Below are 55,757 nucleotides of genomic sequence, written 5' to 3'. Positions count from 1 at the left end.
ACAATTATGCAGCAGCGACCGGCATCGCAGCGGTGATGCTGATCATCTCGTTCAGCATGCTGCTTGTCATCAATCTCATCCAGAGCTGGAGCCGGCGGAGGTATGGTCATGGCATTTGACACAATCGCTCGCTCGGCCAAGGTGCGCTCGGTTATCACCGAAACCAGGCTCGCCCGCTGGATGCTCATCGCCCTGTCCCTGGTCTTCCTGCTGCTCATGCTGTTGCTGCCGCTGGCTGCTGTCTTCGTCGAGGCCTTCCGTAAGGGCGGGAGTGCGTTCTTCGAGGCGCTGCAAGATGCCGAAACACTCTCCGCCATCTGGCTGACACTCATCGTCGCCGGGATCAGCGTGCCGTTGAACCTCATCTTCGGGGTGACTGCAGCCTGGGCGATTGCCAAGTTCGAGTTCAAGGGCAAAGCCTTCTTGACGACGTTGATTGACCTGCCCTTTTCCGTTTCACCGGTTATTTCGGGCCTCGTCTTCGTGCTGCTTTTCGGCGCCAACGCCTATCTCGGAAAGTGGCTCGATGCCAACGGAATCAAGATCCTTTTCGCTGTGCCGGGGCTGGTCCTTGCCACCATGTTCGTCACATTCCCGTTCGTCGCACGAGAGCTGATCCCGCTGATGCAGGAACAGGGTACGGCGGATGAGGAGGCGGCCCTTTCGCTGGGTGCCAGCGGCTGGCAGACCTTCTGGCATGTCACGCTGCCGAATATCAAATGGGGGCTGCTCTACGGCGTTCTGCTCTGCAACGCCCGCGCCATGGGCGAATTCGGTGCCGTTTCCGTTGTATCCGGGCATATCCGCGGCCAGACGAATACCATGCCGCTGCAAGTGGAAATTCTCTACAACGAGTATAATTTCACCGGCGCCTTTGCCGTTGCGGCTTTGCTTACCTTGCTTGCCCTTGTGACCCTTGTTTTGAAGACGCTGCTCGAACTGCGATACAGCGCGGAAATCTCCGCCAGCCGGCGGCACTGAAGGAAATAGAATGGAAGTTCGCGTCCAAAACTTGCGCAAGGAATTCGACCGCTTTCCGGCGTTGCATGATGTTTCATTGAATATCCGCTCCGGCGAACTGATCGCACTGCTCGGGCCATCCGGTTCCGGCAAGACGACATTGCTGCGCCTGATCGCCGGCCTCGAAAGCCCGACCGAAGGTCTGATCTACTTCGGCGACGAAGATGCTTCGAAGAAGACCGTGCAGCAGCGCAATATCGGCTTCGTGTTCCAGCACTACGCCCTCTTCCGCTACATGACGGTTCTCGACAACATTGGTTTCGGACTTAAGGTGCGCGATGCCGCACGCCGCCCATCGAAGGCCGAGATCCGCAGCCGCGCGCTGGAACTGCTCGACCTCGTGCAGCTTTCCGGCCTCGAGAAACGCTACCCGGCCCAGCTCTCAGGCGGCCAGCGCCAGCGCGTCGCGCTCGCTCGCGCCCTGGCGGTCGAGCCCAACGTGCTGCTTCTCGACGAACCCTTCGGGGCGCTGGATGCCCAAGTCCGCAAGGATCTCCGTAAGTGGCTTCGCGAAATCCATGACCGCACCGGCCATACAACGGTCTTCGTCACGCACGACCAGGACGAGGCGATGGAGCTTGCCGACCGTGTCGTCGTCATGAGCCAGGGCGCGATCGAACAGGTCGGCACGCCGGACCAGGTCTACGACAATCCGAATTCGCCCTTCGTCTTCGGTTTCGTCGGTCAGTCGAACTGTCTGAAAGTGCGCGTCGCCGGGGGCGATATCTGGTTTGAAGATCGCCCGCTTGGCCTGAAGACTGGAAACGAGCCGGAGGGCGATGCGCAACTCTATTTCCGCCCGCACGATATCGAACTGCGCGACGGCTGCGGCGGCTGCATTGCCGGCCTGCTGGTCTCCAGCCGCCGCGTGGCCGGAACCCGGCATATCGAGGTCGACATCGGCAAGGGACATCCTTCGATCGAGCTGGAACTGCCGCCCGCGCAGGTCGACAGTCTCGACCGCAACCGGATCGCGTTCCGTCCGACCCGCTGGAAGCTGTTCAGGAGCGCGTGACGCACGCCTGAAGGGTAACTGGCTGGAAGTGCAAGCATCATTGAGGAAGCGTTCGGGAGCGGAGCTTGCGCCATTGATTTCGCGTTGCCTAAATTAGTAAAATGTAGAATAAACGTACAAGGCAACGTTTTGGCAACCAGATGCCAGGTGGGAGGGGGCTATGTCTCTCGCAATCAACGATACCGCACCCGATTTTGAGGCAGCAACGACGGAAGGCAGGATCCGGTTTCACGACTGGATCGGCAATTCCTGGGCAGTCCTGTTTTCGCACCCCAAGGATTTCACGCCGGTGTGCACCACAGAGCTGGGCTACATGGCGAAGATCAAGCCCGAATTCGACAGGCGTGGGGTAAAGATCATCGGCCTGTCGGTTGATCCTCTCGACCGTCATTCCGGCTGGGCTGACGACATCAAGGAGACACAGGGCATCGCCCCGAACTTCCCGATGATCGCCGACACAGATTATAATGTGTCGAAGCTCTATGGCATGCTGCCTGCAGCGGTCTCTGGCGATCCAACCCAGCGCACCCCGGCCGACAATCAGACCGTGCGCAACGTCTTAGTCGTTGGCCCGGACAAGAAGATCAAGTTGATCCTCGTCTATCCGATGACGACCGGCCGTAATTTCGATGAAGTCCTGCGTGTGATCGACTCGCTGCAGCTGACCGCCAAGCACCGGGTCGCGACTCCGGTGAACTGGAAGCAGGGCGAGGACGTGATCATCGCCGGTTCGGTGAGCGACGACGAAGCCAGAACGATATATCCTAACGGATGGAACGCGCCGAAGCCCTATATCCGGATCGTTCCGCAGCCGGAAAGCTGATAAGGACATCCGGGAACCCGCGAAACAATTTGTGAAAGGGAGGTGCCGATGATCTTCCGCCAGCTCTTCGACAGCGTGTCCGGCACCTACACCTACCTCATCGCCAGCCGGCAGGGCGGTGAGGCGCTCATCATCGATCCCGTACTCGAGAAGGTCGACCGTTACCTCAAGCTCGTCGAGGAGCTTGATCTCAAACTGGTCAAAGCCGTGGACACCCATTTGCACGCCGACCATATTACCGGGTTGGGTGCGCTGCGTGACCGCACCCACTGCATCACCGTGATGGGCGAGCAGACGGCTGCCGATGTCGTTTCCATGCGCGTGGCCGAGGGCGACAGAGTCGCGATCGAGGGACTGAGCCTCGATGTGCTCTATACGCCAGGCCATACGGACGATTCCTATTCTTTTCTCATGAATGGCCGCGTGTTCACAGGCGACACGCTGCTCATTCGCGGAACGGGCCGCACGGATTTCCAGAATGGCAACCCGCGCCAGCAATATGACTCCATCTTCAACAAGCTCCTCAAATTGCCGGACGAAACGCTCGTCTATCCGGCGCACGACTACAAGGGCGACACCGTTTCCACCATCGGCGAGGAGAAGCTCTTCAATCCGCGCCTGCGGGTCAGCTCCGTGGACGAGTATGTCAACCTCATGAACAACCTGCACCTTCCCAACCCGAAGATGATGGATGTGGCTGTGCCGGCCAACGTTCATATCGGCCTTCATCAGGACGAGATCGCGCGAAGAGGCTGGGCGGTTTCCGCAACCGAGGCGCTGGCACTACACGGCCGCTCCGACATTGCAATCATCGACCTCCGCGAGAGGGCAGAACGGGAAAAACACGGAACTATCCCCGGCTCGATTCACGCCCCCTATCCGGATTTACAGGAAAACATCAGCCTCGGCGGCATGCTGCACGAACTGGCAGCCGCGACCGGCAAGCGGATCGTCTTTTACTGCGCCTTCGGCGAGCGCTCGGCGATGGCCGTGCAGGCCGCCCAGGACGCCGGCTTGACGGGCGCCTGTCACATCGAAGGCGGCATCGACGCCTGGAAAAAGGCGGACGGACCGCTGATCCGGTAAGCGGCGGTCTTGACCCTGGCCCTACGCAAGCAAGTCCGCGTTAGCAACCTTCTCGAACGTGCTGAACTGAAACTTCTGCACCGCCCCCCATGGGGTTATGTGTTCGTGCTGCTGCGTCCTGATGAGCTTGAACTGTCTGCCGAGGACCGCCTGAAGGCTTTCGGCATCGTGACGGGCAACCGGCAAGCCGCTGCACTTCTCCGGGCCGTCGAGCGCAAAGGTGCCAATCACGGCCTTGCCGCCTTCTTTGAGGGCCTGAGACAGCACACGAACATAGGCGCGCTGATCCGGCTGCGACGTCAGGAAGTGAAAGGCGGCGCGGTCATGCCAGAAATCATACTGGCGGTCGGGCGTCCAGGCGGTCACATCCGAGACGATCCACTGCACCCGTTCGGCGTCCGCCAGCCGCGACTTTGCCGTTTCGAGGGCTGCGGCGGAGAGGTCGAGGACGCTCACGTGAGCCTGCCCGACGGCCTCCAGAGCATCAACCAGCCGCGACGCGCCGCCGCCGATGTCGATGACCGACATTTCCGGCGTCAGCCCGGCCTCGCGCATCAGGGCGAGCGACAGCTCGGGGGTGGCCTCATACCAACTCACCTCGGTCGCTGCCTTGGTGGTGTAAACATTTTCCCAATGCGCCTGGCGGTCGGTCGCGGTCATGAAATCACCTCGGCTCAGCAAGCAAGTTTAGCACGGGCGAACTGCGGATCACCGACGCTTCCTGATGAAATCACCCGGCCCTGTTCCCTTCGCCATCGAACACATGCAGGTTCTGGGCCGGGAAGGAAACACTGACTTGCGGCCCGGCGGTCAGTGCCTCGCGGTTCAGCGTGAAGACCTTGAACGGCAGACCATGCAACGAAAGATGCAGGATGATGCCGAAGCCTGTTGGTTCGACGAGTTCGACATCGGCGCTCATGCCAGTGCCATTCGAAGACATGACCACATGTTCCGGCCGGATGCCGAGCGTCACCTTTGATCCATTGGCGACAGACAAGGGCGCGGTAAGCGGGACCACCGTGCCGTCCTTCAGCTTCACGCCGCCGTTCTCATAGGTCGCGTCGAGGAAGTTCATGCCCGGGGAACCGATAAAGCCGGCGACGAACAGATTGGCGGGGCGATCATAAAGCTCCAGAGGGCTGCCGACCTGCTGGACCACGCCGCCATGCATCGCGACAATCCGGTCTGCCAGCGTCATCGCTTCGATCTGGTCGTGGGTGACGTAAATCGAAGTCGCTTTCAGGTCGCCGTGCAGTTTTTTGATTTCCGCGCGCATCTGTTCGCGCAGGCGGGCATCGAGGTTCGAGAGCGGTTCGTCGAAAAGGAACGCCTTCGGCTGGCGCACAATCGCTCGGCCCATCGCGACACGCTGGCGCTGGCCGCCCGATAGCGCTTTCGGCCGGCGTTCGAGCAATGGATCGAGACCGAGCTTCGAGGCCGCATTCGCGACGGCGCTTGCGATCTTTTCCTTCGCCGTCTTCCGAAGCTTCAGGCTGTAGCTCATGTTGCCGGCGACATTCATATGCGGATAGAGCGCGTAGGACTGGAACACCATGGCGATGTCGCGATCCTTCGGGTGCAACTCGTTGACCCGGTTGCCGGCAATGCGGATTTCACCACCGGTGACGTCCTCCAGTCCCGCAATCATGCGCAGCAACGTCGATTTCCCGCAGCCCGATGGGCCGACGAGAACCACGAACTCGCCGTCCTTGATGCGCAGGTCGACATCATGCAGCACCTGCACATGGCCGTAAGCTTTCTTGATGTTCCTGATATCGATCGATGCCATGTGATTACCCTTTGACCGCGCCGGCCGTCAGGCCCTGGACGAGATACCGTTGGATGAGCAGGAAGAAGAGGCCGGCGGGAATGAGCGCCAAGCAGCCAGCTGCCATCATCTGCCCGAAATCCACGGAGAATTTCGAAACGAAGGTGAGCAGCCCCACCGGGAAGGTTGCTGCGTCATTTCCGTTGATCAGCATGAGCGCGAAGAGCAGTTCGCTCCATGCCGCCGTGAAAACGAAACCGAGTGTCGCCGCAATCCCGGGCAGCGTCAGCGGCAGGATGATCTGCCGGAAGGCAGTGAATTGTGTCGCTCCGTCGATCATCGCCGCCTCTTCCAGATCCTTCGGAATGCCGTCGAAGAAGGACTGCATCAGAAAGGTCGCGAAGGGCACGTTGAAGGCCGTATAAACGACGACGAGGCCGGTCAGGCTGTTCGTCAGGTGCAGGGGCGAGAGGATCTTGAAGATCGGGGCAACGAGCATGACCAGCGGAAACATCTGCGTCAGCAGCATCAGTGCCACGATCCAGTATTTCGCCCGGAAATTGAAGCGCGACAGCGCGTAACCGGAAAGCGAGGCGCAGAACGTCACCGCGATCGCGGTCGAGGCCGACACGATCAGGCTGTTCTTGAAGAAGGTCGGGAATGCGCTGTGCTGAAGCACGAAAGCATAATGGTCCCATGTCGTACGCGAGGGCCACATCCGCACACCTTCGGTGTAGAGCAGATCGTTCGGCGTCACCGAGACTTTCAGCAGCCAGAAGAGTGGAAAGAGCGCGAAGGCGATGTAGCAGAGGAGCGCCAGCCGATGCGCAATGGTCGGAATGATGGATCGTCTCATGGCCTCAATCCTTCAGCAGGGTCTGCCGCAGCAGGATGATCAGCATTGAATAGGCGAGCAGCAGCGCGAGCAGCACCAGAGCGATAGCCGAGGCGTAACCGAAATCGAGCGCTCTGAACGCCTGGGTGAAGATGTAGCTGGCGACGATCTGCGTCCTGTCCGCCGGTCCGCCGCCTGTCATGACGACGATCAGGTCGGCGAAATTTGAAACCCAGACGGTGCGCAGCAACACGGTGATGGCAATCGTTGGCGCCAGAAACGGGAGCGTGATCGAGCTGAAGCGCTGGAACCAGCCGGCTCCATCGATCGAGGCGGCCTCGTAGAGATCGCGCGGGATCGCCTGAAGGGCGGCGAGCAGCGTGATCGCGAAGAACGGGATGCCCCACCAGACATTGGCGATGATCGGGCCCCACATTGCATACTGCGGATCGGAGAGGATATTGCCCGGCTCGCTCATCAGGCCAAGGCCGAAGAGCCAGTGCGGGATCGGCCCGATCACCGGATTAAAGAGCCACGCCCAGTTGAGGCCGGCAAGGAAGGAGGGGACCGCCCAGGGCAGGAAAACCAGCGCCTGCACGATGCCCCTGCCCCAGAACGGCTTGTCAAGCAGCAGCGCCAGGATGAGTCCGAAGACGAACTGCAGGATGACCGAGGCCCCGGTCCACCAGAGCGTATTCCTGAGAGCGCCGTAAAAGGCCGCGTCCTTCGAAAGCACGCGGAAATGCTCAAGCCCGATGAACCCGCCGGAAAACGGGTTCAGGAGCTGGATATCGCGAAACGCATAGGAAATCCCCACCACCAACGGCACAAGCATCACCGCGATGATCAGGATCAGCGAGGGGGCGCTGTAGAGATAGGGTTCCGAGGCATCGGCAAGGCGCTTCAGCCACGGCCTGCGGTCGTGACGCCCATCCAGCGTTTCGGCGGTCATAGTCATCGGTGAGCGGCTTTCGTGTTTAGTTCTAGATTGCTCGGCGCAGTGCAACCCCCTCATCCGACCCTTCGGGCCACCTTCTCCCCGCTGGGGAGAAGAGGGAAATTGCCGTAGTCACCGCGAGTCCCTTCTCCCCAGCGGGGAGAAGGTGTAGGCAGGTCAGGTGCAACAAGTTGCACCGGGGATGAGGGGGCTGCAGTCTCTGAAGCCCCCGTTTCCGCCTACTTCTTGGCCAGGAACTTCTGCTGCGCCTTCGTCAGGTAATCGGCCCACTGGTCGGCAAGATCCTTCGGCGAGATGTCGCCGAGCAGCGCCTGCTGCGAGGTCTTGATCGCCAGCGAATCCTTGAAGAAGGCGAATTCTTCGAGGTAGGTCGGCATCACCGTCGGAACTGTGTTCTTGTCGGCGAGTTCCTGGAACCAGCCCTTAAACTGATCCCCTGCATAGAAGGGATCCTTCTCCGCAGCCGTATAGGCGGGCAGAGCGCCAATTTTCTTGTTCCACTCGAGGTTGCCTTCCGGGCCTTCGAGCGTGGCGATCAGCTTCCAGGAAAGGTCCTTGTTCTGGCTCGTCGTGAACATCGACCAGCCGCCGTAACCGATGGTCGGGAAGGACTTGCCGTCCGGTCCCTTCGGCAGCGGTGCTACGCCGAAGTCTTCCTTCTTCATGCGGTCGGCAATGGCGATCAGCGCATCCGGATCCTGATCAAGGAAGGCGCAGGTGCCGGAATAGAAGCCGGCAACCACTTCGTTGAAGCCCCAGTTGACGCTGTCCTTCGGCGCATAACCCTTCTTGTAGAGGTCGACCATCCACTCGATGCCCTTCGCCCAGCCTTCGCTGTTCATGGTCGAGGTGCCGTCATCCTTGAAGTACTTGTTGTCGCCAGCCATCGACGCGGCGAAAATCATCCAGCCGTTCAGACCGCCCGGGCCGCCGCGCAGGCAGTAGCCGTATTTGCCAGGGATCTTGGAGACAGCCTCGGAAGCCTTGGTGAATTCTTCCAGCGTCTTCGGCGGTTCGGCAACGCCAGCCTCCTGCAGAAGCTTCTTGTTGTAGAACATGGCGCGCAGATAGAAGCCGTACGGCAGCATGTAGGCGGTGTTCTTCACGTCACGGCCGAGTTCAAGCGCCCGCGGCGTCAGTTCCTTCGTGTGCTCCCACTTTTCCAGATAAGGCTCGAGACTCTCGAGCATGCCGTTGTTGCCGTAGAGCGACAACCAGGTGTCGGGCATTTCCATCACGTCCGGCACGTCGCCGGCCGAAACCATCGTCGCGAATTTCTGAAAAGCTTCGTTCCACGGCAGTGAAATGATCTCGACCTTCGTACCGGGATTTGCCGCCTCGAACTTGCCGACGATCGACTTCAGCGTCTCGGTTCGCTCCGGGCTGGTGATCACCTCGACGAGCTTGAGTGTCGTATCGGCAAAGGCGGTGCCCGCCATCATCGTGGCGAAGAGGGTTGCGGTTATCAGTCTTTTCATGCTCGGTTCCCCTTTTTGGTGTTCCTCTCGGTTGAAGATTATGAAGCGGCGGCAATCGCCTCTTCGATGTCCCTCCACAGCGCCTCGGTTCCTTCGAGGCCCACATGGAGGCGTACGGACCGCGGATTGATGCCGAAGGCATGCGCGGAATTCGGCTGCGCTTTCTGCTGAAGCACAACCTCGCCCGGTACGATCAGGCTTTCATGTCCACCCCAGCTCACGCCCAGTTTGAAGAGCTTGAGGTGATCGGCGAAGGTGCGTACGTCAACGCCTTCGCGGAATATGAAGGAGAAAAGGCCCGACGTGCCGTTGAGACCTGCGGGCAGACGGTTGGTTAGGCCCGGATGGCAGACCTGCTCCACCACATCCAGCGCCTGCAGGCGCTGAGCAATCGTCATCGCCGCTGCCTCATGCGCCTTCATGCGGATCGGAAGGGTACGCAGCCCGCGGATCAGAAGCCATGCATCGAAAGGCGAAAGCTTGCCGCCGAGATAAGGATAGGCCTCCGCCTTGACCCGGGCGATCATCTCTTTCGAGCCCGCAACCACTCCGGCGACGACGTCGCTGTGACCGCCGAGATATTTCGATGCCGAATGAATGACGAGATCGACGCCCAGCGTGACGGGGCGCTGGAAGAAGGGGCTCGCCCAACTGTTGTCGATCATGGTAACGACACCATGCCGCTTCGCAAGCGCCGCAAGCGCGCCGACATCATGGGCTTCCATCACCCAGCTCGTCGGGCTCTCCATATAGAAGACCTTGGCACCCGGCAGCGCTCTGGCCACCGCCTCCTCGTCACGGCCGTCGACATAGGTCACCTCGACCTTCATCCGCTTCAGGATCGTGCCGAACAGGCGGAAGGCATCGGGATAGACGTGCTTGACCGCGACGATCCGGTCGCCCGGCTCGACGAAGCTCAAGACGGCGGACGAGATCGCGGCCATGCCGCTTGCAAAGCCGAGCGCGTCTTCCGCACCTTCGAGCTTTGCCAGCATCTCCTCGAACATGCGCACCGTCGGATTGAGCCCGCGCGTATAGATCGGCCGTACCTTTTCGCCGCGATAGGAGGCGATCATGTCGTCGTAATCGGAGAAGGTGAAAAGCGATGTCTGAAAAATTGGCGGAACCACCGCTTCGGCGAAGTTGCCTTCGTCATGCGCGGTGATCAGCGAAGCGAGTTCGAACGGTTCGAGGCCGTCAGTCATCTGGACATTTCCTTGATGTCTTCCTCGACAACGTCGAGGATCTTTAATGTTTCGCGCCGCGCCGCTTCAGTGTCCTGGGCAGCGATGGCGTTGAAAAGCGTGCGGTGAAACGGGAAGGACCGGCGGGCAAAATCCTGCCGGTCGAACGGGTGGCTCCAGAAGCGCATGAAGGTTTCACGCATCTGTTCCAGTAGCTGTCCGAACAGCGGGTTATGCGTGGCGTCATATACGGCCATGTGGAAAGCAAGATCTTCCGGACCAGAGGCGCCTTTCGCGTGATGAACGCGCTCCATCTCCCCGAGTTTTTCCTCGATAACGATGAGGTCTCTCGCCGTCCGCTTGCGGGCCGCGACCATGGCGGCCTCGCATTCGATCCCGCGCCGAACCTCCAGCGTCTGCAGCAAGGCATCGCGCAGATTGGCACCCTCGAAGGAAAGCGGCACGTGGATGGTTGCCGCCGAAACGGGCTTCAGCAAATAGGTGCCGCTTCCTTTGCGGGTCTCGATGACGCCAAGCGCCTGAAAGTGGCGGATTGCTTCGCGAATGGTCGAGCGCCCGACAGCAAGGGCGGCCATCAGCTCGCGCTCCGCCGGCAGCTTGTCGCCGGCCTGCAATTTCGCGTCCTCGACATAGTGGGCGAGCGCGTCGGTGACCTGGCGCGCGCGATCTATCGCCGGAAGCGGCCTGATCAACGGCCTGTCGCTGACATTTGCCTTCATACTCCCCCATTCTCCTCCGGCAGACCCAGAATTGGTCTGACATCTTAGCATTTCGGAAAGATTGGAAACCGTCAAGGCCAGTTGCCAGTCAGTAGCGGCGCACTTTAAAATCTTCCTGACTGCCCCCTGATCGAACCAATGCGGTTCTTCATCGACGGCGGCATGAGCAACCTCTAAGATCGATGCATCGATCGCGACAAGAAGGGATCATCCAAATGAACCCCACCGGGGATAGCAAGAACATCGAGAGATCTTCTGATGCGGTGATGACCGCATATACCGTGCACGAGTTCGGGCCGCCGAAGATCATCCGCGCGGAGGTGCTCGAGAAACCCTTACCGGGTCAAAACGAGATTCTCATCAAGGTCTTCGCGGCCGGTGTCGGCCCTTGGGACGGCTGGATCCGATCGGGCAAGAGCGCATTGCCGCAGCCCCTGCCCCTCACCTTAGGATCGGATCTTTCCGGCGTGGTCGAAGCCATCGGGCCTAACGTCACCAGCGTAAAACCGGGCGACGATGTCTACGGCGTCACCAATCCGCGTTTCATTGGTGCCTACGCCGAATATGCCATTGCGGCGGCAGGAATGGTTGCGCGGAAACCGACGACAATCGACCATGTCGAGGCTGCATCCGTTCCAGTGATTGCCGTCACGGCACGCCAGGCTTTGTTCCAGCATGGTAAGCTCAAGGCAGGCGATAGCGTGTTGATCCACGGCGCAGCAGGCAGCGTCGGTGCCTACGCCGTGCAGTTCGCCCGGAAGGCCAATCTGAATGTCATAGCGACAGCGGCCAGCGACGATGTGGACCGTGTGAAGGAGCTAGGCGCCGATAAGGTCGTCGATTACAAGCGGGAACGCTTCGAGGACAGCGTCAACAATGTGGACGCCGTCATCGATCTGGTTGGGGGCGACACTCAAACCAGATCCTTTGGTGTGCTGAAGCGCGGCGGCAAGCTGGTTTCGGCCGTTTCTCAACCTGATCAGGAACTTGCAAAGTCTGCCGGCGTCGAGGCGTTCTTCTTCCTTGTCGCCGTCAACACTGCGGACCTCGTCGACATCGCGGCTGCGATCGATAACGGAGAACTCCGTCAGAACGTCGGCTTGGTCCTTCGCCTCTCGGAGGCCGTTGCAGCGCATGAGATGCTCGAGGGCCAACGCCCGCGCCCAAAGGGAAAGATCATTCTCAAGGTTCGCGACTGAATTAAACGCCGGGCGGCTAAATACCCGCATGGATCCTTCGGACGAGTACGATAGCGGCGACGGCGATCGATGGAAGTTGTCTCCCTCTCGAAATGGGCTTCGACCGGGGTCAGGACGACATCCGACCGTTGCCGCCGGCGGCCAGCGAAGCAGTATCTGCGGCATCAGCCTGCGGAACAACATAACAATGGCCGCTGGAGGGGCCCTTTGAATTGCGTGATATTCCCGCGGCCGAAGTGTCCGATCTAGCTACAAATCGCAATCACCTTATTTTCCGGGAACGACGCGCGCACCCTGTCACCGCGGTTCAGGCTGATCGAGGGATGCGTGCGGGCGATCATATTGAGACCGCCGCTGATATCGATCGAATATTCAGCGACCTCCCCGAGGAAGACCTTGTTGCGCACGAAACCGTCGATGCAGTTGGGCACGGCATCTGCGGGCGCTCCTTCGGCTGTATGGAGCTGAACGTTTTCCGGACGGATGACGAAGGAGATCTGGTTGCCAGCCGGCATGCCTGAAGAAAACATGCACCTTATCGAACCGATCGACGTATCGACGGGCGCGATATCGCCTGCCCTCACCCGGCTCGCGAGCCGGCCTCTGAGGAGGTTGGTCCTGCCAATGAAATTTGCGACAAATTCCGATCGTGGCCTGTCATAGATGTCGAACGGCGTACCCATCTGTGCGATCATGCCGTTGTTGAGCACCGCGACGCGGTCGGACAGCGCCATCGCCTCGCTCTGGTCGTGGGTCACGTAGATTGTCGTCACGCCCCATTCACTCTGTAGCCGCTTGATTTCCGCGCGCATCTGTTCGCGAAGCAGCGCATCGAGATTGCTGAGCGGTTCGTCGAGCAGGAGGAGCTTCGGCTCGCGGACCAGTGCGCGGGCAAGTGCCAGACGCTGCTGCTGGCCACCGGACAGCTTCGTCGCCGATCGGTTGCGATATTCCGCCAGGCCGACCATTTCGAGCGACCGCATGACCCGAGTTTCGATGTCCTCGCGCGAAACATGGCCATTGCGACGCGTCCGCAGAGGATAGGCCGCATTTTCGAAGACGTTCATATGCGGCCAGATCGCATAGGACTGGAAGACCATGCCGATATCGCGTTCATACATCGGCAGCTGTATGTCCGAACGGCTGTCGAAGAGGTCGCGGCCGTCGAGCTGGATCTGCCCGCTTTCCGGATGTTCGAGGCCGGCGATCGAGCGAAGCGTCGTCGTCTTGCCGCAGCCGGACGGGCCAAGAAGGGTGAATAGCTCGCCTTCCTTGACGTCGAAGCTGACATTCGACACGCCGCCTTTTCGTTCCCCAGTTTCGTTGATGTATTGCTTTACGAGATTGGCAACTCTGAGCATGATTCCACCTCCCTGGAATTGGCTTAAGCGGCGACGATGCGATAGCGGCGCGCCACCAGATAGAAACATCCGCTGACGCAGGTCATCAGAGCGACCCAGACGGTGCCCATGGCGGCGAGCTCCGTCACTTGGCCGTTCTGCCAGAGATCGAACAGGCTGACGGAGACGAGCGAGCTTCCCGGCCCGACCAGCAGCAACGGCAGGGACATCGCCCGTACGGCCAGCAGGAAAACGAACAGCCAGCAGCTGATCATCGAGGCGGACAGCAGCGGGAAGACGATCTTGATGAAGGTCCGCATCTGCGGCGCGCCGGAGGCCGTCGAGGCTTCCTCAAGGTCCGAATGGATCTGCAATACGCCTGCATAGGCATAACGCATTCCATAAGGCAGGTAAGCGACGGTGGATGCCAGGATGACCGAGGTTAGCGTGCCGTAGAACGGAAAGGGAAGGTTGACGAACACTTGCAGGAAGGCGACGCCCATGACGATCGAGGGAAAGGTCAGCGGCGCGGTGGCAAGCTGGTCGAGAACCCAGGCGGCTGGCTTGCGCCGGGCCGCCAGCCAGGCGCAGAGAGCTGTAAAGGGAACGACGATGCTTGCGGTGACGACTCCAAGGCTCAGCGTATTGATAAGGGTCGAGCGCACAAGTCCCGGGCCGACGACGGTCGTGTAGTTTTTCAGCGTCCAATGCGAAAAGCTCGCCAGCGTGAAGGCGCCAAAGAAGGGCTTGAACGAGGCGAAGACGATGATGGCAAGCGGCAGGCCGATGACGAGGAGCAGGATGGCGACGAGCAAAAGTGTGCTGATATACCGGCTGCGACCGAGATGAATGACGCGCGGCCGATAGCCCTTGCCCGTAATCGTCTGGTAGCGGTGCGCATGCCGGGACAGCCGTCCATAGAAATAGAGAAGGCAGGCGAGGAAGGCGAAGAGACAGACTGAATAAGCGCCTGCCTGTCCGAAATTCGGCGGCGTCGTTGCCCGCGAGCTCTGGTAGATGCTCGTGGTCAAAACTTCGATGTTGCCTGCCAGGCCGACGATCGCCGGCACTTCGAAGGATTCGAAGGCGCGGATGAAGCTCAGCAGCAATAGGGCCAGTACGCCTGGCATGCCCATTCTGAGCGTGATCTTCCAGAAAGTCGCGACCGGCCCGGCGCCGCTCATCATCGATGCTTCCTCGAAGGCGGCATCCGTGGAGCGCAGGATCGCCGACATCATCAGGAATGTCAGCGGCACGAAGCCGACGCCTTCGATGAGGATCATGCCCGGCAGGGAATAGACGTCGAAGACCGGTGCGGAGGCGCCAAAAATTGCCTTCAGGATCTGGTTGAAGGGACCCGACTTGCCGAGGATCAGCAGCCAGGCGACCGTATAGAGCACATGCGGAATGGCAAGCGAGATGACGGCGCCGAGAAAGGCATATTTGCGGCCGGGCGTATCGGTCCGCTCCACGATGATCGCAAGAACGGTACCAAGCACGATACCGACGACCGCCGAGCCGAGTGAATAGATCGCCGTATGCAGCAGGCTACGCAGGAAATACGGGTTCTGGACGAGGTCGGCAAAGAACTGGAACGTGAACTGATCAAATGAAGCGTCGAAATTCGTCGTATAGAAACTGGAGGCGACCAGATAGGCGGCCGGCGGAACGATGACGATGAGCAGAATGGCAGCGAGGATCAATACAATGGGCGAGAAGGTGATCTTCTTCATTGTCGGCATCGTTGCTGCAGTGAGTTGGAGCGTTTTCATATCGCCTTGAACTTTCTCGATTATTGCCGGTCACGGAGGCCGCCACACAGGTGGCGGCCTCCTCGGATTATCGGAAATATTTCTGATAGAGTTCGTCGGATCGAATGCCGTCGTTGACGAGCGTTTCCGGGCGGACGAGGTTTTCGTCAAAGCCGGCCGCATGGGGCACGATCGCCTGCAGCATCTTGGACGGCAGCACCTTCGGATGGGCCGGGAAATAATCCGCACCGAGTAGGATCTTCTGGCCGTCTTCCGATAGCAGGAAATCGGTGAAGAGCGCCGCGCCATAGGGGTGGCGGATATTCTTCGGTATCAAAAGAGTTGCCGTCGTCGAGGCAACCGGGCTCATCAACTGCGATGCCACCGGTGCGCCGTCGGCGGCACTGATCAGCGGATGGTGACAGAAGATGTTGAGCGCCATCGCATATTCGCCGGCAATCACGCGATCGACCAGCGTGCGGGCACTGCCGGCGCCGAAGTTGACGATCTTCTCGCCGGAAAGCTTCTTCAGATAATCTTCCGCCTTATCCTCGCCCCAGGCGGACCGAAGATTGGTGATGAAGAGCGGCGTGCCGCTTTCACTACCGATGCGCCAGGCGATCTGGCCTTTCCATTTCGGATTGAGGAGATCGTCATAGCTCTTCGGCACATCTTCGGCCTTCACCATGTCGGTGTTGTAGGCCATGCAGTAGTAGCTGACACGCGTTGCGGCCCAGAGGTGATCGGGATCGCGGTAGGATTCCGGATATTGCTCCAGCATGGGCGAGCTGAAGGTCTGAACGACATTCGCCTTGATGAGATTTTCACTGACGCTCGTGCCTTCGACCACGTCGACCACCACGTTCTTGGCCCGCTCTTCGGCAAGGACGCGTTGCGCGATGTCTTCCGAGTCACCGCGCCAATAAGTGAGCGTCACAGACGGATATTTCTTCATGAAGGCATCGGCAAGCGGCTGCAGCGCCTGATCGACGATCATCGCCGAATAGACGACGAGCTCGCCTTCCTTTGCGGCACCGTCGGCCAGGATTTTTTCGCGGTCAGCTCCGGTATAGTGCAGAATTTCCTCCTGCGTTTGCGCCCATACCGGCGTTGCCAATCCCGCCGCGAGCGGGAGAATTGCAAGGACACTAACTAAATGCGTAATGCGACTCCGTCTGTTCATTATATTCCTCCCACGGACCTCTAGTGATGATGAGGGCGTCCGCTATCTTCACGCCCTTCCCCCGGCTGCGAACGAAAACGGGATTGAGATCGATCGCCTCGAACTGGCCGTCGGTTGCGGCCACGAAGTTCGAGAATGCGACGAGACAATCGATCAGGGCATCTCTGTCGAGCGGGGGAGCACCGCGGAAACCGTCAAGCTGGACGGCAACCTTGAGCCTGGCAACCATTTCCGTTGCCTGGTGGCGTGTAAGCGGAGCTAGACCGACGCTCGCATCCTTGAACACCTCGACCATCACACCGCCGCCTCCTACGACGACAAGAGGGCCGAACTGCTCGTCATACGTCATCCCGATAATGAACTCCGCGCCTTCATCAACCATTTCCTGCACGAGGATACCGTCGATGGCAGCTTCCGGACAGGCGGTTCTGGCACTCTTCAAGATCTTGGCTGACATAATTTCTGCATCCTCGGCGGTGGCGCCGAGATGGACGCCGCCGACATCCGATTTATGCGGGATGTCGCGCGACTGAACCTTGAGGGCGACCGGACCGCCAATCTTCTCGGCCAGCGTCTTTGCTTCCGCGATCGTGGCTGCGAGATATTCGCGCGTGACCGGAAGGCCGGCTTTGCCAAGGATCTCCTTGCTGTCGGCTTCGCTCAAAACGCCACGTGTGCTTGTCTTGCCGACTACGCTGGCGATTTTCGGCGGGCTCTCGGTAATGGGCATGCTGCCGCGGAAGGTAGCGTAGTCCGTGAGGTGGCGGATGGCACGCAGGCCGAGTTCGACGTCTTCCACCAGCGGCAGACCTTGTGCGCTCGCATAGCCGCGCCAATGCCCGGTCAGGCTGTTCGAGATGAAGGAGAGCACGAGCAGCGGCTTGCCGGCCGTCCTGGCCATATCGGCCATCCGGCCAACGAGCTTGTCATGATTTTCGGCGCCTTCCATTCGCATGCCGAGCACAAGGCCGATGACGTCGATCTCCGTATTGTCGAGCAGCGCGCCGACAACGCCTTCGATCGCGCCGTCGCGGCGCAGCCGCGGCATGCCGACCGTATCGAGAGGATTTCCGAAATGGCGCGATACGCCGAGTGCCTCGCCGACGCGCCGGTTCGTCTCATCGTCGATCCGGCCGAAATTCACGCCTGCGCGCTCCGCAAGATCGCTGATCAGCGAGGTGGCGCCACCGGAGACGGTGAGCAAGCAGACACGATCTCCCTTCGGCAAAGGTGCCGTTGCTAGAAGCGCAGCTGTCTCCACCAGCTCATCGAGGCTCATCACCGACGCGACGCCGTTTGCGCAAAACAGGGCTTCATAGGCTTCATGCTTGCCAGCAAGCGTGCCGGTATGCGCGAAGGTTGCCGCCTGCCCGGCAGCACTCTTTCCGAGCTTCAGGATGACCAGGGGCTTGATCCTGGAGGCCCGTTCGACAGCTGCACGGAAGCGCCGTCCATCCTTGGCGCCTTCCATGATGCAGGCGATCACGCTGGTCTTCGGATCATCGGCCAGGAAGTCGATATAATCCGCAAGATCGAGCACGGCCTGGTTGCCAATCGAAATCAGATAGTTCATTCCGACGCCGCGATTGGCGCTGAGCTCGGCGACGGCGTTGAGCAGGCCGCCGCTCTGGGAGACGAGCGATATGCCGCCGGCCCCCAGCTTTTCGGGGATATCAGCCATCGTCGTCGCAAAGCCATGGCCGAGGCTTGCAATTCCCATGCAGTTCGGCCCGGCAATCGCCATGCCCGAGGCCTTGGCGATCGCGACGAGGCGTTCCTGCCGCGCCTTGCCTTCAGCAGTGCCGTCATCGGCAAAGCCTTCGGAAACGATGAGAGCCGCGCGGATGCCGATCGATGCGGCTTCCTCCACGACCGCGAGCACGCTCTCCGCCGGGATGGAAATGACGATGCAGTCGGGGATACCGGGCAGCGCGTCGAGATTCGGCACGCACGGAACACCCGCAATTTCGGCGGCATTGGCGTTGACCGGCCAGATCTTGCCCCCGAACCCGGAGCGAAGCAGCGAATTCAGCATCTTGGTGCCGGCGCCGCCTTTCGCGGACACGCCGACAAAAGCGACGGAGCGAGGCGCAAGCAGGCTGCTGGTCGGAAGGGAATGGCTCTGGCCGATCATCGTCGCTCTTTCCTATTCACTCACGATACGGAATTTCGGGAGCGTAAAGCCCTGCGCCGGATGATCTTCATAGACGACCTCCACCGTCTGGCCGACATTGTGGATGTCGGTCGGCAGATTGTCGCCCAGGAGCTGGGAGCTGATCAGCGGCCCTTCGTCGAGTTCGATCAGAGCATAGGTATAGGGAATTTCCTCTTTGAAGCCCGGGTGGAACGCCCAGTGATGGATGTTGAAGGCAAAGATCTTGCCGCGCCCGGACGCCTCAGTCCATTCACAGTTTGCGGCGAAGGGCTCGTTATCGTGGTTTTGGCAGTAAGCCTTCGGCCAGTAAACCGCGCTGCACTGCTTGCACTTCCAGACGAGCAGTTTGTGCTCTTTCAGGCCATCCCAGAAGGGTTCATTGTCGTGGTCGATGCTCGGATAGGGCTTCTTCCATTCCAGATCGACGGTAAAGGATTCCAGCTTGACGTTCATGCGTGCCTCCCGAGCAGCGTGCAGGTGTGGATTGAGCACATGCCGGGCGAAACAAGCTCGCCGCCATGTCCGGTGGTCATGACGATGTCGCAGTCGTCGATCTGGCGCTCGCCGGCTTCGCCGCGAAGCTGCCGGACGGCCTCGGCAAGGCCTGTCAGATCGCCGAGATGGTAGCAGGAGAGCAGGCCGCCGCTCGTATTGACAGGGATCGAGCCGCCCGGCGCCATATGGCCGTCAGCGACGAACGCTCCGCCCTCGCCCTTCTTGCACCAGCCGTAATCTTCCAGCTGGAAGAGCACCTCTGCCGTGAAGCAGTCATAGAGCTGGGCGCAATCGATATCCGCGAGCGTGATGTCGGCCTGGCTAAAGGCCTGCTTCTTTGCCGGTTCGACAGCCATATGGGTGAAGTTCTTCTTCTCCCACCACAGGTCGGCGGAGACTTCGCCGAAGCCCTGGCCAAGCACATAGACAGGAGCCTTGGCGCAATCCTTGGCGCGGTCGGCGGTCGTCAGAATGAAGGAGATGCCGCCGTCCGAAACCTGGCTCAAGTCGAGCAGGTGATAGGGTTCCGCGACCAGCGGGGAGTTCTGGTGATCCTCGATCGTGATCGGACGGCCATGCATCTTGGCTTCCGGATTCATGCAGGCCCATTGGCGTTCGGCGACGGAAATAGCACCGAGCTGGGCGCTTGTCGTTCCGTAGACGGCCATGTGGCGGGCGGCCATCCAGCTATGATGGCTGACGGCGCGGGAATCGCCGAGCGGCTTGCCCCAGTAGCCACGCTTTTCGGTATGTGCCATGCCGCGGAACCCCTTCTTGCGGGTCTCTTGCGATTGCGACCAGTCGGTCACCGCGCCTGTCAGCACGACATAATCGGCAATGCCGCGGTCGAGATAGGACATGGCCGCCGCCATGCCGAGACCGGCCAGCGCACCGCCGCGTCCGCAGGTGAAATAGAAGTTGTTCTTGATACCGAGCACGCGGGTGAAGGCATCGGAGTAGCTAGCCCGGTCGCCGCCGCCGCCCGTGCGCCTCAGATCGATCGCGCCGCCGATATCGGTCCTCGTCAGCCCTGCGTCGGCGATCGCCAGCCTCGTCGCTTCGGCCGCGATCATGCGCTCGGAATGATCCGGCTGCTGGCCGGCAACGACGCCGAGACCGACGATCGCGTATTTCCCGGAAGATGCGTGTTTTCCCACCTCAGTCATCCTTTCGTCATCATCAATGCTTCGGAATTTTCTCTCGCCGCGTCTTCGGCGCGACCAGTATTGATCTTGCGGACGCCGCTTCCCGGACCGGGCGGGAGCCGCAATACGCCTTTCTCGACGGAGAGGCCGGTGAAGGGATCGCCAAGCAACCTCTCGAACTCGCCGAGCTCGCAGGCATAGTCTGCGCCGGGCATGGCGCAGGCGAGATGAATGGCGAAGGAGGAAAGCAGCCTGCTGCCCACCGCCGCTCCCATGCGGTAGCGGATACCGGCCTGCTCGCAGAGTGCGGCTGCCGCCAGCGTATTGCGGATGCCGCCGAGCTTCGGGATCTTCAGACTGACGGCATCAACGCGCCGGTTGCTGACCAGCTCGTAGATTTCGGCGAGAGAGCCTGCCGCTTCGTCGGCCTCGACGGCAATGGGAACCATCTTGGTCACGAGCGACAGGCCCTCGACATCCCCGGCAGGAACTGGCTGTTCGACGAGTTCGATCCCGTGATCGACCATCTGGAGGATGGCGCGTACCGCATCCTTCGGGGAATAGGATTGATTGGCATCGATGGTCAGATGCACGGTAGGCCCAACCTCGGCCCGGATCGCGGCGACACGCGCGACATCTTCCTCGACCTCTCCGTGCACCTTGATCTTCAGGTAGTGATAGCCTTCGTCGACCAGGCGCCGCGCCTGGACGGCCATCTGCTCCGGCGTCTTGATGGCGAGGATGCGCAAAATCGGCACCTCGTTTCTGATCTTGCCGCCAAGCAGGGTGATGAGCGGGATGCCGAGACTGCGTGCAAGAAGGTCATGCAAGGCGCAATCGACAGCCGCCTTGGCCTGTGGCGCACCGCGCAGCCGCCTGTCGAGGTGCTGCATGATCGCGCCGATCTCGTCGGCGCGGTTGCCGATCACCAAAGATCGAAAATGGTCGAGTTCGGCGACCAGCGTCGACTGAATCGATCCCATATGGGCCGTCGCCGAGGCATAACCGAAACCCTCTGCATCAGCCGTGGCGATGCGCAGGACGACCCCTTCCGTATTCGGATTGGCGCCGAGTGCGAATTTCCACTCCGGATCCTCCTTCTTCAGGATCACCGGCTCGATATCGAATGCTGTGATTTCCATGGAGAATGCTCTCGCTGCAGGTGGTTTCGGCAGAGCGGAATGTCAGACTGCCCCGGCCTGGCGGTTGATGGGAGCCACGCGTCGCCCGAGATAACTTGCCTCTGCCCCGTAGAGCAGGTCGCGCACGTCCGTTGCGGAAAGCAGCTTGATCAGTTGGTCCGTCTGACCGCTGAGCGGCAACACCAGCCCGCCGGCCTGAGCAAGGTCGAGGACAACGTCCATGTCCTTCTCCTGCCAGGTGAAGCGGGTTCCGTCCCAGCGCTCCAGGGTATTGTTATAACCAGGGCTCTTCAGCAGGACTTCGCGCATACGCTGGGCATCGACGCCATAGCGCTTGGCAAGCAGCAGGGCTTCGTAATTTCCGATGCAATGGATCCAGTGCAGCAGGTTGTTGCAGGCCTTAGCGAGCTGGCCGGAGCCAAGCTCGCCGACATGCAGCACATCGCGGCTGTAGCTCATCAGCACCGGGCGGGCCATCTCGACGTCCTCATCGCGGCCGCCGCAAAGCGACAGAAGCGTACCCTCGCGGGCGCCGTCGAGACCGTAGACAACAGGAGCGTCAATGAGGCGGACGCCATATCCGTCGCAATACTTGCCGAGTTCATGCATGGTGCCCGGATTGTTGGTCGCCGCAATCGCAATCACCGATCCCTTCTTGACGAGCGGGGCAAGCTCCTTCGTGACGCTGCTTGACTGGTTGTCGGTCGCAACGACTGCAACGAAGACATCGGCCATCGTCGCAAGATCGCCAAGATTCCTGGCCGACGTTATGCCCGCGGACGAAGCCGCGTCGAGACATTCCGCATTGAGATCGTAGGCCGCAACGGCAAAACCTGTCTTCAATACATGCGAGGCCATGGAGAGCCCCATCGCACCGACGCCTACGAATCCAACCCTGACCGACATCGCAATCCTCCCATCGCCCGCAACAGGCCAGCCGATATCGTCGGAGGCAGCGCAAGCGCCTCCTATGGCCGACCATGATCCGGCAAATAAAAAATGAAACCGGATCCTCTCCGGGAAAGCTCCTCCTTGACCGAGGCTGAGATCCCTTAACGCCGTCTCCTCACGGCATTGAAGAATGCTCGTCCCAAAAGGGCCTTTGCTTCGGCCTTCCCTTGCGGAACCTACTCCTTGACCGCCGGGAATGATGAAAGACTGCGATCCCGAAGTTCTAAAATCAAGAAGAATGATTTGATAGCGTTCAAGCTAAAAGTTATAACTCGGCGGCTGTCAAATCCAGTTTCTCAGGGAGGTGAAATATGGATCTGCGTTCGGTCAGCCGTTTTCTCGCAGTCGCGGAACTGGGCAGCCTCAACAAGGCTGCACAACGCCTGAACCTGTCCCAGCCGGCACTGTCGAAAAGCATCCAGATGCTGGAATATGCGCTTGGTGTGCCTCTGCTCGACCGCGGCCCCCGCGGGATCACCCTCACCTCATTCGGAGAGACGGTCTTCGACCATGCGCGGCGCATTGCAGCGGAAACCCGCAAGATGGAGAGCGATATCGAGGCGATCCGAACGCTCGGATCCGGAGAGATCAATGTCGGAGCGCCGCTTGGCCCCGATAGCCGCACGCTTGCCTTCGCCATTCTGCGCCTTGTGACCGAAGCGCGGTGCATCACCGTCAACATTGCCAACGGTACCCGCAGCGACTTGATTCGCCCCCTTTTGCTCGGCGATCTCGATTTCCTGATCGCGACGCTCTTCGATGCGGAAGACCTGCCGCGCGACATCGAGCAGCGCGAGCTTTATCTCGATTCGATGATCCTCGCGGTCCGCGCCGGCCATCCCCTGCTCGACGGCCATTCGGTCGAAGTCAGCGAATTGGCCAAGTATCCCTGGGTGGTCCTTACCGGCAATCGCGACCTCGAAGGCGCCTTGCGTAACCTCGTCGGTACCGACTTCAACCGGTCGCTGCTTAGGAGCGGTTCGCCGATGTTCGTCAAGAATGTGCTGCAGAGAAGCGAGTTTATCGGCTTGGTGCGCCAGGACGCAATTCGCCTGGAATTGAAGACCGGCTCGCTTGTCGAAGTGGATCTGTCGAACCATCTCGACATTCACAAGCTCGTTCCACCGCAAAAGGTGGGCCTGATCTTCAGATCGGACGTATCCATCCCCGTGGCAAGCCAGGCTCTGATCAAGGAGATCATTGCGGCCACACGCAGCGGCACTGATGATTTTGCGCCGACGTCGTCGGTTTGGTCAGTGGCCGAAAGCTGATCTCTCAAGCGTCCGGCTGTACTAATCCCGATGCCGGGCTGGAGTTGATACTTGCGGCAGTCAACGAATTCTCTGAGGACGCACCACAGCCAGTGCTTACGGCCGCCGATGGAAATCACCACTTCGCCGAGATGCCAGATGTCCGTCGCGAGGGCTTCTTGCGGCGCAGTTGCTTTGCGTAGCCCGGGCCGAATTTGCAGCCCCATCGGCGGATCGTTCATACGAGACGACAACCCACGCTCCAACAGTATTTCCTCGACAAGTCGCAGGCTGAGCGGAAATCGAAAATTGGTGTTCTTTGCCGCCTGATCATCCAGCGTCTCTCGGCTGTACCCCGTCAGCCGACAGATTATTTCATTACCTCCACCTTCGTGCGCCCGTTCTTCTCCGCTTTAGCGATATAGTGGGGATAGACGATCGCGACGCCGACTGAATATATGCGATGCATTGTCATGCAATCTCCTAGACGTTGAAGATATCCCCCGACCTAGGACAGCTCAGATCAAGGTCCAACGTATGCCGCTCTTTAAGGGATGCGAACCGACGGCTGCAAGACTGACCAAAGTAGCTCCGCGCTGTGCTCGGAGAAACGCAACTGAGTCACTCCTTCCTGGACGCGATGCGACCTGATCCATGAGCGGCTTTCTCAGAGAGATCGGCGCGGTTCGCTCTCCGGTTTGGATGAAGGCCTCGACCGGTATTCCCGGTACCGGCATCACGTTGATCTCGCCGGACGGCAGCACCGGGACCTGGCGCAACGGATTGACCATCTCGACCCGCTTGCGCGCCGCTTCGTCCTCCCACGTGACCGCCTCGATCACCTCGTGGGGAATTGCGAGAAGCGTCAGCATGGCCTCGATCGGAATTGAGCCCGATCCGACCGCGCCGAATATCTTGAGCATGGGCGCCTCCCAGCTAATCCTTCCCTCAAGCTCGCATCCGTCTGTGGCTGCGCGCTTTACGGGTCCAAGCCCTAGTCAGCTATCGTGCTAAGACTTGGCCTTGAGAATAACGTCTGACAATCTGATCTCGGAGTCTAGTCTGGATGGGAGATACCCAGTGCGGAGGCTATCATCGCTGCGGTTACCAGCATCAACAAATATTCATCAGCGGCCCGAATTGAGTGCTCGCTTCCACCCGCAACTCCCACTTCGTTCCAACGTCCCTGCGCGCTATCGGGATGAACGACTATCGCTACCAGACGATCGTCCCGCCCCCTTCGGACTGAAGTCAAAGCGTGGAACCGTTTCCTCTTCTCCTTCGTTGATCCTCCAACTAAAACGTGCGGAAAGAACAATGAAAAGCTTCTGATTGTCCACTGTGGTAGCCGCGCTGATGCCGGAGGCAACCCGTCTAAAACAAATCGGATCTTTGGAGATGAACATGAGAAAGCTCGTAATCGCAGCCGTCATTACTGCATTGACCGGTACCGCAGCTCCAACGCTCGCTGAGACCGTTTTTCGGGTTGGACCAAGCGGGGGTCTATGTCGGTCCCGGCTATCACGGCTACTCGCGGTACCACCCTCGTTATTATAGCGACCGTGACCGGGCGCAGAAGGCATCCTGCCGCACCAAGAGAGAGCAATATTATAGCGAACGCCAGGATAGATGGGTCACCAGGTCGACCCGCGTTTGCGACCGGTAGAACTGCTCGCCCGTTGCAGCGCGGTTGAAGGATCCGCCGCTGCGACGAATAGAATTGCGCTGTCGCCCTGTGACGACCGGGACGATGCGCTTTCCGGCATAAATGATGCCGAGGGCCCTACCTCCAATGCCGATCACCGTGCGCGCCGATGCCTTCCTCTTCCAACGCGTCACGTCTTCGGTCACCGGATGCCCCCTTAAGAGGGACGCCGTAAAGAGATGAACCGGCGCCCATCAGTTTTCCGACATTTCTGCAACGCTCGCTCTTGAAGGGACACGAACCGCAAGCCTATGAATTCGATTCCGGTGCATAACGAACAATTATGAACGAACGAGCCATTTGTTTTTGTTGCCGTTTCGGCGCTCAACCCTTTGGGTAACGCCCTCGTAACCCCGGACGACCGCAAATCGATGTTATGTTTATCGATTAATTTTGGCGCGCGAGGTCGCTTTAAAATAGCATCTTCGATGGTCGTGCACGGTCTAAAGAGCCGGAATCCAGTAAACTTGTCGGCGACGCCCATGCCTTACACGGTCCATATGATCGTCCCTCCCACGGACAATCGGTTATGACCTTTCCGCAAAAAAGGTATAACTACGCTAAACACGTCCCCAGAGGTGTTCCTTTACGTGCCGGGCCGCTAGTAGTTTAGTTGCGCATGCCCACACCCAGCAGAGATCGTAGCCTTGAACGATCGGCGGCCTTCCCAGCGGCCGGCCTATCGAGACAGATCGGTCTTGGTGTGATCAGTGCTTGCTGCAGGCGGCGATTATCCGATGCCCCTCCTTGTCGAAAAAATGTAAATCTTCAAGATCTGCCGCTATCGAAAGGCGTTCATCAATCGAGATCAGCGAACGGCCGGGGACGCGGAAGACGATGTCCTGTGTATTTGGCAGCGTGCCGTGCACGTAGCTTTCGGCGCCAACGAGTTCAACCGCACTCACACGGACTTCGGCGGTGAAATCGGCTTGCCGCTCAGTTTTGGCGAGCCGAAAGTTTTCCGGCCGGATCCCGATCGTTGCAGTTGTTGGTGGGGCCGAAATCGCTGCAGGCATGGTGGAGTTGCCGGCGATTTCCAGAAGATTCATAGATGGCGAACCGATGAAGGTCGCGACGAATGTCGTCGCGGGTCTTTCATAGAGTTCGATCGGCGTGCCGACCTGCTCGATCTGCCCATTATTCAGAACGACGAGCCTGTCGGCGAGCGTCATGGCTTCCATCTGGTCATGGGTTACATACACGCTTGTCGTCCCCAACGAACGTTGGAGCCGCCTGATCTCGACCCGCATCTGCACGCGCAGTTTCGCATCGAGATTGGAGAGCGGTTCGTCGAAGAGAAAGGCGGCCGGTTCGCGCACGATTGCGCGTCCCATGGCAACGCGCTGGCGCTGGCCGCCGGAGAGCTGCCGTGGCTTGCGCTCAAGGAAGGGCTCGATCTCGAGTGACCTTGCAGCCTTCAGGATGCGGCGATCGATGTCATCCTTCGGGACGTTGCGATTCTTCAGGCCGTAAGAGAGGTTCTGGCGCACGGTCATGTGCGGATAGAGCGCGTAGTTCTGGAACACCATGGCGATGTCGCGTTCGGAGGGCTCCAACTGGTTGACCGTGCGCTCGCCGATCATGATGTCCCCCGAGGTGATGCCTTCCAACCCCGCGATCATGCGAAGCAACGTGGACTTGCCACAGCCTGACGGGCCGACAAGAACGACAAGTTCGCCATCGCCTATGTCGAGCGAGATGCCCTTGATGATTTCCGTGCCGCCGCCATAAGTCTTGCGGACGTCCTTGAGCTTGATACCGGCCATTACTTCTCCGTCTCCACAAGACCTTTGACAAACCAGCGCTGCATGAGCACGACGATGACGATCGGCGGGATGATTGCGACGATCGCCGTCACCATCACGAAATTCCACGGCGTCGCCGCGTCGGCAAAATCCACCATCTTGCGAAGTCCAATGATGATCGTCGTCATCCGCGCGTCATTCGTGACGAGGAGCGGCCAGAGATATTGCGTCCACCCGTAAATAAAGAGAATGACGAAAAGGGCTGCGATGTTCGTGCGCGACAGCGGCAGCAGGATATCGCGCATGAAGCGGAATGGACCGGCATTGTCGATGCGCGCGGCTTCCACCAGTTCTCCGGGGATCGTCAGGAAGAACTGGCGAAAGAGGAAGGTTGCCGTCGCCGAGGCCATGAGCGGCAACGTCAGCCCGGCATAGGTATCGATCATACCGAGATCGACGATCACCTTGTAGGTCGGCAGGATGCGCACCTCGACCGGCAGCATCAGGGTGATGAAGATCATCCAGAAGAAACCCATCCGAAAGGGAAAGCGGAAGAAGACGATCGCGAAGGCCGAGAGGAACGAGATCGCGATCTTGCCGACCGCAATTGCCAGCGACACCACGAACGTGTTCCACAACATCCGTTCGAGGCTGACGCCGACGACGCGCTCGACGCCACCGGACAATGCCTCGCCATAGTTCTCCGCGAAATGCCCGCCTGGCAGCAGCGTGATCGGCGGGCGCAGGATTTCCGCCGAGGTCATCGTGGAGGCAACGAAGGTGTAATAGATCGGGAAGGCGACGATTATGATCCCGAGGATCAGCATCAAGTGGGCGAAAAGGGTGGCGAGGGGGCGCTTTTCAATCATCGACCGACCTTACGCGTAGTGGACCCGGCGTTCCACGAAGCGGAACTGGAAGGCTGTGAGCGCGATGACGATCACCATCAGGATAACCGACTGTGCCGCCGAGGAGCCGAGGTTGAGGTTCACGAAGCCGTCGTTGTAAACCTTGTAGACCAATGTCTCGGTGGCCCTGGCGGGGCCGCCGCCGGTTACCGAATGGATGATGCCGAAGGTATCGAAGAAGGCATAAACGGTATTGACGACAAGCAGGAAGAAGGTCGTCGGCGCCAGCAGCGGAAAGACGATGGTCCAGAAGCGCCGGTTGCCGCGCGCGCCGTCGATGGCCGCCGCTTCGATCAGGGATTTCGGGATTGCCTGCAGCCCGGCGACGAAGAAGAGAAAATTGTAGCTTATCTGCTTCCAGGCAGCCGCGACTATCACCAGCGCCATGGCCTGGTTGCCGTTGAGCAGCGGGTCCCAAAGGAATCCGTTGCGCCGCAGGAGATAGGCGAAGGTGCCCATGGCCGGATTGAACATGAAGAGCCACAGCATGCCGGCCACGGCGGGTGCGACAGCATAGGGCCAGATCAGCAGGGTACGGTAGAAACCCTGTCCACGCACGACCTTGTCGGCCGCGGTCGCAAGCGCGAGCGCCACGACCATCGCCAGCAAGGCGGTCGCTACGCTGAAGACAATCGTTACCTGCAAGGAATGAAGATAGTTTTCGTCGCCAAGCACCGACCTGAAATTGAAGAGTCCCGCGAAGCTGCTCTTTAGCCCGAAGGGGTCCTCGCGCTGTGTCGATTGATAGAGCGCCTGGCTCGCAGGCCAGAAGAAAAAGATGACCGTGAGCGCGATCTGCGGCGCCACCAGGAAATAGGGAAGGATCTTGTTGGGAAAGACGACACGCTGCAATGCGGCCTCCTGTAAAGCGGACGGAACGCCCGCGACCAAGAGGCCGCGGGCGACAGGAGATTTTAGTTGCCGAGCGCCTGCTGGATCGCCGCGTTGCCGCGTTCGACTGCCTTATCGAGCGCCGTCTTGGCGTCCTGCTTGCCGGCAAGCATGGCTTCGAACTCTTCGTTCATGATGTCACGCACCTGTGGCAGGTTGATCAGGCGAACGCCCTTGGAATTTTCCGTCGGAGCCTTGCCCATCATCTGCAGGATCGGCGTTTCGCGGCCGGGGTTCTTGTCGTAGAAGCCCGATTTTTTCGTCTCCTCGTAGGCTGCCATCGTTACCGGCATGTAGCCGGAAACCTGATGCAGGCGAGCCTGGATCTTGGTCTGCGAGAGGAAGTGGAAGAATTCGGCGATGCCCTTATATTCGGCATCCGACTTTCCAGCGAACACCCAAAGGCTTGCTCCGCCCGGAATCGTGTTCTGCGGCCGGCCTTCGCCCTCGTAATAGGGAAGCTGGCCGATACCGTAGTTCATCTTCGACTTGATGATGTCGCCAAGCCCGCCGGAAGATTCGGTCATGATCCCGCATTCGCCCGAGGTGAAGAGTTGCTTGGCTTCCGAGGTCCTGCCACCATAGCGGAAAGTGCCGTCCTTTGCGAGATCGGCGATTGCCTGGAAGTGCTGGACGAAAAGCGGCGAGTTGAACTCAAGCTTTACGTCAGTACCGCCAAGGCCGTTCTCGTTGGTCCCGTAGGCGACATTGTTCCAGGCGGCGAAGTTCTCGGTCTGAATCCAGGTCAGCCAGGTCGAGGTAAACCCGCAAGGGGCCGCACCGCTCGACTTGATCTTCTTCGCCGCCTCGAAGACTTCGGGCCAGGTCTTCGGCGGGGCCTCGGCATCGAGCCCTGCCTTCGTGAAGATATCCTTGTTGTAGAAGAGGATTGGAGAAGAAGAGTTGTAGGGGAAGGACAGCATCGTGCCGTCCGGCTTCGAATAATAAGCGACGATGCCCGGCAAATATTGCGACTTATCGAATGTGTAGCCGCCTTTCTTCAGGATCTCGGCCGCCGGCATGACGGCGCCCTCGGCGGCCATCATCAGGCCGCTGCCAGCGTCAAAGACCTGCAGGATCGCCGGCGGCTGCTTGGATCGGAATGCCGCGATGCCGGCATTGAGCGCTTCCGGATAGGTGCCCTTGAAAACGGGCACGATCTTGTATTCGCTCTGGCTCTCGTTGAATTCCTTGGAAAGCTGCTCGACGACCTCGTTGTTGGCGCCGGCCATGGCGTGCCACCACTGTAGTTCGGTAGCCGCGAAGGCATGCGGTGTGCCGGCCGAAAGCGTGATGGCTGCGACGGAAGCGAAAAGTAAACGTTTGGACATCGTTCCTCCCTGTGTTTGTCCGTTGCCAAAGATTGACAAGCCTCCCGCGCGACCCTCCTCGATCGTCTCGGAAATCCTGTCTGCCCTTTTCTGCCGAAAGCGAAAAGCTCCCGATGCAAAGCTGTGCATCCGAAAGAACTAGGACGCTTTCACGATCCGTCTAGCGGCCTGCCAAGGGCGGCGGTTTCTAGAGCGCCTCGTGAGCGCTGGCTCTCACGGTGAGTTGCGATATGAATATCGGTGATCTTCCAGTATTTCGATAAGAGCACAAGTATTATTTCAAGTTGGAAAACTCACATCCAGATGATCCGCCTTCGTCGTTGGCATCCGCGGCTGCGGCGCGGCGGTCGAAAAGGTCGTTATCTCTGGTGTTCTTCGCATCTTCAACCTGACGAGCTGTTGCTTGCATGCGAATTCCCGGTCGAGGGCTTCGTCCGTTCTCGTGCCAAGCCGAGTACGCGCTGACCGTTAAAGCGCAAATAACGGACACACCTGCGAAGATCCTTGAAGCGCTGACGGACGGTGATGAAAAGGCGTTTCGCGTTTCAGATAAGATGATGCGGCAGGCGCATCATCATGGGTTGATGAGTGCCGCCAATTCGTCGTCGATTTCTACTCCGGTCGTGAGCGCATCCCGCCGTCGGCCCTGGCTGCGTCGGCCCGGCAGGCGCACATTCGGGTCGGCCGTCATCGTCGACGCAAGCAGTGCAAAGCGCGAGGCCGTCCCGGCGCCGCCCGTTGCCTCGGGATCGATCGCGATGATCATCTGCCCGAGCTTAGGCGGGTTGCCGCGGTCATCGAAGAGGGAGGAGGCTTCAAAGGAATAATTGGTGCCGGTGAGGCTCGCCGCGAATATCTCGACCATGAGCGCCAATGCTGCGCCCTTCGCGTCGCCGAGAGGCATCATCGTCCCTTTCAGGGCTTCGCTCGGATTCGTGGTTGGTTTCCCCTCTATGTCGAGCGCCCAGTCATCCGGAATGTCGGTGCCCTTCTGGTGCGCCGCCATGATCCTGCCGCGCGCGACCTTGGACATTGCAAGATCGATGACGATCGGCTCATCATGCGGAAGTGGCGCCGCAAAGGCGATCGGATTGGTGCCGTAGACGGCGGTCTTTCCACCCCAGGGCGCCATGGCCGCCGGCGTATTGGCAAACATCAGCGCCACGAGTCCGCGCTCAGCGAAGCGCTCGACCGTCAACCCCATGACGCCGGCATGATGCGAGCGATGAATGGCGGCGACCGCAATGCCGGATTTCGAGGCGAGAGCCGGAAGCTTTTGAACGGCGAGATCGAGCGCCGGATAGGCAAAGCCGCAGCCAGCATCGATCCTGAGCACTGCAGGCGCACTCGACCAAGCAACCGGCGTGGCGAAACCATCGACCTTTCCCGCCTTGGCCTGGGCGGCATATGCCGCAAGACGCCGCAGGCCATGACCGCTTTGCCCGGCGGTCTCGGCCGCGACGAGAGCGACCGCGACCGATTTCGCATTTTCGGGGCTGACGCTGTGTCTCTCCAGCATCTGTGCGACAAGGCGCTCGGCTTCCGTGATGGACAGCAGCATTGCAATTAACTCCAGGCAAGGGCTTTCGGAATGGCCGGCAGTGCCAGTGAGGCGCCGGAGGCACAAAGCAACACGAAGACGATCCGTCTCAACGTCTTCGGCGACAGAGGCAACGGCATGCGCCGCGCCATGTGCGTACCGAGGGAGACGGTGATGATGGCGAAAAAGGCCGGCCAGTAAACTGGCTTCGGAAAGGTACCGTCCGCAATGACGACGAAAAGGCGTATCAGCGCGTTGATGCTGAAGATTGCCACCAGCGTCTCGCGGATTGCGGCGATCGGCAGAGGCTGACGGTAGAAATGATAGACGAGCGGCGGGCCGCTTGTCGAAAAAAGGCCGCTCATGATGCCCGAAAAGGCGCCGAAGAAAACGAAGGAGGACTTTGTTGCCTGCTTTTCCTCTTTCCTGGGCGGCATGACCAGTTGCAAGGCCGAGACGATGATCACGAGGCCGAGGATGATGCGCAGGTAGATGAGCCCGGTCGAGGCGAGATGATCGAGCAGGAAATAGCCGGCGACGAGCGTCGGCAGGCTCGCGCAGAGCACAAGCACCAGTTCGGTGCGCAACACGTCGCGCCAGCCCCTTATCATCATGATGGCAGCATTGACGAGCGTCAGCACGCCGGTAACGACCGCAGCATCGCGCAGCGGCATGACGGCTGTCAGGCCGACCGCGCCCATCAGCAGCAGCCCGAAGGCGAAGCCGGTCAAAGTCTGCACATAGGCCGCAACGCCGGCCATCAGCACGAAACCGATGATCTCAGAAGGTGTCATAATGCGGCGAACCTGGAAAGCGGTGGCGAGCCGTTGCTAGACATCAGAGATCGCCATTCAGGGTTAGCATTAGATTGGCAAGAAGCGCGGTGCGCACTGCAAGGCTGCTGACGAATATATATTCCTCGAATGTATGGGCGCCGGCTCCGTCGGCGCCGAGACCATCAAGGGTCGGCACTCCAAGTGCTGCGGTGAAGTTTCCGTCGGAGCCGCCACCGGTGCTGACGCCCTCAAGAGTGATGCCGAGGTCGGCGGCAAGCCTGGCAGTATGATCGAAAAGCCGCTCGCCCGCCTCCGACTGGGCAAAGGGCGGGCGGTTGACGCCTCCCTTGATCTCGATGGTGATATCGGGATCGACCGGCGTCAGGCTTTCGACCTTTTTCAGGATTTCGGCAGCCGTCTCATCGTCGGGAAGACGCAGATCGACTTGCATGTGGCATTCAGCCGGCACGATGTTGCGCCCGGTTCCACCATGGATTGTGCCGACGGTGAGGGTGATGCCGCGTTGCGCGTCGTTCAGGCTTTCGAGTTCGAGTACCAGTCGGGCGGCGGCGCGGATCGCGCTGCGCCCATCCTGCGGCCTGGTGCCAGCGTGAGAGGCGCGCCCGCGCACGAGGATGTCATACATGGCGACGCCTTTACGGGCGACCACGATCTTGCCACCGTCACGTGCCGGCTCGACTACAAGGGCGTAAGACGCATTGCGGGCATGATTCTCGATCAAGCCACGCGAGCTTGTGCTTCCCATTTCCTCATCCGGGATGAAAAGCAGATAGACAGGTAAATGCGTCCCGGCGCGCGCAGCAATTTTCATCGCTTCCAGCGCCATCAATGCTCCTGATTTCATGTCGTAGATACCGGGACCATAAAGCCTGTCGCCCTCTTGCCGCAGGGGCAGATTTTCCTTGATGGTGCCCATCGGATGCACCGTGTCGAGATGCGCTAGGATCAGCACGCCCCTTTCATTGCTACCGGCCGGGCGGGGCGACCGCACGGCGAGAATATCGCCGAAACCCAGCGCTCCCGGCGTACGCTCCGTCACGAGTCCGGCCTCCTTCGCGATCGCTTCCACACGGTTGGCAAGCCGGTTGACGGCCGCGGAATCGCGTGTCGGCGTTTCGATCTCCACCCAATGTTTCAACTCGGAGAGAAGCACTGCTTCATCGATATCTGCGGCGGAAATGGTGCAGGGCATGGGAGATCTTTCGAAAAGGGTTTTCAGGCGGGCAGAAGAAGAATGCAATGTTCGGTTTCGGCGGCAATCTTCTCGTCGCTGTAGAGCAGTGGCACATATCGCCCCTTTGCCCAGCCCTCGGCCAAATCCGCATAATGCAGCGAACGCGGATCGCCGGACTGGCCGGGCGTGTTGATGCAGACGCTGTTGTCCCAGTCACCGACATCCATGACGAGCCGCACCGACGCGCCGGCGCTGACGCCGAAATCGCTCATCCGGTAGCCGGCATGCATGGGCGTGGAGCGGCTGCCACCGGTTGGCAAGGGACCGACATTCCAGGTGATTGCACCTTCCGCCTTAATGCCGCTGGTGGCATGCTCGAAGCGCGCTTTATGCAGACCGCCCCATTGCCAGGCGGCCGGATCGGTGCGGAAGCGCTTTTCGCAATCGGCAAAACCGGCAGACAGCGTCGATAACAGCATGGTGTCGCGCTCGGCCTCTCTCCAATGAGAACCGGGTTCCGAGAGCAGGGTCAGCATGCGGTCGACATCGCCCGGCAGTAGCAATTGCCGGACGGTCGGATTCGGCGCGAATTTCGCGAGCAGCGCAGGCCGCAGATGCTTCATCCACCAGACTTCGAAGAGGGCGGCCGGGGCGCTTGTGGCGTCCAGCCGGTGATCCCAGCCGTTGAAGAGAGCAAGCGCCTGTTTCTGGGTTTCATCGAGCGGATATTGGGCGGTAACCCTGTCCAGCACGCCACAGATCGTTGCGGCCGGGCGGGAATAGGTATCCGTCTGCAGCGCGGTCGAGCCCTTCAGCGTGTGCTTCGCGTCGCCGGCGAGCACGGACTTGATGCGCTGGGCGCGGCTGACTTCCGCCCATTCATGACCGATCGACGGCGCGTTCGAATCGCGGTCGGCAGGCAGGTTCATCTCGTTGGCGGAGGCCACGAAACCTTCAGCCGGATTGTATTTGCGCGGCAATTGGTCAGCGGGCAGGAAGCCGTCCCATTCATGGGAGCCGTGACCCGGTACCGGCAGGAGGCCCTCCCAGTTATGCCGGATCGGCGTGAAGCCGGCAGTGAACCAGCCGATATTGCCCTCCACGTCGGCGCTGACGTGGTTGACCGAGGGCGTGCCCCAGTGCGAAAGCGTTTCGGAAAATGCCTTCACCGAGCTGCTGCGCATATAGGACAGGCTGCCGAGATAGGCTGCCGAGCCCGGCGACAGCCAGACGGAGCGCATGGCGATCGCCTGCCGCTTCTTCGGATTCTCCTGCAGAATCGGGCCGTGACGGGTGAAGGAGAGCGTCAGGATCTGGTCGGGAAAGCCCTTGACCACGAACTGCTCCTCCAGGCGGGTAATCGCCTCCCAGCCGTCGCCATAACGATACTGCTCCGGGTCGCCGTCCTTCGTCTCGTAGACATAGATGTCTTCCTGGTCGGCGCCGAAAATGGTCAGCCCAAAAGCGGTCTTTTCGTTGTGGCCGAGCGAGATGCCCGGGGCGGTCGGTTCGCCGGTGCCGATGGCGTTGAGGCCCGGCGCCTCGAGATGCACGAGATAACGCAGCGAGGGCACCGCATGCGCCCGGTGCGGGTCGCTCGCGAGGATCGGCCGGCCGGTCTCAGTGCGCGAACCGTTAACGGCCCAGTTGTTGGAGCCCTCTTCCATGGTTGCCTGGATGACGTCGCCGAGATCGGTCACCTCGGTCCATTTCCAGACATCATCGAGCGTGGCGGCAAGCCGGGCTTTGTCGAAGGTGACCGGCGCGGTGGCGAGCTTGAACAGGCGGGTCGCTTCAAGCGGGATGTCGGCGAGCACGATACCTTCGGCCAGCTTCGGTTCAACCGGCGGATCGATCTCGTAACGCAACAGGTCGGTCTCGGCATCGGCCAGCGCCATGATGTTGGCGCGCAGGATTTCCGAGAGCCCGTTGCGGGTCAGTGCGTGGCTGCGGATACGCACGACGTCCGAAGGCTGCCAACGTGCCGGCTTTGTGCCGAAGACGGCAAATTCCGGCGGCAGGCGGGAAGGCTCAGCCCCGCAGAGCGCGATATAGGCATTGATGCCGGCGGCGAAGGCGGTGCAGATCGCCTCCGTATCCGCCGCGTAAGCTGTCCATTCCGCCGCCATGTCGCCGCGATAGAGGAAGTGTCGGGCGGCATGATCCTGCGCCAGGTAGCCCGGACCAAAATCGGCGGCCAGGAGACCGAGGCCGCGCTTGCGCCACAGGTCGAGCTGCCACAACCGGTCGCGTGCCGCGTTGAAGCCCTGCGCGAAGAACAGGTCCTTCTCGCTCGCCGCCTTGATATGCGGAATGCCCCAGCGGTCGATACGGATCTCCGCCTCGGCCTCGAGGCCGATCAGTCGGAGGGTTTCGTTCGTCGGGGTATCGGTCATGGCAGTACTCTTATGCGTGATGGCAGGCGACGCGAGCGCCATCGGCGCGCGGGGTCAGTTCCGGTCGTTCCCTGGAACAAATCTCGGTCGCAAGCGGACATCGCGTGTTGAAGGCGCAGCCGGAGGGGATGTTGGCCGGGCTCGGCAGCTCGCCGCCGAGAATGAGCCGTTCTTTCGAGCGCTGTACAACGGGGTCGGCTTCCGGCACCGCCGACATCAGCGCCTTGGTATAGGGATGTTTCGGGTTGGCGAAAAAGGTGTCGCGGTCGGCCATTTCGACGAAACGGCCGAGATACATGACCACAACGCGGTCGCAAATGTGACGAACCACGCCGAGGTCATGCGAGACGAAGAGATAGGAAACGCCGGTGCGCTTCTGTAGCGCCACCAGCAGGTTGAGTATCTGCGCCCGTACCGACACGTCGAGCGCCGAGACCGGCTCGTCGCAGATGACGAGGTCCGGTTCGAGCGCTAGCGCGCGGGCAATCACCACGCGTTGGCGCTGGCCGCCGGAAAACTGGTGCGGATAACGGTCCGCATGTTCGGGTCGCAGGCCCACCTGTTGCAGGAGCGTCGCGACGCGCGCCTTGAGCTGCTTGCCACGAGCGACGCCGCGCACGATCAGCGGTTCGGCGATCGTGGCACCCACCGTCGAGCGCGGGTCGAGCGATAGCGCCGGGTCCTGGAAGATCATCTGCACCTTGCGACGGATATCGTTGAGCTTCTTTTTGTCGGCGCCGACCACTTCTTCGCCGCTGATCTTGACGCTGCCGGAAACCGGCGCCTGCAGGCCGACGATCGTGTTGGAGAGCGTGGACTTGCCGCAGCCGGATTCGCCGACCAGCGCCACTGTCTCGGCGCGGCCGATCGTGAGATCCACGCCGTTGACCGCCTTCACAACCGGTCCGGCCTTGCCGAGCAAGCCGCTGTGGCCGCCGAAATGCACCGCGACGTCACGGATTTCGAGAACTTTGTCGCTCATGCCGCAACCTCGCGGATTTCCCTCATGCGATCGATATGCCAGCACGCCGAGCGATGGCCCCCGCCACAATCCATCAGCGGCGGCTGTTCGTTGCGACACTTGTCTGTCACGAGCGGACAGCGGTCCGCGAAACGGCAACCGACGCCAAATTCGCTCGGTGTCGGCACTGTGCCCTCGATGGTCGCCAGATCCGCCTTGGGAGCGTCATCGAGTTTCGGTACGCTAGCCAAAAGCAGGGCCGTATAGGGGTGCTTCGGTTCGCGAAAGAGCGCGTGAACCGGGGCGATCTCGGCGATGCGGCCAGCATACATGACCGCTACCTCGTCAGCGATATCGGCGACCACGCCCATGTCATGGGTGATCATGACGATTGCGGTGCCGCGCTCGGCTACCAGCTTCTTCATGAGATCAAGGATCTGCGCCTGGATCGTCACGTCGAGTGCCGTGGTCGGCTCGTCTGCGACCAGCACGCGCGGACCGCAGATCAGCGCGATCGAGATCATGATGCGCTGACACATGCCGCCCGAAAGTTCGAACGGATATTGATGCAGCCGCCGGTCGGGATCGGGAATGCCGACATCGGCGAGCATCTGCCGCGCCTTCTGGTAAGCTTCGGCCTTCGAGACGCCGTGATGCACGCGGTAGGCCTCGGCGATCTGCGCGCCGACCGTCGTCAGTGGGTCGAGCGAGGCGCTAGGCTCCTGAAAGATGATGGAAATATCTTTGCCGCGGGCCTTGCGGAACTGCCGCTCCGACATTGCGGCAAGATCGGTGTTGTCGAGCATGATCCGGCCGCCGGTACGGCGGGCTGCCGGCGGCAGCAGGCCGAGCATGGCATAGGAGGTCAGCGATTTGCCGCAGCCGGATTCGCCCACCAGCGCCATGACCTTGCCGGGCGCCACGGCGAAGGAGACGTCGTCGACGACCTTGGCGCCACCGATGTCAATGGTGAGCCTGTCGACGGCAAGCAGCGGGGTTGCGGCAGCGTCCATTCCCTTAAGCCCCTCCGGTCTTGGCCCGCTCGGGCCGCTTGTAGTTGCCGATCGAATTGCCACCGTCGACGGAGAGCACGGCACCGGTGATGAAGGCGGCCTTGTCGGAGCAGAGATAGGCGATCGCGCCTGGCGCATCCTGCGGGCCGCTCGCGCGGCCGAGCGGGATGTTCTTCAGCATGTTGGTGACATATTCGTCGGAAAGCTCGCTCACCTCGCTGCCAGGCGCGAAACCCGGCTCCACGACGTTGACGCGGATGCCGTATTCCGCGAGCTCCATCGCAAAACCCTTCGAGAGGCGCTCTATCGCCGTCTTCGAAGTGCAGTAGGGCACGGAATTCTGGTTCATCTTGCGGGCTGCGCCAGACGAGATGTTGACGATCGAGCCTTGCTTGCCTTCTGCGATCATCAGCTTCGCCATTTCACGCGACAGCACGAAGGGCGCCCGCAGGTTGACGCCGAAGACACGGTCCCAGTCGGAGAATTCCATGTCAAGCAGGCTGAAGCGGGTATAGATGCCGGCATTGTTGACCAGGATGTCCGGCGCCTTCCATTCGCGGCGCACGAGATCGACGAGGTCCAGCATGGAGGCGTCGCTCGTCAGTTCGGTCGCGTGCAGCAGCACCTTCGACCGGTCGAGGCCAAGTTCCCTGACCGCCTTTTCCAGCCCGTCCATGCGGATGTCGCTGAGGCAAAGCCTTGCGCCTTCCTGCGCGAAATAGGCGGCGATCCAGCGGCCGAAGACGCCGGCGGCGCCGGTGATGACGATGGTCTTGTTTTCGAATTCCATGGGTAAAACCTCAGCGAGAACGCGAACGCGGGTCGATCTGGTCACGCAGCCAGTCGCCAAGCACGTTGACGGAAAAGACGAGTAGGAAGAGACAGGCGCCGGGGAAGGCGACGATCCACCAGGCCCGCTCGAGATACTGGCGGCCGACGCTCATGATCGAGCCCCAGCTTGCGGCTGGCGGCTGGATGCCGAGGCCGAGGAAGGAAAGGCCGGCTTCCATTAGGATCATCAGGCCGAATTCGGCAGTCGCGACGATCAGCAGCGGCCCGGCGATGTTCGGCAGGATGTGGTGGAAGAGGATGCGCGCCGCCCCGGCACCGGCGAGTTCCGAAGCCTTGATAAACGGCAGGTTGGAAACCTGCAGCGTCTGGGCGTAGGCGACGCGGGTGTAACGCGGCCAGCGGGTCAGGCCGAGCACCAGGACGAGCTTCAGGAAGCCCGGGCCGAGCACGGCGACCGTCAGCACCGCAAGCAGGATCGCCGGGATCGACATCATGATGTCGACAAGGCGCATGATGAGGATCTCGATCTTGCCGCGGAACCAGCCGGCGACCATGCCGAGGGTGACGCCGACCAGCGTCGAGACGACGACGGAGAGGACCGCGACCGAAAGCGAGACGCCGGCGCCGTAGATGGTGCGCGAGAGCAGGTCGCGACCGAGGTCGTCGGTGCCGAGCCAGTAGGTGAAGCCGCGCAGTTCGAAGCCCGGCGGCTTCAGGCGGGCGAGCAGGGTCTGCTTGTTCGGATCGGCCGGCGCGACCCAGGGGGCAAGGATCGCGAGGGTCACGATCACCAGGAAGATGATCGAGACGATGATGACTGACAGGGGGACCCGGCGAATGCGTTGACCGAGGGCGAGGACGGCGGTGTTCATGAATACCTCCTCAGCGGATCAGGCGGATACGCGGATCGACGAGCGCATAGACGAAATCCGCAAGCACGCTGGTCAACACGTAAACGAAGGAGATCAGCAGCACGATGACTTGGACGACCAGGAAGTCGCGCGACTGGATGGACTGGATGGCGAGCTGGCCGATGCCCGGCCAGGCAAAGACCGTCTCGATGATGACCGCGCCGGCCAGCAGGTTGCCGATTTCGAGCGCGGCGATGGTGATGACCGGGATCGCCGCGTTCCGCAGCACATGGTGCACCACAACCGAGCCGATCGACAGGCCGCGGGCGCGGCCGGCCCGGACATAATCCTTGCCGAGCTCGTCGATGATCGAGATGCGGGTCATGCGCGCGAAGGTCGACATGGATACTGCCCCCAGCGCGATCGAAGGCATGATCAGCGAGGCGAAGTCGCCGGAGCCGGAGGTCGGCAGCCAGCGCAGCGCGACGCCGAAGACGAAGATCAATACGATGCCGGACAGGAAGGTCGGCACGCTCTGGCCGGTGACGACGATCGCGGTCAATAGCCGTTCCAGCCAACCGCCGCGGTTCGTCGCCATCAGGATGCCGGCCGGGATGCCCATACCGATCGCCACCACCAGCGCGCCGGCGGCGAGCATCATCGTATAGGGCACGCGCGACATGACAATATCGAATGCCGGCACGCGTTGCACGGCGGAAACACCGAAATCGAACCGGGCGAGCCCCTGAAGGTAATCCAGGTACTGCACCGAGATCGGCCGGTCGAAACCGAGCTGGTGGCGGAGATCCGCGATCATCTGGGCCGATGCGTCCTGCGGCACGAGCAGCAGGGTCGGATCGCCCGAGAGATGCATCACGACGAACACGATGGTGAGAACGCCGAAGATCGCAATGATCGCCTGTATCAAACGCTCGACGGCGTATGTCAACATGGTCGTGCTACCTGTCTTACTGCCAGCTCATGTCCATGACGAACATGGCTTCGTTGGCGGTCGGCTGCCACTTCAGCTGCTTGTTTGCGCCATAGATCGCATAGGCCTGATAAAGACCAAGGCCCGGAACGTCGTCCTTGAGGATCTGGTAGGCCTGCTCGTAGAGCTTCAGCCGCTCGTTCTGGTCGAGGATGGCGCGCGCCTTGTCGACGGCCCCATCGAACTTCGGGTTCGAATATTTCGCCCAGATGCTGCCGGTGCGGAACAGCGGGAAGATCACGCCGTCGACGTCCTGGCAGGCGCAGGACCATGCGCCGAAGGCAAGGCCGCCAGCATTGGCTGGATCGCCCTGGCGGCGCTTCAGGAAGGTCGCCTGGTCGCTGGAGGAGATGGTGACGTTGAGACCTGCCTCATTGACCATCTGCTGGATGGCCTCAACGGTGGCGCGGCTATAGGCCGGAGAGGTGAGGAATTCGACGGTGGCACCTTCCGCGCCGGCCTCCTTCACCAGTTGCTTGGCCTTGTCGAGATTGTACTCGTAACCCTTGACCTTGTCGGTGTAGCCGAAGACCGGCTCGGCACCGAGCACTTCCACCGCCTTGCCGTAACCTTCGAGCAGCGCATCGACCAGCGCCTGGCGGTCGATCGCATAGGCGATCGCCTCGCGGACGCGGACGTCCTTGGTGGCGCCGGCCTGGGCGTTGATGAAGAGATAGCCGATGCGCTCGGTCGGAACCGACAGAACCTGCGAGTTCGAGTCACTCTTGATGCTTTCGGCCTGATCTGGCGGCACTTCGCGGATGAGGTCGGCCTTGCCGGTCTTCAGGTCGGCGATGCGGGTGGACACGTCAGGCACGGTGCGGAAGACGACATGCTGGAATGGCGGCTTGGCGCGCCAGTAGCTCGAATAGGCCTCAAGCTCGGTCTGGACGCCCTTCTGCCAGTTGACCATCTTGTAGGGTCCGGAACCGAGCGGCTTCAGGTTGAATTCCTGGTCGCCGACCTTCTCGACATAGGCCTTCGGCACGATCGACAGCTTGACGAGCTGGGCGAGCAGCGCCGGATAGGCGGACTTGGTGGTCATCTTGACGACGGTCGGGCTGGTGGCCTCAGCCTTGTCGATCTGGTCGAACTGCGAGAGCTGCGGGCTCTTCAGCTTCGGATCGATGATGCGGTTGATCGAGAAGGCGACGTCTTCGGCGGTCAGCTTCGAGCCGTCCTGGAAGGTGACGTCGTCGCGGATCTGGAACTCGATCGTCTTGTCGTCGAGATATTTCCAGGACTTGGCGATCTGAGGCACGATCTCGCCCTTGGCATCACGGGTCAGCAGGTTGTCGAAGATGTTGCGGTAGATCGAATAGCTGTCAGTGTTCCACTGTAGATGCGGATCGAGCGTCGCGGCATCGTTCGGTAGATCGATGGTCAGCATATCCTTGGGCGACTGAGCCATGGCGGTCGAGGCCATGAGAGCCATCACGAATGCGGCAGCGGTAGCAAATCTCAAAGACATCTGTGTTCCTCTCTTCTTATTTCAGCTTATTCTTCCAGTTATTCCAAGGCGAGAACGTTATGCGGCCCGACCGATACCAGCCTCCTTGGCGCAATAGGCAGCAAGTTCAGCATGGGTCGTGAACCAGACACTGCCCTTCGCCTGCGCCTGGCGGATGATCTCCTCCAGGATGAAGATGCGGGAGCGGTGCCCGACATGATGTGGGTGCATCGTCAGTTGGAAAAGCCCACCTTCGTCATAAGCAAGCTCCAGCTCGCGCTGGAAGATCTCGAGGACCATAGCCGGGTCGCCATAGGGCCGTGCGCCTGTCATCCGGTCCATCGCGACGTAGGGAGCATCGTCGCGGATCCATTCCACCGGAATTTCGACGATGCCGGTCGGCTCGCCGTCTTCCAGCAACTCGTAAGGCTCGTCATCGGCCATCAACGAGGAATCATAAAGCAGACCCATTTCACGAGCGATCTTCAGCGTATGGGGGCTAAAATCCCAGGATGCGGTGCGCATGCCCACAGGCCGGATGCCGCAGACGCGTTCGAGAACGTCGGCCGCCCGTAGCGCGAGATCGCGCTCGGTTGCCTCGTCCAGGCGCGAATTGAATTCGTGGATCCAGCTATGAATGCCGATCTCATGGCCGGAAGCAACGACGGCACGCGCCTCGTCGGCATTGATCATAGCCGAGACGGCGGGCATGTAGATCGATGCGGGCACCGCGTATTTTTCGAGCAGCTTAAGGATGCGTGGCATGCCGGAGCGTGCGCCATACTGGCCCTGGCTCAGGCGACTGATGGAGATGCCGCCGTTGCGCAGTTCCATCGTCTCGTGATCGGCATCGAATGAGAGAGCGACAGCCATGCGGGCGCCGTTCTTCCACTGCGCCGGCTTCAGTGAGCGACCCGCCCGGACCTTGTTGACGCTCTTCTGCCAGACGTCGTCTGCCCACAGCCAGGGCTGGTTTTTGTCATGCTGTTCTGCTGCGCTCATGATATTCTTTCATTCGGCGATGCCGGGGACTGCCTTGCCCTTGTATTTTTTCTAGGCAAATTTTTTATAAGCTGAGGAAATAGCCATCAATGGGGGTTTTGTTCACATACATGAACTCTGAAGTGAAGAGCGCGGGTCGCATCCTTGATCTCCTGGAATATCTGTCGGTGCTGCGCGAACCGGCCTCGCTCTCGCAGATCATCCGCGATCTCAAGCTGCCGAAGAGTAGCGCGCATGGCCTGATCCAGACACTGGCGGCCCGCGGCCATGTCGTTCAGGACGCTGCAGGGCACTACATGCTGGTGGAGGCAAGCCGCCACGGCTTCCCTTTCCGCCGCCATGAGGAGCCGCTGGTCGTCACGGCAATGCCGTTCATGGAACGGCTGAGGGATGAGTCCGGCGAAACGGTTCTGCTTGGCACGATGAATGCGCATTGCGACCTGCGCCGACTGGCAAAATGCGTTAGCCACCACCCTGTCCGCTATGACGTCAATATGGACGCCGCGATCACCGCGCATTGCACGGCAACCGGCCGCGTGCTTCTTGCTCATGCTCCCGCGGAAGCGCTGGAAGACTATCTCTCGCGCGTCCGCTTACTGTCCTACACCCGCTACACGATCACGGATGTCAAACAGATCCGCGAGGTCCTCGCAAAGGTCCGCCGTGACGGCTATGCGATCAACGACCAAGAATTTGTCACTGGCTCGACTGGGATCGCCGCCCCCCTTTTTGGCGCGGAAGGCAATGTGATCGCAGCGCTCAATCTCGGAACGCTGACAAGCCGATATGTCGAGCGGCGCGAGGAACTGCTGCTGAAACTGCGCTCGACTGCCGATCAGATCAGCCGCGCCTTGGGTTATCGAAGGAGCGGATGATCCAATCCTGAGGAATCAATAGCAACAGGCAAAGAGAATTGCAGCCGACTTGGTCGAGATCGGCGGCGCTCATGACGCGCTCAATCATCGGTCATCTGGCGAACCAGATCGTCGTTCCAGAGACCATTACCGCTTCCCGGCAGTAGGCTCGGCAGCCCCAGCTTCTTCAATGAACGCGTCAAGGTCTTCGATGCGCTCATAGCGAACCGTAAGCTCGGCATAGACGACATCATTGATCAACAATGGACCGGCGAGGCTGGCCGTTTCGAGTTGCTCGATCGACCAGCCCGCCCAGATTGAGTCATTGGTTGGAAGGTCGAGCAATACATTCGTGTCGACAAGCGTCACGCTTCACCGCGCGTGAGCGACTCGATCGCGTCTGTATCGAGTCCCTTCCCAGCAGCCCTCGCAGTTTTTGAAAGCGGCTGGCGGGCTGCGTCTTATCAGCCGTTGTCAGCACAACACCACCATCCGCGGCCCGACGGAAGTCGACCTCGTATCGGCCAAATTCCGGACATTCATCGATTATCTAGTGGCATTCTTCACTCAACTGTACCTTGGGAATTGGGCTCTGAACGGAATAAAAAATCTGCTTTGCTGAGCCTGCACCAAGAGCATTGATCGCGATGGGCGTCCGCATCTATTGCCAGGTCGCGCGCCACGCTCGGCTAACAAACCGGCATCGGAAGCATCGAGATACAATCCATCAACCCTGTGTCGTTCGACCTCTTCGCGCGCGCCCAAGTCAAGATCTACGGGACTCGCTGGTGAATTGCCGTACGGCGAACATGTCTGCCACGGAGCGAACACGATCAGGAGAAGTGCATTTGTCAGACGAAGATCTTTCATGACAAACGGGTTTACAGTTATGCACTGACATGTTAGTCAATTAACACTGACATGAAGGAGATCAATCGGTGACGGGGTTTGGTTTGTCGGTCGCGTTGGCGACGCCTTTCGAGAGCGGTGGGGCCATTGCCGCTGAGATCATGCTCGCCCAGGCAAAGCGAAGCCTGGCTTCGGGTTGCGCCAGCGTCACGCTATTCGGAACGACCGGTGAAGGGGCCTCGATCGGCAGTCAGGAGCGGGAGCGGATTCTCGACACCTTTATCGCCGCCGGCATTCAGCCCTCCCAAATTGTTGTCGGCGTCCTCGTCGACGCGGCCGAAGATGCAGCCCAGCAAATGTCGCAAGCGCTGTCGATGGGTGTCCGCAATATCCTGCTCGCTCCGCCCTCCTATTTCAAGAATGTCAGCGACGACGGCGTCTTTGCCTGGTTTGCGGATGTCTTTGCACAGGTGGGCGACAACGCCCGCGACGTGCTGGTCTATAACATTCCTTCGGTGACCATGGTGGCGCTCAGCATCGAGCTGATCGGACGGTTGCGGGCCGCGTTCCCGTCGATTGTCATTGGCGTGAAGGATTCTTCCGGGGACTGGCCTTATACGGAAGCGCTTCTGCGCCGGCATGGGGATCTGATCATCCTGATCGGCGACGAGCGTCATCTCGCCAAAGGTGTACGTATGGGCGGCCGGGGCGCGATTTCCGGAATGGCGAATTTTGCGCCGCTCGAGGTGCGGGCGATGGCGGTCGAGGGCAAGGACGATGCGCGCGTTGAGCGCTTTGTCGCCGAGCTCTTGAGGCATCCCGTGACACCTGCGGTAAAAGTCATGGTGGCAGCGATGACAAACGACGAAACATGGCTTGCGGTCCGTCCTCCTTTGACGTCAATTTCCGCCGACGGTAGGCGTGAGCTTGCTGCTTCCTTCGAAGGGCTTTTCCGAACGAAGGCGGCGTAAGCGGCAATGTACGAGGAGAACCCTATGGATGGAGTCGACGAGCAGCCGACGCTGCGGGAAAGAGCCTATGAGAGCTTTACCCGGCATCTGCTTGCGCGCGACGTTCGCCCTGGGCAGTTCGTCTCCCAACGCCGGTTGGTCGAGTTGACCGGATTAACGCTTGGCGCGATCCGGGAGCTCATCCCGCGGCTCGAGGCCGAAGGCCTGATCAAGACGGTGCCGCAGCGCGGTTTGCAGATCGCTCATATCGATCTCAACCTCATCCGCGAAGCCTTCCAGCTTCGCCTGTTTCTCGAAAAGGAAGCCGTCGCGCTTTTCACCCAGACGGCAACCGACGAGACAATTGCAGGGATGCTCAACCAGCATCGCGAGATCGTCGCGGCGATCGAGGGCGGTAACGGATCGCATGAACTCGAAGTCTATGCCCAGGCCGTGGACTGGGGCATGCATGATGCCTTCATCGACGCGCTCGGCAATACGATCATCTCTAATGCCTATCGCGTCAATTCGATCAAGATGCGGCTGATCAGCCAGGAGCGCTTCCGCATCGATGGCCGTGTCGGGCCTGTCATGGGCGAGCATCTTCGGGTGCTGGAGGCGATCGAACGGAGACATGTGGAAGAAGCCGTCAGCGCACTTGCGGCACACATCAATCACGCGCGAAGCCGCGCGCTGAGATTATAGACGACCGCCGGCGATGAGGAGATCGCCGAGTAAAAGAGGAGGAGAAAATAGCATGCCATCTTCATTCATGAATCCGACTCGCCGGGGCTTCCTGGCCGGATCCGCCGCGATCGGCGCGGCCGGCCTGCTTGGCGTCAAGCCGGCTTCGGCCGCCGTTGATTGGAAGCGTTTCGCAGGAACGACCCTCGAGGTCAATCTCGTCAAGAGCCCGCGCAGCGAGACGATCCTCAAATATCTGAGCGAGTTCGAAGAGCTCACCGGCATCAAGGTCAATGCCGAAGCGACGCCCGAACAGCAGCAGCGTCAGAAAACCACGATCGAACTGAGCTCCGGCAAGCCGAGCTTCGACGTCGTTCATCTGAGCTACCACGTCCAGAAGCGCCAGTTCGAAAAGGGCGGCTGGCTCGCCGACATCAGCGGCTTTGTCAAGGATCCGTCGCTCACCGATCCGTCGCTGGTCGAGAGCGATTTCGCCGAGGCCGGCCTGACCTTCGCAAAGGATTCCGACGGCGTTCTGCGCTCGCTTCCCTTCTCGGTCGACTACTGGATCATCTACTGGAACAAGGAACTCTTCGAGAAGAAGGGACTTTCCTACCCCACGACTTTCGAAGAAATGGTCAGCGCCGCCGAAGCTCTTACGAATGCCTCCACGAACACCTACGGCTTCGTCGCCCGCGGCCTGAAGAACGCCAACGTGCCGGTCTGGACGACGCTGATGCTCGGCTACGGCTCGACGCCGCTTGGCCCCGACGGTAAGCTGCGCACGACGTCGGACGAGGCTGTCGACGCGGCCAAGATGTACCAGCGGCTGATGACCAAGGCTGCCCCTGTTGGCGTTTCCGGCTTCAACTGGGCGGAAGCGCAATCGGCCTTCCTGCAGGGCAAGATCGGCATGTGGCTCGATGGGGTCGGCTTTGCGCCGCCGATCGAAAACCCGGAAAAATCCCGCGTCGTCGGCAAGGTCGGCTATGGCATCATGCCGAAGGGACCGAAAGCGCAAGCCGCCGCGACTACCGGCGACGGTATCGGCGTTACCGCTGCCAGCAAGAACAAGGAAGCCGCCTATCTGTTCTGCCAGTGGGTCATCTCCAAGGAGATGGGCGCGCGTCTTCTGCAGGCTGGTGCCGGCGTTCCGTTCCGCAACTCGGTTCTCGAAGATCCGAAGGTCCGCGAGGGCGTCAAGATGCCGAGCGCCTGGGTCGATGCCGTTGCGGCCTCCGCCAAGGTCTCACAGCTCGCACTGCCGGTCATTATTCCGGTCACCGAATTCCGCGACATCTACGGTGTCGGCCTCACAAACATGATCGGCGGCGCCGATCCGGCCGCTGAACTGAAGAACGCAACCGCACAGTTCGAACCGGTCCTGGCCCGAAGCGAGGGATAATGGCATCCGTGAGCATGGAAACCGCGCGGGGCGAAAGCACCGTAAAAGGAAGGAGCAAGCCCAGGCTTGCCCCCAACTATTGGCCATTCGTTGTCCCGGCGCTCGTCGTTATCGCCGCGGTCATCGTCTTTCCATGGGTTTTCACGCTTTGGATGAGCGTGAACAGCTGGACGCTCGGCCAGCCCGTCGTTTTCGCGGGTCTGGACAATTACGTCAGGCTGTTCACCGACATGCGCTTCTGGGAGTCGCTATGGCATACGGCGGTCTACACGCTGCTTGCTGTCGTGGCGCCTCTCTTCTTCGGCACACTTGCTGCGTTGATTTTCGACGCGCAGTTTCCGCTTCGCGGTTTCCTGCGCGGCATCTTCGTCATGCCGATGATGGCGACACCGGTCGCCATCGCACTCGTCTGGACCATGATGTTTCACCCGCAGCTCGGCGTGCTAAACTACCTTCTCTCACTCATCGGCATCGGCCCGCAGGAATGGATCTATAACCAGATGAGCGTTATTCCTTCGCTGGTGCTGGTCGAAACGTGGCAGTGGACGCCGCTGATCATGTTGATCGTGCTCGGCGGCCTCGCCGCCGTGCCGCGCGAACCCTATGAGAGCGCCGAGATCGACGGCGCAAATGCCTGGCAGAAATTCCGCTACCTGACCTTACCGATGATCGCACCCTTCCTGATGATTGGCGTCATCATCCGTAGCATCGATGCCGTCAAAAGCTTCGACATCATCTATGCGATGACGCAGGGCGGGCCCGGAACCGCATCGGAAACGATCAACATCTATCTCTACAACACAGCGTTCTCCTATTACGACATCGGCTATGGGTCGGCGATGGCCGTCATGTTTTTCGTCATCATCGTCGCTCTGTCCTTCGTGCTGATGATGGTCCGCCAGCGTGCCAATTGGTCGGACACGGAGTCACGATGATGAAGCGCAAGACGATCGATCGCATCGGCCTTTTCTTCGTTGCCCTGGTGATGGTTTCGCCGGTCATCCTGTTCTTTCTCTGGATGATCTCGCTATCGCTGAAATACGAGATCGACAACGGCGCCTATCCGCCGATCCTGATCCCGGAGCGCTTCGCCTGGTCGAACTACATCCAGGTTTTCCAGGAAAACAATTTCTTCCTCTATTTCTGGAACTCCATCTTGGTAACCGGTGGCGCGACGCTGCTCGCTCTGCTGATCGGCGTTCCAGCGGGCTACGGAATTGCGCGGCTCAAGGCCGAGCGTTCGGCGATGGTGATCATGATCGCCCGCATGACGCCCGGCCTCTCCTTTCTGATCCCGCTCTTCCTGCTGTTCCAGTGGCTCAATCTTCTCGGCACGCTTTGGCCGCAAATCATCATCCACCTCGTCGTCACGGTGCCGATCGTCGTGTGGATCATGATCGGCTATTTCGAAACGACGCCGATGGAGCTCGAAGAGGCTGCCAGCATCGACGGCGCGACGCCCTGGCAGGTGTTCCGCCTGGTGGCGCTGCCGATCGCCAAGCCTGGCATCGTCGTCGCCTTCATCCTGTCGGTAATCTTCTCGTGGAACAACTTCGTCTTCGGTATCGTGCTTGCAAGCCGCGAGACGCGAACCCTGCCGGTCGCTGTCTACAACATGCTGTCTTTCGAACAGGTGAGCTGGGGGCCGCTCGCCGCCGCAGCGCTGATCGTCACGCTGCCGGTGCTGGTGCTGACGATGTTCGCGCAAAGGCAGATCGTTGCAGGCTTGACTGCCGGCGCAGTCAAGGGCGGCTGACCCAAGCACTCAAAGGGATAATCAACATGGCCAACGTGAATATTCGCAACGTCCAGAAGCGCTTTGGCGCGGTCAACGTTATCAGAGATATCAGCGTCGAAATCGCCGATGGAGAATTCGTCGTTCTCGTTGGTCCGTCCGGCTGCGGCAAGTCCACGCTCTTGCGCATGATCGCCGGTCTCGAGGAGATGAGCGACGGAGAAATACGGATCGGCTCTCGGGATGTCAGCAATCTGCGGGCTCGCGACCGGGATATTGCGATGGTCTTTCAAAACTACGCGCTCTACCCGCATATGAACGTCGCCGACAATATGGGCTTTGCCCTGAGACTGAAGAAAGCGGATGCATCGGAGATTTCCGGCAGGGTCAGCAAGGCCGCTGCTATCCTCGGCCTTGAAAAGCTGCTCGATCGCTATCCGAAGCAACTCTCGGGCGGGCAGCGCCAGCGCGTGGCTATGGGCCGTGCACTGGTTCGCGATCCTCAGGTCTTCCTTTTTGACGAGCCGCTTTCCAATCTCGATGCCAAGCTGCGTGTGCAGATGCGCGCCGAGATCAAGTCACTGCATCAGCGCATCAAGACGACGACGATCTACGTCACTCATGACCAGATCGAGGCGATGACGATGGCAGACAAGATCGTAGTTCTGCATGACGGCGTGATCGAGCAGGTCGGCGCCCCCCTTGAGCTCTACGATCGGCCGGCCAATCTCTTCGTTGCCGGCTTCATAGGCTCGCCGTCGATGAACTTCATCGACGGCAGGATCGAGGAAGGTGTTTTCCGGACGGAGAAGGGCTTGACCTTGCCACTACCTGAAAACATCAAGAGCGCAGCGCCCTCAGGCCAGTTGGTCTATGGCGTCCGCCCCGAACATATTCGCAGCAGCCCGGGCGGGATTGCCGGCCGCGCCGAGCTTACCGAAGGAACCGGATCGGAAATCTTCGCCAAGCTGGACTGCAACGGAGAACAGATCTCCTGCCTCTTCCGCGAACGATTGGCTATCGGTTACGGCGATACCGTCGCCATCACAATCGATCCGGCGAACATCCATCTTTTCGACAAGTCCACCGGGCAGCGCGTTTGAACCCTTTACCGACCGCACCTCAGTTGCCCGGCAACCGGCGCCACATCTTGTGCGTCGGAGCGGCTGTGTTGGATACCTTGTTTCGCGTCCAGGCAATTCCGCAGTCACCGGGCAAGGTCCTGCCTTATGAAATGCTGCAAGTGGCCGAAGGCATGGCATCCAGTGCCGCCTATGCCATCGTCCGTCTCGGCGGCATGGCAAGCCTCTGGGGCGCCGTCGGTGACGACCAGACCGGTCAGCAGATCGTATCGGAGCTAGGGCAAGCAGGCATCGATGTCAGCGGCTGCGTCCGGGTTTCCGGTGCCCGCTCGGCCGTATCGACAATCCTCGTCGACGACGATGGGGCGAGATTGATCATTCCCTTTTACGATCCTCGTCTACATGAGGACGTAAGGGGCGTAACGGCCGATGATATCACCGCCCGCTTCTCGCCCAGCGCTATCCGCAGGCATTGATCGTTGTCACTGCTGGCGAGCGCGGCAGTTACTGGCGGGACAAAGATGCGGGGCGCCTCGCCCATATGCCTGCATTCCGCGTCAAGACCGCCGATACGCCGCTGGAGATGTCTTCCACGGCGCCTAAGCACTGGCGATAGCCGAGAACCTGCCGACCGATACCGCCATTCAAATGGCCTCTGCCGCCGCTGCGCTGAAATGCAGTGTCTTTGGCGGACGGCTCGGCGCACCTGACCGTGCTGGCGTCGAGGCCTTACTGCAGCAGAACCTAAGATAGCGGCAGCCGACACCACTGTCTCAGCAATCCGCCCGGTTGGAGGCTCAAACCGATTCTAAGTGGCAACCCTGGTTTGCTCAGATAGTGGCACGGACGGTAGGCGGACGTTGGACCTCGCAACCGAGGGGATCGTTGTGCAGGCGAGAGCCTACCCGCCTAAATTTCTTAACCACTCACTCGGCCACAAATGCGAAGAAAGCGACCTCCGGAAACAAGAAAGCCTGCCGCGGGAGGAGGTGCGGCAGGCTTTCGAAAAGAACCGAACAGCGGCTGGGAGGAGGAGCGTCGCTGTTCCGACAGACGTCCTCGGGAGGGGAATGGGCGTCTGAAACACGAAGCGCTGCGGGAGGAGCTGCATGGCTTCGATGTAGGCCAGCATACGCTGATACTGATCATTGGAAATGAGATTATGCTGCAGTGCAGCTATGCACAAAACATGCATCTCGCGACGGCGACAGATGCGCGGGCTTCTTCTACCACTGAAACGCAAAACGCCCGCTAAAGAGCGGGCGCCTCTAAATGCTTTACACCACTCTCAAAGAGAAGTGGCAACGCGAGCAACGTTGCGAATTTCGCTGCGGTCAATACCTAGATCGCTCAACTCGCGATTGGTCATGCGACCCAGTTCGGCTATAGTCTGACGATACTTGCGCCAGTTGTTCAAGGTGCGTGCGACGTTCATGATGATCCCCTTTCCTGAGGTCCGTTTGACGTCAGCGACCGTGATTTCCGGCGTCGTTCGATGTCACGTATATAGGTGCTTTGCCCGCCTCATGACATGAACAATGCATCAGGCCAGTTATGCGCCAGACGCGGCACTCTGCTGTGGAGTGCCCAAATCGCCAGCACCTCCACCAGCCGCGGGCTCAAACACAACTGAAATAAAGCCAGACGGGTGGGCAATGAAAGCGTACGGAAACGGTGACGCTTGTAACGGTCCCGTCGTGAACTTGCATCGACAACGATGCGTTCCGGGCGTCCAAGCCACTTTCCGGTGACGGCACGCTTTCGCTGCTTGAACTGCTCGAGCAGCAGTGGCGCGAAGTGGCGGATCGAGCGGTGGACCGTAGAATGATCGACGTTCAACCCGCGCTCCATCGCCATCTCCTCCAGATCGCGCAAGCTGGAGGTGGTGGGCAGGTACCGGCGGACACAGAGTAGAATTACTGAGCGGTCAACAGAGCCGGAGATTTGCGTTCCGTCGACGAATACGAGCAATTCAATTGTGTGTCGGCGCCGGTCGAGCCGCGGAAAGCTTCGATACTGTCGAAGGTGTCGCCGGCGGCTTCGCCGACCAGCTGATCGGCAACTACGGCTGACATGGATCCGCGTAAAACCACCTTAGCGGTACCCCCACGGGTTTATGATGCTCAGGCCGACTCCTTCGAAATCGGCAATATTTCGCGTTGCCAGTGCCGCACCACGAGAAAGCGCAATCGCCGCGATCTGTGCGTCGAATTGGCTGATCGGCCGACCATTTCTCCGCCTGTCGGGGGCAATGACGCCATAGACATCTGCAGCGTCCCGGTCGAACGGCAAGACGCGGCCAGCAAGGTCTTGCGCAAAGATTGGGAGGATCGCCGCTTCGAGATCGCGTCGGCGACGGCCATCGGGCAGCAAACGCAGTCCGTAGAGGATCTCGGCTTCCGTCACTGCGGTCGTAAAGACCGCGGCGGGAGGCTGATCCACCAGCCAGTCGACCACCGAAGGCTCCGGGACCGGCAGCAGCAGTTCGGAGATGATGTTGGTGTCAAGAACGATCATGCCGCGGAAAAGTCCGGAGCGTCGCGGATCGGTTCGCGTGCGGGAATCTCCAGCTCGACACCGCCGAGCGGCTGCAGTCGGGCACGAATAGCGCCGGCGAGGTTGTCGGGCGTCGGTTCCTGTCGGGCAAGGACCGTTCTCAGAATATCACGGGCCTCGTCTTCCATTGATCGGCCGTGGGTCGCGGCGCGAATGCGCAACCGTTGCTTCAGACGGGCGTCGATATTGCGAATGGTCATGCTGGCCATGAACGCCCTCCAGTCATCATTGATTGCATTTAATCCATTGATGGCAACATTTCAATGCGATTGTGTTCGTGGCGCGTCATCACCGCGCGTCCCTTCGATTCCCGACCGAAAGAACCAGGCCGAGACCCGCGGCAACCTGTAGTGCGCGGCCGATCTGGCCGCTCTCCTTGCCAGCCTCCAGCTCACGCATGAAACGTACGCCGACGCCGATCGCGCCGGCGAGCCCCTGCTGTTTGCGCTCCCGCCGCATCTACAGGCCGAGAGTTTTCGCATCTGGGATTTTTTCCATAATCATCCCCATCGGGATGATGCTATCACCATTGGTCCAGCCAAGAAGGAAAAGAACCGATAGGGATGATTTTTGACTTCTGCGACTTTAATCGAGAAATAGAACCGATCAGGACCATATGAGCGTCGCAGAGGGTACATCGCGCCCCTGAGGCACGTAGCCGATGCCCTGCTTGGTGCGGGCAAACGGCGGCAGTCCGTTCAGTTCACATCGTTGAAGCTGACACTGCCGGCCGACAACGGATGCTGGCCGGTAACGGGGAGAGAATCCTTGCGGGCGCCTGCCCGCGAGATCGTCGTCATCAAGCCGCCTTAGCACTGTCTTTGACAATCGTCGTGTCCATGTTGGCGCCACTCTTCCTATCGAAGAGGTGAACGCGCTGAGACCGGACGACCAAGTTCATAGACGAGTGATCTTCGATCGCGAGATGATCCGGCAGATGGGCGATCGCCGGAATATCGCTACCTTCGAGCTTGCCATAGACATATGTGTCCGTTCCAATGCTCTCGGCGTAATCCACCTTGAAACGAACCGTAAAGTCGCTTGCCACACCATCCTTGGCAAGTTCGAAGTGACTCGGCCGCACCCCGAGGATGACGGCCTGTCCAGGCGCCACATTTGCCGCTTTGATCGGCAGATTTAGCATCCCAAAGCCTGATACCTCCACCAGAACGCCGCCTGGCACCGAGCGAAGCAGCGTGCCCTCAAAGAAGTTCATCTGGGGTGAACCGATGAAACCCGCGACGAACTTGTTGGCCGGCCCCTCGAAGAGTTCCAGCGGGGTACCGATCTGTTCGACGCGGCCGGCATTGAGGACGACGATGCGGTCGGCCATTGTCATGGCCTCGATCTGGTCATGCGTCACATAGACCATCGTCGCGCCCAGCCGCTTGTGCAGGCGGCTGATCTCGCCGCGAGTCTGCACGCGAAGGGCAGCATCCAGATTTGACAATGGCTCGTCGAACAGGAACAGCTTAGGGTTCCTGACGATCGCGCGGCCGATCGCGACACGCTGCCTCTGGCCCCCCGAGAGCTGTTTCGGACGTCGGTCGAGAAGAAGTTCGATCGCGAGCATCCGCGCAGCTTCCAAGACGCGTTGATCGATCTCGGCGCGGCTCATTTTGAGGTTCTCGAGGCCGAAGGAGAGATTCTTCGCAACCGTCATGTGAGGGTACAGCGCGTAGGACTGAAACACCATCGCGATCCCGCGATCGCCGGGGGGCGCGGTCGTGACATCATCCTCGCCAATGAAGATTTGTCCGGAACTTGCGCTTTCAAGGCCAGCGATGAGGCGAAGTAATGTAGACTTGCCGCAACCGGAAGGGCCGACGAGCACAACAAACTCGCCCTCGCGTACGTCAAGATCAACACCGTGGAGGATCTGATGATGGCCGAAGCTCTTCTTTATGTCGTTCAACTTGAGACCAGCCATGACTCCACTCCCTCAACGTCACACTTCAGAGGCAGTGTAGTCTCGCCGAATGTGCGGCCCATGCCTCCAATCGCGACAGTTTGCGTGGAACTAATTAGTTCGTCAAGATGACGAACGTGACTTTCTGCCCTCGTTAAAGCGCATCCGGTCATCTTGTCCCATGAGTCGCGTTGCCTCCGTAGGAATTGTCAGCCGGTCAAAGCGGCGGCGGCGGGAGTCGGCGCTGCTCTGGCAGCGTCTGGGGGGAGAAGAGCAGATTGTGAACATGGTTCAGACCAATCGCAAGCGCGCCCAGCAGCGTCGCCCGACTGCCAAGAACGGTAGCCTTGACGTCGATGGCGCGGCGGCTTGCCTTCATAATACCCTGCCGCACACGTTCGGCAATAAGCGGATGGCGCCCGATGCTGCCCCCCAGAACGACGGTCTTCGGATCGACGATCGCATTGACGGAAACGACAAGGAGCGCGGCGATGTCGGATATTTTGCCGATGACTTCGATCGCAACAGGGTCGTTCTTCTCGGCAAGCGCCAGAATGTCTCGAACGGAGATATGCTTCGTTCCACCCGAACGGGCATAGAGTGCGCTGATCCCTTGGGCCCCGATTGCACATTCCAGGGCCCCGCGTTCGAGGCTGTCCTCAGCATAG

The 55,757-nt window shown here is 60.3% G+C and carries 54 protein-coding genes and 6 pseudogenes (1 of these 60 running past the window's edge); 15 read left to right on the top strand and 45 right to left on the bottom strand.

Features of this window, described 5'->3' with window-relative positions:
- The 5 genes from cysT to ACPYOJ_RS14240 all read left to right on the top strand — a co-directional run.
- Positions 1-119 carry the end of a sulfate ABC transporter permease subunit CysT gene (gene cysT / locus ACPYOJ_RS14260; protein WP_481416831.1) on the top strand. Its footprint begins 739 nt before the window's first position, so the window shows 119 of its 858 coding nt (coding positions 740-858); its start codon lies off the left edge, out of view; its stop codon occupies positions 117-119.
- The gene (gene cysW / locus ACPYOJ_RS14255; protein ID WP_481416830.1) at positions 109-981 is read left to right on the top strand and encodes a sulfate ABC transporter permease subunit CysW; all 873 of its coding nucleotides are present in this window, start codon (positions 109-111) and stop codon (positions 979-981) included. Before cysT ends, cysW begins: the two co-directional genes overlap by 11 nt.
- 10 nt (positions 982-991) lie before the next feature.
- Positions 992-2,035: a sulfate/molybdate ABC transporter ATP-binding protein gene (locus tag ACPYOJ_RS14250; RefSeq protein ID WP_481416829.1), complete on the top strand. Its 1,044-nt coding sequence runs from the start codon at positions 992-994 to the stop codon at positions 2,033-2,035.
- 160 nt (positions 2,036-2,195) lie between these two features.
- A complete protein-coding gene (locus ACPYOJ_RS14245; RefSeq protein WP_481416828.1) occupies positions 2,196-2,858 on the top strand; it encodes a peroxiredoxin in 663 nt (220 codons plus the stop codon).
- Between the two features lie 48 nt (positions 2,859-2,906).
- Complete coding sequence (locus ACPYOJ_RS14240) at positions 2,907-3,944, top strand: MBL fold metallo-hydrolase (protein WP_481416827.1); 1,038 nt, start codon at positions 2,907-2,909, stop codon at positions 3,942-3,944.
- 21 nt (positions 3,945-3,965) lie between these two features.
- On the opposite strand, the gene ACPYOJ_RS14235 is transcribed toward ACPYOJ_RS14240, so the two are convergent.
- The 7 genes from ACPYOJ_RS14235 to ACPYOJ_RS14205 form a co-directional block, all read right to left on the bottom strand.
- Complete coding sequence (locus ACPYOJ_RS14235) at positions 3,966-4,604, bottom strand: class I SAM-dependent methyltransferase (RefSeq protein ID WP_481416826.1); 639 nt, start codon at positions 4,602-4,604, stop codon at positions 3,966-3,968.
- Positions 4,605-4,674: 70 nt separating this feature from the next.
- Positions 4,675-5,733, bottom strand: a complete 1,059-nt coding sequence (locus ACPYOJ_RS14230; protein ID WP_481416825.1) for an ABC transporter ATP-binding protein — start codon at positions 5,731-5,733, stop codon at positions 4,675-4,677.
- 4 nt (positions 5,734-5,737) lie between these two features.
- On the bottom strand, positions 5,738-6,568 hold the full coding sequence (locus tag ACPYOJ_RS14225) for a carbohydrate ABC transporter permease (RefSeq protein ID WP_168832149.1): 831 nt from the start codon (positions 6,566-6,568) through the stop codon (positions 5,738-5,740).
- 4 nt (positions 6,569-6,572) lie between these two features.
- A complete protein-coding gene (locus tag ACPYOJ_RS14220) occupies positions 6,573-7,505 on the bottom strand; it encodes a carbohydrate ABC transporter permease (protein ID WP_481416824.1) in 933 nt (310 codons plus the stop codon).
- A gap of 218 nt (positions 7,506-7,723) precedes the next feature.
- Positions 7,724-8,983 carry an ABC transporter substrate-binding protein gene (locus tag ACPYOJ_RS14215; RefSeq protein ID WP_481416823.1) on the bottom strand — a complete coding sequence of 420 codons (1,260 nt, stop codon included), beginning with the start codon at positions 8,981-8,983 and terminating at the stop codon, positions 7,724-7,726.
- Positions 8,984-9,021: 38 nt separating this feature from the next.
- The gene (locus ACPYOJ_RS14210) at positions 9,022-10,188 is read right to left on the bottom strand and encodes a PLP-dependent transferase (RefSeq protein WP_481416822.1); all 1,167 of its coding nucleotides are present in this window, start codon (positions 10,186-10,188) and stop codon (positions 9,022-9,024) included.
- Positions 10,185-10,907, bottom strand: coding sequence for a FadR/GntR family transcriptional regulator (locus ACPYOJ_RS14205; RefSeq protein ID WP_481416821.1), 723 nt, complete (start codon positions 10,905-10,907; stop codon positions 10,185-10,187). Before ACPYOJ_RS14205 ends, ACPYOJ_RS14210 begins: the two co-directional genes overlap by 4 nt.
- A gap of 266 nt (positions 10,908-11,173) precedes the next feature.
- Here ACPYOJ_RS14205 and ACPYOJ_RS14200 point away from each other — a divergent pair, with 266 nt between their 5' ends.
- The gene (locus tag ACPYOJ_RS14200) at positions 11,174-12,106 is read left to right on the top strand and encodes an NADP-dependent oxidoreductase (protein WP_481416820.1); all 933 of its coding nucleotides are present in this window, start codon (positions 11,174-11,176) and stop codon (positions 12,104-12,106) included.
- Between the two features lie 245 nt (positions 12,107-12,351).
- On the opposite strand, the gene ACPYOJ_RS14195 is transcribed toward ACPYOJ_RS14200, so the two are convergent.
- The 8 genes from ACPYOJ_RS14195 to ACPYOJ_RS14160 all read right to left on the bottom strand — a co-directional run bounded on the left by ACPYOJ_RS14195 (position 12,352) and on the right by ACPYOJ_RS14160 (position 22,223).
- Positions 12,352-13,467: an ABC transporter ATP-binding protein gene (locus tag ACPYOJ_RS14195; RefSeq protein ID WP_481416819.1), complete on the bottom strand. Its 1,116-nt coding sequence runs from the start codon at positions 13,465-13,467 to the stop codon at positions 12,352-12,354.
- Positions 13,468-13,490: 23 nt separating this feature from the next.
- Entirely contained in the window at positions 13,491-15,179 is a 1,689-nt protein-coding gene (locus tag ACPYOJ_RS14190) for an ABC transporter permease (protein WP_481416818.1), read from the bottom strand.
- A 106-nt stretch (positions 15,180-15,285) separates the two neighbouring features.
- The gene (locus ACPYOJ_RS14185) at positions 15,286-16,380 is read right to left on the bottom strand and encodes an ABC transporter substrate-binding protein (protein ID WP_481416817.1); all 1,095 of its coding nucleotides are present in this window, start codon (positions 16,378-16,380) and stop codon (positions 15,286-15,288) included.
- On the bottom strand, positions 16,346-18,514 hold the full coding sequence (locus tag ACPYOJ_RS14180) for an acetate--CoA ligase family protein (protein WP_481416816.1): 2,169 nt from the start codon (positions 18,512-18,514) through the stop codon (positions 16,346-16,348). The genes ACPYOJ_RS14185 and ACPYOJ_RS14180 overlap by 35 nt, the downstream gene beginning before the upstream one ends.
- A 12-nt stretch (positions 18,515-18,526) precedes the next feature.
- Positions 18,527-18,988: a Zn-ribbon domain-containing OB-fold protein gene (locus tag ACPYOJ_RS14175; protein WP_481416815.1), complete on the bottom strand. Its 462-nt coding sequence runs from the start codon at positions 18,986-18,988 to the stop codon at positions 18,527-18,529.
- A complete protein-coding gene (locus ACPYOJ_RS14170; RefSeq protein WP_481416814.1) occupies positions 18,985-20,187 on the bottom strand; it encodes a thiolase family protein in 1,203 nt (400 codons plus the stop codon). The genes ACPYOJ_RS14175 and ACPYOJ_RS14170 overlap by 4 nt, the downstream gene beginning before the upstream one ends.
- 5 nt (positions 20,188-20,192) lie before the next feature.
- Positions 20,193-21,317 carry a mandelate racemase/muconate lactonizing enzyme family protein gene (locus ACPYOJ_RS14165; protein WP_481416813.1) on the bottom strand — a complete coding sequence of 375 codons (1,125 nt, stop codon included), beginning with the start codon at positions 21,315-21,317 and terminating at the stop codon, positions 20,193-20,195.
- Between the two features lie 42 nt (positions 21,318-21,359).
- A complete protein-coding gene (locus ACPYOJ_RS14160; RefSeq protein WP_481416812.1) occupies positions 21,360-22,223 on the bottom strand; it encodes an NAD(P)-dependent oxidoreductase in 864 nt (287 codons plus the stop codon).
- Positions 22,224-22,579: 356 nt separating this feature from the next.
- Here ACPYOJ_RS14160 and ACPYOJ_RS14155 point away from each other — a divergent pair, with 356 nt between their 5' ends.
- On the top strand, positions 22,580-23,539 hold the full coding sequence (locus tag ACPYOJ_RS14155; protein WP_481416811.1) for a LysR family transcriptional regulator: 960 nt from the start codon (positions 22,580-22,582) through the stop codon (positions 23,537-23,539).
- Between the two features lie 50 nt (positions 23,540-23,589).
- Here the strand turns inward: ACPYOJ_RS14155 and ACPYOJ_RS14150 are convergent.
- The 20 genes and pseudogenes from ACPYOJ_RS14150 to ACPYOJ_RS14055 form a co-directional block, all read right to left on the bottom strand.
- Positions 23,590-23,880: pseudogene (locus tag ACPYOJ_RS14150) on the bottom strand (hypothetical protein); the annotation flags it as partial.
- Positions 23,881-23,888: 8 nt separating this feature from the next.
- Positions 23,889-23,987, bottom strand: coding sequence for a DUF2200 family protein (locus ACPYOJ_RS14145; RefSeq protein WP_481416810.1), 99 nt, complete (start codon positions 23,985-23,987; stop codon positions 23,889-23,891).
- Positions 23,988-24,036: 49 nt separating this feature from the next.
- Entirely contained in the window at positions 24,037-24,441 is a 405-nt protein-coding gene (locus ACPYOJ_RS14140; protein WP_481416809.1) for a hypothetical protein, read from the bottom strand.
- 685 nt (positions 24,442-25,126) lie between these two features.
- On the bottom strand, positions 25,127-25,369 hold the full coding sequence (locus ACPYOJ_RS14135) for a hypothetical protein (protein WP_481416808.1): 243 nt from the start codon (positions 25,367-25,369) through the stop codon (positions 25,127-25,129).
- A gap of 561 nt (positions 25,370-25,930) precedes the next feature.
- Entirely contained in the window at positions 25,931-26,989 is a 1,059-nt protein-coding gene (locus ACPYOJ_RS14130) for a sn-glycerol-3-phosphate import ATP-binding protein UgpC (RefSeq protein WP_481416807.1), read from the bottom strand.
- Positions 26,989-27,837, bottom strand: coding sequence for a sn-glycerol-3-phosphate ABC transporter permease UgpE (ugpE, locus tag ACPYOJ_RS14125; protein WP_481416806.1), 849 nt, complete (start codon positions 27,835-27,837; stop codon positions 26,989-26,991). The genes ACPYOJ_RS14130 and ugpE overlap by 1 nt, the downstream gene beginning before the upstream one ends.
- Before the next feature lie 9 nt (positions 27,838-27,846).
- Positions 27,847-28,728: a sn-glycerol-3-phosphate ABC transporter permease UgpA gene (gene ugpA, locus ACPYOJ_RS14120; RefSeq protein ID WP_481416805.1), complete on the bottom strand. Its 882-nt coding sequence runs from the start codon at positions 28,726-28,728 to the stop codon at positions 27,847-27,849.
- Between the two features lie 62 nt (positions 28,729-28,790).
- Complete coding sequence (gene ugpB / locus ACPYOJ_RS14115) at positions 28,791-30,098, bottom strand: sn-glycerol-3-phosphate ABC transporter substrate-binding protein UgpB (RefSeq protein ID WP_481416804.1); 1,308 nt, start codon at positions 30,096-30,098, stop codon at positions 28,791-28,793.
- 274 nt (positions 30,099-30,372) lie between these two features.
- Positions 30,373-30,507: a hypothetical protein gene (locus ACPYOJ_RS14110; protein ID WP_481416803.1), complete on the bottom strand. Its 135-nt coding sequence runs from the start codon at positions 30,505-30,507 to the stop codon at positions 30,373-30,375.
- A gap of 165 nt (positions 30,508-30,672) precedes the next feature.
- Positions 30,673-31,659 (bottom strand): Ldh family oxidoreductase, encoded by a 987-nt coding sequence (locus tag ACPYOJ_RS14105; RefSeq protein WP_481416802.1) that lies wholly within the window; start codon positions 31,657-31,659, stop codon positions 30,673-30,675.
- Positions 31,660-31,664: 5 nt separating this feature from the next.
- On the bottom strand, positions 31,665-32,432 hold the full coding sequence (locus tag ACPYOJ_RS14100; protein ID WP_481416801.1) for a sulfite exporter TauE/SafE family protein: 768 nt from the start codon (positions 32,430-32,432) through the stop codon (positions 31,665-31,667).
- A gap of 43 nt (positions 32,433-32,475) precedes the next feature.
- Entirely contained in the window at positions 32,476-33,627 is a 1,152-nt protein-coding gene (locus ACPYOJ_RS14095) for a M20 family metallopeptidase (RefSeq protein WP_481416800.1), read from the bottom strand.
- 23 nt (positions 33,628-33,650) lie between these two features.
- The gene (locus ACPYOJ_RS14090; RefSeq protein ID WP_481416799.1) at positions 33,651-36,005 is read right to left on the bottom strand and encodes a penicillin acylase family protein; all 2,355 of its coding nucleotides are present in this window, start codon (positions 36,003-36,005) and stop codon (positions 33,651-33,653) included.
- A 10-nt stretch (positions 36,006-36,015) separates the two neighbouring features.
- Positions 36,016-36,987 carry an ABC transporter ATP-binding protein gene (locus tag ACPYOJ_RS14085; protein ID WP_481416798.1) on the bottom strand — a complete coding sequence of 324 codons (972 nt, stop codon included), beginning with the start codon at positions 36,985-36,987 and terminating at the stop codon, positions 36,016-36,018.
- Complete coding sequence (locus tag ACPYOJ_RS14080; protein WP_481416797.1) at positions 36,984-37,979, bottom strand: ABC transporter ATP-binding protein; 996 nt, start codon at positions 37,977-37,979, stop codon at positions 36,984-36,986. Before ACPYOJ_RS14080 ends, ACPYOJ_RS14085 begins: the two co-directional genes overlap by 4 nt.
- Positions 37,980-37,983: 4 nt before the next feature.
- Entirely contained in the window at positions 37,984-38,769 is a 786-nt protein-coding gene (locus tag ACPYOJ_RS14075; RefSeq protein WP_481416796.1) for an SDR family NAD(P)-dependent oxidoreductase, read from the bottom strand.
- Between the two features lie 10 nt (positions 38,770-38,779).
- Positions 38,780-39,643 (bottom strand): ABC transporter permease, encoded by an 864-nt coding sequence (locus ACPYOJ_RS14070; RefSeq protein WP_481416795.1) that lies wholly within the window; start codon positions 39,641-39,643, stop codon positions 38,780-38,782.
- A 10-nt stretch (positions 39,644-39,653) separates the two neighbouring features.
- A complete protein-coding gene (locus tag ACPYOJ_RS14065) occupies positions 39,654-40,574 on the bottom strand; it encodes an ABC transporter permease (protein ID WP_481416794.1) in 921 nt (306 codons plus the stop codon).
- Between the two features lie 16 nt (positions 40,575-40,590).
- Positions 40,591-42,084, bottom strand: a complete 1,494-nt coding sequence (locus ACPYOJ_RS14060; RefSeq protein WP_481416793.1) for an ABC transporter substrate-binding protein — start codon at positions 42,082-42,084, stop codon at positions 40,591-40,593.
- A 57-nt stretch (positions 42,085-42,141) separates the two neighbouring features.
- Positions 42,142-43,065 (bottom strand): polysaccharide deacetylase family protein, encoded by a 924-nt coding sequence (locus ACPYOJ_RS14055; RefSeq protein ID WP_481416792.1) that lies wholly within the window; start codon positions 43,063-43,065, stop codon positions 42,142-42,144.
- Between the two features lie 89 nt (positions 43,066-43,154).
- Between ACPYOJ_RS14055 and ACPYOJ_RS14050 the strand changes: the two genes are divergently transcribed.
- Entirely contained in the window at positions 43,155-43,940 is a 786-nt protein-coding gene (locus tag ACPYOJ_RS14050; RefSeq protein ID WP_481416791.1) for an IclR family transcriptional regulator, read from the top strand.
- A gap of 156 nt (positions 43,941-44,096) precedes the next feature.
- Here the strand turns inward: ACPYOJ_RS14050 and ACPYOJ_RS14045 are convergent.
- Both ACPYOJ_RS14045 and ACPYOJ_RS14040 read right to left on the bottom strand, forming a co-directional pair.
- Positions 44,097-44,288 (bottom strand): annotated as a pseudogene (locus ACPYOJ_RS14045) (DNA-binding protein); the annotation flags it as partial.
- Positions 44,285-44,436, bottom strand: a pseudogene (locus tag ACPYOJ_RS14040) (AbrB/MazE/SpoVT family DNA-binding domain-containing protein); the annotation flags it as partial. The pseudogenes ACPYOJ_RS14040 and ACPYOJ_RS14045, both read right to left, overlap by 4 nt.
- Before the next feature lie 421 nt (positions 44,437-44,857).
- Between ACPYOJ_RS14040 and ACPYOJ_RS14035 the strand changes: the two are divergent.
- The 7 genes and pseudogenes from ACPYOJ_RS14035 (at position 44,858) to ACPYOJ_RS14005 (ending at position 51,377) form a co-directional block, all read left to right on the top strand.
- Positions 44,858-45,739, top strand: a complete 882-nt coding sequence (locus tag ACPYOJ_RS14035; RefSeq protein ID WP_481416790.1) for a dihydrodipicolinate synthase family protein — start codon at positions 44,858-44,860, stop codon at positions 45,737-45,739.
- A gap of 24 nt (positions 45,740-45,763) precedes the next feature.
- On the top strand, positions 45,764-46,423 hold the full coding sequence (locus ACPYOJ_RS14030; protein ID WP_481416789.1) for a GntR family transcriptional regulator: 660 nt from the start codon (positions 45,764-45,766) through the stop codon (positions 46,421-46,423).
- A 52-nt stretch (positions 46,424-46,475) separates the two neighbouring features.
- Positions 46,476-47,807, top strand: coding sequence for an ABC transporter substrate-binding protein (locus ACPYOJ_RS14025; RefSeq protein WP_481416788.1), 1,332 nt, complete (start codon positions 46,476-46,478; stop codon positions 47,805-47,807).
- Positions 47,807-48,742, top strand: coding sequence for a carbohydrate ABC transporter permease (locus ACPYOJ_RS14020; protein WP_481416787.1), 936 nt, complete (start codon positions 47,807-47,809; stop codon positions 48,740-48,742). Before ACPYOJ_RS14025 ends, ACPYOJ_RS14020 begins: the two co-directional genes overlap by 1 nt.
- Positions 48,742-49,563, top strand: a complete 822-nt coding sequence (locus ACPYOJ_RS14015) for a carbohydrate ABC transporter permease (RefSeq protein ID WP_481416786.1) — start codon at positions 48,742-48,744, stop codon at positions 49,561-49,563. Before ACPYOJ_RS14020 ends, ACPYOJ_RS14015 begins: the two co-directional genes overlap by 1 nt.
- 26 nt (positions 49,564-49,589) lie before the next feature.
- Positions 49,590-50,645, top strand: coding sequence for an ABC transporter ATP-binding protein (locus tag ACPYOJ_RS14010; protein ID WP_481416785.1), 1,056 nt, complete (start codon positions 49,590-49,592; stop codon positions 50,643-50,645).
- Positions 50,642-51,377 (top strand): annotated as a pseudogene (locus tag ACPYOJ_RS14005) (PfkB family carbohydrate kinase). The gene ACPYOJ_RS14010 and the pseudogene ACPYOJ_RS14005 overlap by 4 nt, the downstream one beginning before the upstream one ends.
- Before the next feature lie 535 nt (positions 51,378-51,912).
- On the opposite strand, the gene ACPYOJ_RS14000 reads toward ACPYOJ_RS14005, so the two are convergent.
- From ACPYOJ_RS14000 to ACPYOJ_RS13965, 8 genes and pseudogenes are all read right to left on the bottom strand, one after another.
- On the bottom strand, positions 51,913-52,059 hold the full coding sequence (locus ACPYOJ_RS14000) for a DUF1127 domain-containing protein (RefSeq protein WP_481416784.1): 147 nt from the start codon (positions 52,057-52,059) through the stop codon (positions 51,913-51,915).
- Between the two features lie 302 nt (positions 52,060-52,361).
- A pseudogene (locus ACPYOJ_RS13995) lies at positions 52,362-52,568 on the bottom strand (IS6 family transposase); the annotation flags it as partial.
- On the bottom strand, positions 52,541-52,699 hold the full coding sequence (locus ACPYOJ_RS13990; RefSeq protein ID WP_481416840.1) for a hypothetical protein: 159 nt from the start codon (positions 52,697-52,699) through the stop codon (positions 52,541-52,543). The pseudogene ACPYOJ_RS13995 and the gene ACPYOJ_RS13990, both read right to left, overlap by 28 nt.
- A 19-nt stretch (positions 52,700-52,718) precedes the next feature.
- Positions 52,719-53,141: a PIN domain-containing protein gene (locus ACPYOJ_RS13985; RefSeq protein ID WP_481416783.1), complete on the bottom strand. Its 423-nt coding sequence runs from the start codon at positions 53,139-53,141 to the stop codon at positions 52,719-52,721.
- Positions 53,138-53,389, bottom strand: coding sequence for a FitA-like ribbon-helix-helix domain-containing protein (locus tag ACPYOJ_RS13980; protein WP_481416782.1), 252 nt, complete (start codon positions 53,387-53,389; stop codon positions 53,138-53,140). The genes ACPYOJ_RS13985 and ACPYOJ_RS13980 overlap by 4 nt, the downstream gene beginning before the upstream one ends.
- Positions 53,390-53,813: 424 nt before the next feature.
- Positions 53,814-53,959: pseudogene (locus tag ACPYOJ_RS13975) on the bottom strand (ABC transporter ATP-binding protein); the annotation flags it as partial.
- 20 nt (positions 53,960-53,979) lie between these two features.
- Entirely contained in the window at positions 53,980-55,110 is a 1,131-nt protein-coding gene (locus ACPYOJ_RS13970; protein WP_481416781.1) for an ABC transporter ATP-binding protein, read from the bottom strand.
- A gap of 196 nt (positions 55,111-55,306) precedes the next feature.
- Positions 55,307-55,757: ROK family protein (locus ACPYOJ_RS13965; RefSeq protein ID WP_481416780.1), on the bottom strand; the 451-nt coding region annotated here is incomplete at its 5' end.

This window comes from Rhizobium sp. SVR5-9E, assembly GCF_056755095.1.
The sequence above is the reverse complement of the archived record's forward strand: the minus strand, read 5'-3'. Positions and strand labels throughout refer to the sequence as shown.

What these genes read in the sequence shown, in the direction of transcription:
- ACPYOJ_RS13970 (WP_481416781.1), bottom strand. Translation starts at nt 55,110, where the DNA reads ATGGCTGGTCTCAAGTTGAACGACATAAAGAAGAGCTTCGGCCATCAT.
- ugpE (WP_481416806.1), bottom strand. Translation starts at nt 27,837, where the DNA reads ATGATTGAAAAGCGCCCCCTCGCCACCCTTTTCGCCCACTTGATGCTG.
- ACPYOJ_RS14130 (WP_481416807.1), bottom strand. Translation starts at nt 26,989, where the DNA reads ATGGCCGGTATCAAGCTCAAGGACGTCCGCAAGACTTATGGCGGCGGC.
- ACPYOJ_RS14210 (WP_481416822.1), bottom strand. Translation starts at nt 10,188, where the DNA reads ATGACTGACGGCCTCGAACCGTTCGAACTCGCTTCGCTGATCACCGCG.
- ACPYOJ_RS14065 (WP_481416794.1), bottom strand. Translation starts at nt 40,574, where the DNA reads ATGTTGACATACGCCGTCGAGCGTTTGATACAGGCGATCATTGCGATC.
- ACPYOJ_RS14075 (WP_481416796.1), bottom strand. Translation starts at nt 38,769, where the DNA reads ATGGAATTCGAAAACAAGACCATCGTCATCACCGGCGCCGCCGGCGTC.
- ACPYOJ_RS14010 (WP_481416785.1), top strand. Translation starts at nt 49,590, where the DNA reads ATGGCCAACGTGAATATTCGCAACGTCCAGAAGCGCTTTGGCGCGGTC.
- ACPYOJ_RS14085 (WP_481416798.1), bottom strand. Translation starts at nt 36,987, where the DNA reads ATGAGCGACAAAGTTCTCGAAATCCGTGACGTCGCGGTGCATTTCGGC.
- ACPYOJ_RS14110 (WP_481416803.1), bottom strand. Translation starts at nt 30,507, where the DNA reads ATGCAAGCAACAGCTCGTCAGGTTGAAGATGCGAAGAACACCAGAGAT.
- ACPYOJ_RS14100 (WP_481416801.1), bottom strand. Translation starts at nt 32,432, where the DNA reads ATGACACCTTCTGAGATCATCGGTTTCGTGCTGATGGCCGGCGTTGCG.
- ACPYOJ_RS14105 (WP_481416802.1), bottom strand. Translation starts at nt 31,659, where the DNA reads ATGCTGCTGTCCATCACGGAAGCCGAGCGCCTTGTCGCACAGATGCTG.
- ACPYOJ_RS14055 (WP_481416792.1), bottom strand. Translation starts at nt 43,065, where the DNA reads ATGAGCGCAGCAGAACAGCATGACAAAAACCAGCCCTGGCTGTGGGCA.
- ACPYOJ_RS14200 (WP_481416820.1), top strand. Translation starts at nt 11,174, where the DNA reads ATGACCGCATATACCGTGCACGAGTTCGGGCCGCCGAAGATCATCCGC.
- ACPYOJ_RS14205 (WP_481416821.1), bottom strand. Translation starts at nt 10,907, where the DNA reads ATGAAGGCAAATGTCAGCGACAGGCCGTTGATCAGGCCGCTTCCGGCG.
- ACPYOJ_RS14240 (WP_481416827.1), top strand. Translation starts at nt 2,907, where the DNA reads ATGATCTTCCGCCAGCTCTTCGACAGCGTGTCCGGCACCTACACCTAC.
- ACPYOJ_RS14025 (WP_481416788.1), top strand. Translation starts at nt 46,476, where the DNA reads ATGCCATCTTCATTCATGAATCCGACTCGCCGGGGCTTCCTGGCCGGA.
- ACPYOJ_RS14245 (WP_481416828.1), top strand. Translation starts at nt 2,196, where the DNA reads ATGTCTCTCGCAATCAACGATACCGCACCCGATTTTGAGGCAGCAACG.
- ACPYOJ_RS14230 (WP_481416825.1), bottom strand. Translation starts at nt 5,733, where the DNA reads ATGGCATCGATCGATATCAGGAACATCAAGAAAGCTTACGGCCATGTG.
- ACPYOJ_RS14050 (WP_481416791.1), top strand. Translation starts at nt 43,155, where the DNA reads ATGGGGGTTTTGTTCACATACATGAACTCTGAAGTGAAGAGCGCGGGT.
- cysW (WP_481416830.1), top strand. Translation starts at nt 109, where the DNA reads ATGGCATTTGACACAATCGCTCGCTCGGCCAAGGTGCGCTCGGTTATC.
- ACPYOJ_RS14015 (WP_481416786.1), top strand. Translation starts at nt 48,742, where the DNA reads ATGAAGCGCAAGACGATCGATCGCATCGGCCTTTTCTTCGTTGCCCTG.
- ACPYOJ_RS14080 (WP_481416797.1), bottom strand. Translation starts at nt 37,979, where the DNA reads ATGGACGCTGCCGCAACCCCGCTGCTTGCCGTCGACAGGCTCACCATT.
- ACPYOJ_RS14030 (WP_481416789.1), top strand. Translation starts at nt 45,764, where the DNA reads ATGGATGGAGTCGACGAGCAGCCGACGCTGCGGGAAAGAGCCTATGAG.
- ACPYOJ_RS14220 (WP_481416824.1), bottom strand. Translation starts at nt 7,505, where the DNA reads ATGACTATGACCGCCGAAACGCTGGATGGGCGTCACGACCGCAGGCCG.
- ugpB (WP_481416804.1), bottom strand. Translation starts at nt 30,098, where the DNA reads ATGTCCAAACGTTTACTTTTCGCTTCCGTCGCAGCCATCACGCTTTCG.
- ACPYOJ_RS14060 (WP_481416793.1), bottom strand. Translation starts at nt 42,084, where the DNA reads ATGTCTTTGAGATTTGCTACCGCTGCCGCATTCGTGATGGCTCTCATG.
- ACPYOJ_RS14160 (WP_481416812.1), bottom strand. Translation starts at nt 22,223, where the DNA reads ATGTCGGTCAGGGTTGGATTCGTAGGCGTCGGTGCGATGGGGCTCTCC.
- ACPYOJ_RS14190 (WP_481416818.1), bottom strand. Translation starts at nt 15,179, where the DNA reads ATGAAGAAGATCACCTTCTCGCCCATTGTATTGATCCTCGCTGCCATT.
- ACPYOJ_RS14145 (WP_481416810.1), bottom strand. Translation starts at nt 23,987, where the DNA reads ATGCATCGCATATATTCAGTCGGCGTCGCGATCGTCTATCCCCACTAT.
- ACPYOJ_RS14090 (WP_481416799.1), bottom strand. Translation starts at nt 36,005, where the DNA reads ATGACCGATACCCCGACGAACGAAACCCTCCGACTGATCGGCCTCGAG.
- ACPYOJ_RS14020 (WP_481416787.1), top strand. Translation starts at nt 47,807, where the DNA reads ATGGCATCCGTGAGCATGGAAACCGCGCGGGGCGAAAGCACCGTAAAA.
- ACPYOJ_RS14070 (WP_481416795.1), bottom strand. Translation starts at nt 39,643, where the DNA reads ATGAACACCGCCGTCCTCGCCCTCGGTCAACGCATTCGCCGGGTCCCC.
- ACPYOJ_RS14180 (WP_481416816.1), bottom strand. Translation starts at nt 18,514, where the DNA reads ATGATCGGCCAGAGCCATTCCCTTCCGACCAGCAGCCTGCTTGCGCCT.
- ACPYOJ_RS14165 (WP_481416813.1), bottom strand. Translation starts at nt 21,317, where the DNA reads ATGGAAATCACAGCATTCGATATCGAGCCGGTGATCCTGAAGAAGGAG.
- ACPYOJ_RS14155 (WP_481416811.1), top strand. Translation starts at nt 22,580, where the DNA reads ATGGATCTGCGTTCGGTCAGCCGTTTTCTCGCAGTCGCGGAACTGGGC.
- ACPYOJ_RS14185 (WP_481416817.1), bottom strand. Translation starts at nt 16,380, where the DNA reads ATGAACAGACGGAGTCGCATTACGCATTTAGTTAGTGTCCTTGCAATT.
- ACPYOJ_RS14235 (WP_481416826.1), bottom strand. Translation starts at nt 4,604, where the DNA reads ATGACCGCGACCGACCGCCAGGCGCATTGGGAAAATGTTTACACCACC.
- ACPYOJ_RS14215 (WP_481416823.1), bottom strand. Translation starts at nt 8,983, where the DNA reads ATGAAAAGACTGATAACCGCAACCCTCTTCGCCACGATGATGGCGGGC.
- ACPYOJ_RS14000 (WP_481416784.1), bottom strand. Translation starts at nt 52,059, where the DNA reads ATGAACGTCGCACGCACCTTGAACAACTGGCGCAAGTATCGTCAGACT.
- ACPYOJ_RS14095 (WP_481416800.1), bottom strand. Translation starts at nt 33,627, where the DNA reads ATGCCCTGCACCATTTCCGCCGCAGATATCGATGAAGCAGTGCTTCTC.
- ACPYOJ_RS14195 (WP_481416819.1), bottom strand. Translation starts at nt 13,467, where the DNA reads ATGCTCAGAGTTGCCAATCTCGTAAAGCAATACATCAACGAAACTGGG.
- ACPYOJ_RS13990 (WP_481416840.1), bottom strand. Translation starts at nt 52,699, where the DNA reads ATGTCAGCCGTAGTTGCCGATCAGCTGGTCGGCGAAGCCGCCGGCGAC.
- ACPYOJ_RS13980 (WP_481416782.1), bottom strand. Translation starts at nt 53,389, where the DNA reads ATGGCCAGCATGACCATTCGCAATATCGACGCCCGTCTGAAGCAACGG.
- ACPYOJ_RS13985 (WP_481416783.1), bottom strand. Translation starts at nt 53,141, where the DNA reads ATGATCGTTCTTGACACCAACATCATCTCCGAACTGCTGCTGCCGGTC.
- ACPYOJ_RS14225 (WP_168832149.1), bottom strand. Translation starts at nt 6,568, where the DNA reads ATGAGACGATCCATCATTCCGACCATTGCGCATCGGCTGGCGCTCCTC.
- ACPYOJ_RS14250 (WP_481416829.1), top strand. Translation starts at nt 992, where the DNA reads ATGGAAGTTCGCGTCCAAAACTTGCGCAAGGAATTCGACCGCTTTCCG.
- ACPYOJ_RS14140 (WP_481416809.1), bottom strand. Translation starts at nt 24,441, where the DNA reads ATGCTCAAGATATTCGGCGCGGTCGGATCGGGCTCAATTCCGATCGAG.
- ACPYOJ_RS14175 (WP_481416815.1), bottom strand. Translation starts at nt 18,988, where the DNA reads ATGAACGTCAAGCTGGAATCCTTTACCGTCGATCTGGAATGGAAGAAG.